Consider the following 57,671-nt stretch of genomic DNA (forward strand, 5'->3'; position numbering starts at 1 on the left):
AGCACCGAGGCGCAGGCGACGTCGATCTTTTTTCGCGCTGCCTCGCCGATGGCCCGCCTTGCGCGCATCAGCGCCGCGAGAAACTGCTCGGTTTCGCCGGCACGCGCGTTACGCCGCCCGATGCGGATTTTCTGGCCGAGCGAAACCGGAAACAGATCCGTTCCCGCGCTTCGCGCCAGCCTGAGGATCGGGTTGGTGTCGGGTTCAAACAGCCAGCGCGCGCCGCGATCGAACGGCGTTTCGAAACTCCTGGTATCGGTATGACAGCGTCCGCCGATCCTGTCCGCCGCTTCGACCACGAGCACGGTGCGATTCGCGGCCTGAATCCGCCGCGCCGCCGCGATGCCTGCGGCGCCTGCGCCGATCACAACGATGTCGGCCTCGCGCGGCAGCGTCGCGGCCCGCGCGCGGCCGATGCTCACTCCTGCCGCGCAGGCGGCGGTAGCCGACAGGAAATCACGGCGCGTCATTCTCATGGCATGGTTTCCAAGATTTGAATGCGGGAATGACCGGCGTTTGGCGGATCCGAAGGTCGCAGGCAAACTTCGGATCCGGGACACAGTCAATTTGCCGCATCGATGAGCCTGCGGCAACCGTCATGGTGAATCCATGATAATGCCGCGATCGCAGCCATGAACCAAATTGCAACGGGTTCTGACCATGGTAAGGAGGGAAAACCGGTCAGGCGCGAAACGCGGAGAGAGACTGCCATGGGTCTCGTACTCGATACGGTCGGAAAATGGATCGCGGCGTATCTCCAGAAGGAGCTGCCGGGATACGAGCCGTTCACGCCCAGTGATCCGGAACGGTTGCGCGGCCTGATTCAGGAAGGCGACGTTCTTTTGGTCGAAGGCAATAGCCGCATCTCCGGAATGATCAAGTATCTGACGCAATCGACGTGGTCGCATGCCGCGCTATATGTCGGCCCGATCAGCCGCGCCTGTGAAGCCGATGGCGAGCCGCATGTTTTGATCGAGGCCAATGTCGGCGAGGGCGTCATCTCGGCGCCGCTGTCGAAGTATTTTCCTTATCACAGCCGGTTGTGCCGTCCGGTCGGCCTGTCTTACGAGGACCGCATCACGGTATGCCGCTATGCCATCAACCGGATCGGCTTCGGCTACGATACCAAGAACATCGTCGATCTGATGCGTTATCTGATTCCGCTGCCCGTGCCGCAGCGCTGGCGGCGGCGCATGATCGCGATCGGCTCCGGCGATCCGACGAAGATCATCTGTTCGGCGCTGATCGCGCAGGCGTTCGGCGCCGTGCGCTACCCGGTCCTGCCGAAGATTACGCGCGCGGGCAGCCGTCGCGCACGGCGCGAGATTCTGCACATTCGGGATTCCTCGCTCTATATGCCGCGAGATTTCGACATCTCCCCCTATTTCGAAATCGTCAAACCCACGATCGCGCGGGGGTTCGACTACAGGTCCCTTCATTGGGCCGATAAGCCGAAGTCGCCTTCTGAAGCTGAGCGTGTATCGGACCCTTTTCGGGTCGGGGCGGGCGCTCCGCCGTTTTTTCCTGCGCCGATTGACTCGTCCTCGCCGGTTGAAGAGGTGATCGCCCACGAAAACTCCCCGTCGCGGCCGCAATCTGAAGCTGGCGATGCTGCATATGTCCGCAGCGCGCGCGCGTGACGGCAGTGTTGCGCGCCCGCTGCAAGGTCAACCAGCCCTGACGCGACGTCCCGCCGCAAGCGCAGGCCCCGGCAATGAGCGAACATTGCATCGCCGGATCTGGCCGTTATCATGATTCATCCGACCGAGAGATCGTGCGGTAAAACCGGGCCGTAAATGGCCTCGCGAGGCAATCCCATGACCGACGCCGAAGTCACCGCTCCCGAACTCGCCGTGTCGCAATGGTTCAACACAGCCGAGCCCATGACGCTGGCCGCGCTGCGCGGCCGCCCGGTACTGCTCCATGCCTTCCAGATGCTATGTCCCGGCTGTGTCGCGCATGGTACGCCGCAGACCCAGCGCGCCTATGAATTGTTCAAGGCGACCGATCTTCAGGTGATCGGTCTGCACACGGTGTTCGAACATCATGCTGCAATGACACCGATTTCGCTTCAAGCCTTCATTCACGAATACCGGTTGACGTTTCCGATCGGCGTCGATGCCGCGGGCGATGGCACCCCGCTGCCCGTCACCATGGGCCGCTACGGAATGCAGGGCACACCGACCAGCGTTTTGATCGGCCGCAACGGACGCATTGTACATCACGGTTTCGGCCAACAGAGCGACATGGCGCTTGGCGCCATGATCGCGGCTGAACTTGCGGGCGCGCAAACCTACGCCGCCTGAAGCCTTTCCGCTTCCGACGGAAATCAGAAGCGCGGCTCCACGATTCTTAATCTGACGCGTTTTCTCGACGCGAAGCCGGCATCCATCCTGGAGTCAAGCCCGAGGTCGTCCGTGCTCTTGCCGGCGCGGGTTGCGGCGTTTATTTGAGCGCAGGATTCTCTGGGGAACGCACCCTCATGATCGGCGCCGCTGTCAATGCCCTTACGCAGATTCTTTCGCCGCCGATGCGGGCTATCCTGTGGCGCGTGATCGGGCTGGCGCTGGTGCTGATCGTCGTCGCCGCGGTCGGATTGCAGCGGCTTTTGAGCTGGCTTACCGGATCGGGCGAACTCTGGGCGGAGACCATGCTGGGGCCGGCCTTCCACACGCCGCTCAATATCCTCGCCTGGATTCTTTCAATTGCCGCAGGCTTGGGCATCGTGTTCGGCGCGGTATTCCTGATGCCTGCGATCACCTCGCTGGTGGCTGGTGTTTTTGTCGACGATGTCGCGGAGATCGTCGAGCACCAGCATTATCCGGCCGACCGGCCGGGCGCGGCGCTGCCGATTGGCGTCGCGATGACAGAGAGCATCAAGACGGCGCTGCTGACGCTGCTCGTCTATCTGATAGCGTTGCCGTTCGTGTTCGTGGCCGGCGCGGGCGTGATCGCGTTTTTCATCGCAACGGCGTGGCTGCTCGGCCGGGAATATTTCGAACTTGCGGCGATGCGGTTCCGTTCACCGGCGGAGGCCAAGGCGATGCGCCGCGATAACGCCTCCACGGTGTTTCTGGCCGGCCTCGTCGTCGCAGCGTTCGTGACGATTCCGATTGTCAATCTGGCGACGCCGCTGTTCGGAATGGCCTTCATGGTCCACTTGCACAAGCGGCTGTCGGGGCCGCGATCCGAACTGATCACGCCGGATCGGCGCAGCCGATAGACGGATGAGTCCGAATCACAAAACCGGCGGGCTTTCGCAGTCTGGCGTATGGTTGGGAACCGGCCATGCTTTCTTCATATTGCGCGGCAATTGGTGTATTTGACTGGTGTCCCGATTCCGACGTTCGCATATGCTTGCAGCAATTTTTGATGCGACCTTCGGAATCGAAGCACTCGCAACTTTAGAATTCTAGTGTGGTTTAGGTTCAGGAGCTCGCCTGGCAGACTCGCTGGACATTGAAAGCAAACTTCTGAACCATCACGCTAGCCCTGAATATGATGCACCGGCGACGGTGTGATCGACCGCAATAATCCTTGAGGAGAAATGCCGATGTCGATGGAATCCGACGTGATCGTCGATCGCCGCAGGTTGCGCCGCAAGCTTACTTTCTGGCGCGTGGCGTCGGCTTTGATCGTGATCGGCGCGGTCATCGCAGTCGGCGCTTACGCTACGCCTTGGGGCGGTAAGCTGACCGGCGCCTCCGCAATCCAACGTGTCAGCATCAACGGTCTGATTCGCAGCGACCAAAAGCGAGTCGAGGCACTGGAGCGACTCGGGAAGTCGAGCGCACCCGCAGTCATCGTCCACATCAACTCGCCCGGCGGCACCACCGCCGGGTCCGAGGAGCTTTATGACGCCCTGACCCGCCTGAAGGCCAAGAAGCCGATGGTCGTGGTGGTGGAAGGGCTCGGCGCGTCGGGCGGATATATCGCCGCGCTCGCCTCCGATCACATCGTCGCGCAGCAAACTGCGCTGGTCGGCTCGATCGGCGTGCTGTTTCAGTATCCCAATTTTACCGAACTTTTGAAAACGGTCGGGGTTCAAATGGAGGCAATGAAATCATCGCCGCTGAAAGCGGCCCCGAACGGATATGAACCGACCAGTCCGGAGGCGCGGGCCGCGATTGATGCCCTGGTGAAGGATTCTTTCGACTGGTTTCGCGGTCTGGTGCGGGATCGGCGCGGTATGGACGACGCGCAACTCGAGAAGGTCGCCGATGGACGCGTTTTCACCGGACGGCAGGCGGTGAACCTTAAGTTGATCGATCAGCTCGGCGACGAGAAGGTCGCGATCGCGTGGCTTGTGGCGGAAAAGAAAGTCGCGCCCGACCTTCCCGTGCGCGATTTCAAATTGTCGCCGCGCTTCACCGACCTGACGTTTCTTCGCACCGCCGCTTCCGTGGCCTTTGACGCGCTGGGACTGAACAGCATCGCTCGACAGGTTGAGCAGACCGGGTTTGTGGGAGCGGCAGATCGCCTTGGCCTCAACGGAATGCTGGCGTTATGGCAGCCCGCACCGTCGAACTGAGGTCGGAACCGGTCGTGAGCGGGCATTTTTGCATTGCGAGGAACTCTGATGCTGCAACGCAAGCCTTCGCGGTTGAAAGACTCTATCTTTTTGATTTGACCCGATTTCTTCACGCGAACCGGATTCAACCCCGCTCGAAAATGCGATAACGACTCGAATCGCATTTAGCGTCTTGACAGTCCTGACCATTTCCAAGGAAATGGGCTTCCCACGCATGGGCCTTAGTCTCGATGATCAAATCCGAACTCGTTCAGCGCATCGCCGAACACAACCCGCACCTCTACCAGCGGGACGTGGAGAACATCGTGAACGCGATTCTCGATGAGATTGTCGCCGCTCTCGCGCGGGGCGATCGCGTCGAATTGCGTGGTTTTGGTGCGTTTTCTGTTAAACATCGTCCTGCCCGCGCGGGCCGGAATCCGCGTACGGGAGAACACGTCCCGGTCGATCAGAAAAGCGTTCCGTTTTTCAAGACCGGCAAGGAGATGCGTGAGCGGCTCAATCGCGAGAATGCGACGAGCGAAGCAAGCGCGTAGGAAATTTCAGGGGAGCGGCCCCATCAATCGGCGAGTGAACCCGTCAGCAGTAAGTGCCGATTGACGCTGCGTCGCGAGAGAGATCATGCGCAAATTCCTGACCGGCCTGATCCTGATTCCGCTTGGTGTCCTTTTCATCGTGTTCGCGTTCGCCAATCGCCATTTGGTGACGGTGACGTTCGATCCCTTCGGTGGAAACGACCCAGGGACCGGCGTCACGCTGCCGCTGTTCATTCTCATTATCGCGGTCGCGATTTTCGGTGTGGTCGCCGGGAGCATGGCGACCTGGTTCGGGCAGCGCCGCTGGCGGCATACGGCACGCCAGTTTGAGACGGATGCGCGAGAAGCGCGCGTGGAACTGGCCGATCTGCGATCCCGCTACGAATCGCGGGAGACGTCGCGACTGCCGGATCTGACCCGGCGCGCCGGATAGCGGCCTTAGAGCAGCAGGGCGAGGAAAAGTGTGGGGGAAGGAAACGTTCTCACGCGGGCGAGACAAGCCCCTTGCGACGTTGTAGAACCCGCCCATCGCGCTTGACAGCCGCGCCCGGCCGGGCTGCCGGTTGCCGGCTTGCGCCCGGATATCATTCGAGACCATGTCCCTGACCGTCAAGATATGCGGCCTGTCCACCCCTTCGGCGCTCGATGTGGCGTTACAGGCCGGCGCCGATATGGTGGGCTTCGTCTTCTTTCCACCGTCGCCGCGGCATCTTGAGCTTTCGCGTGCGCGCGAACTCGGCCCGCTGGTGCGAGGCCGGGCGGACAAGGTCGCGCTGACCGTGGACGCCGACGACGCGACGTTGAGGGGAATCATCGAGGCTCTGCGGCCGGATTTGCTGCAACTGCACGGCAAGGAAACCGCAGCCCGTATCCGCGAGATCAAGCGGCTCTTCGGCCTGCCCGTGATGAAGGCGATCGGGGTTGAGACCGCCGCCGATCTTGCGGATCTGCCCGATTATGCTGCCGCCGCCGACCGCCTGCTGTTCGATGCGCGTCCGCCAAAGGATGCGACCCGGCCGGGCGGCCTCGGCGTGCCCTTCGACTGGCGTGTTCTGGAAAATCTGTCCGTTGATATTCCATTCATGCTGTCGGGAGGTCTGGCCCCAGGCAATATTCACGACGCAATATGCATCACCCGCCCCGGCGGGGTCGATGTCTCGTCAGGCGTGGAAAGCTCGCCGGGGGTCAAGGATTCCCGAATGATCCGGGATTTTATTCGGGCTGCGCGAGCGGCGGAAACCAGTTTGCGCGAAGCGACCTCGCATGTGCAGTAATCCCGGAGTATTACGGCAGCCGTCATGCCCGCGTAGAGCAGGCGCAGATTGCGTAACCATGTCTGCGCCGTGGGCATCGATCTCCGCCGAAATTCACAGCACGCAAGACGTGGATGGGTGGAACACATCCGGCCATGACGAAGGGTGAAAATGAATTCTCTCCCCAACTCCTTCCGGTCCGGCCCCGACGAGCGCGGGCACTTCGGAATGTTCGGCGGCCGCTTTGTTGCGGAAACGCTGATGCCGTTGGTCCTCGATCTTGAGAAGGCCTATGCCGACGCCAGGGTCGATCCCGCATTCCAGCGTGACATGGCGCGCTATCGCAAGGATTACATCGGCCGGCCGTCGCCGTTGTATTTCGCCGAGCGTCTGACCGAGCACCTTCGGGCGATTGCCGCGGCCTCGGGCCGCGCGGGCGGCGCAAAAATCTACCTGAAGCGCGAGGAACTCAACCACACCGGCTCGCACAAGGTGAATAATGTGCTCGGCCAGATTCTGGTGGCGCGGCGCATGGGCAAGAAGCGCATCATCGCCGAGACCGGCGCCGGTCAGCACGGCGTCGCCACAGCAACGCTGTGCGCGCGTTTCGGCCTCGACTGCGTGGTCTATATGGGCGCGGTGGATGTGGCGCGGCAGGAGCCGAACGTCATCCGCATGGAAATGCTGGGGGCGAAAGTGGTGCCGGTGCAGTCCGGCACCCGCACGCTGAAGGACGCGCTGAACGAGGCGCTGCGCGACTGGGTGACCAATGTGCACGACACCTTCTATTGCATCGGCACGGTGGCTGGGCCGCATCCTTATCCGATGATGGTGCGTGACTTCCAGGCGATCATCGGCGACGAAACCCGCCAGCAGATGCAGGAGGCGGAGGGGCGTCTGCCGGATTCGCTGATCGCCTGCATCGGCGGCGGCTCCAACGCGATGGGACTTTTCCACCCTTTCCTCGACGAATCCTCGGTGGAGATTTTCGGCGTCGAGGCCGCTGGACATGGCCTCGACAAGCTGCATGCGGCCTCGCTCACCGGCGGACGGCCGGGCGTGCTGCATGGCAACCGCACCTATCTCCTGATGGATGACGACGGCCAGATCCAGGACGCGCATTCCATTTCCGCGGGGCTGGATTATCCCGGCATCGGTCCTGAGCATTCATGGCTACACGAGACCGGCCGCGTCACCTATCTCTCCGCGACCGACGAGGAGGCTTTGGCGGCGTTTCAGTTGCTCACGCGGCTGGAAGGCATCATCCCGGCGCTGGAATCGGCGCATGCGATCGCGCGCGTCATCGAACTCGCGCCGGAGCGGCCGAAGGATCACCTGATGGTGGTCAACCTCTCTGGCCGCGGCGACAAGGACGTGCCGCAGGTCGGCGACATTCTGAAGGGCAGGAAGACGTGACCACCCGTATCGACACGCGCTTTGCCGAGTTGCGGAAGCAGGAACGCTCGGCCTTCGTCACCTTTCTGATGGCCGGCGATCCTGACCCCGTGACCTCGCTCGCCATCATCAAGGCGTTGCCCAAGGCCGGCGCAGACATCATCGAGATCGGAATGCCCTTCACCGATCCGATGGCGGATGGTCCGGTGATCCAGGCGGCCGGGCGGCGCGCGCTCAACGCGGGCATGACCCTGACCAAGACGTTGCGGATGATCCGCGATTTCCGCAAAGACGACGATTCGACGCCGATCGTGCTGATGGGTTACTACAATCCGATCTATATCTACGGCGTCGAGACGTTTCTTGACGATGCGAAGGCGGCCGGCATCGACGGTCTGATCGTCGTCGATCTGCCGCCGGAGGAAGACTCTGAGTTGTGCATCCCGGCGATGAAAGCCGGATTGAACTTCATTCGCCTCGCAACGCCAACAACGGACGACAAGCGGCTGCCGGCGGTGCTCGCGAATACGTCCGGCTTTGTGTACTACGTCTCGATCACGGGGATCACCGGCAGCGCTGCGGCGAATTCGGCGGCCGTCGGCGAGGCGGTCGGGCGCATCAAGCGCCATACAAGCCTGCCGGTCTGCGTCGGCTTCGGCATCCGCACCCCGGATGCGGCGCGCGGCATCGCCGAGCGCTCCGACGGCGCGGTGGTCGGCTCGGCGCTGGTCGATGTGCTCAGCGGCAGCCTTGACGCCGACGGCAAGGCGACGGCCGAAACTGTCAACATGGTCGCCGATCTCGCGGCGTCGCTGGCCGAAGGCGTACGGTCGGCCAAAGGCGGGGTGAAGACAAGCGGGTAGCGGTTTTTGGCGCTGCCCTTTTTCCAGAGGAATGGCGGGCCCCGGAAATAGCGGTTTCAATACGCCCTTGTGGAAGAGGGCGCCGAGCCGCATCTATGCGCGGAGAAGGGTTCGCGGGGTCCCTTTTCAAGGTTATTTGAGCTATAGCGTTTTCGAGCGAAGTGGATACCGGTTCGCGTCAAGAAAACGCGTCAAAACAAAAAGCTGGAGCCCGGCTTTGATTCCGTCAAAGCCGGAATAGCTCTAGAAAACCCCGGCGGAATGCCTCGCTGCGTTGCGCGGGCAACTGCGCAGGGGTTGATCGCTGCTCGGTTATGGAGCGTCTTCGATGAATTGGTTGACTAACGTCGTCCGGCCGAAAATCCGCAACATCCTCAAGCGGGAAACGCCGGATAATCTCTGGATCAAGTGTCCCGACACCGGACAGCTGGTGTTCTACAAGGACGTCGAGAGCAACCAGTTCGTCATCCCCGGATCGAACTATCACATGCGCATGAGCGCCGACGCGCGGCTGAGCTCGATCTTCGATAACGAGACATGGTACGATGTGGCATTGCCGGAGGTGCCTGCCGATCCGCTGAAATTCCGCGATGAGCGCAAGTATGTCGACCGCATCAAGGACGCGCGCGCCAAGACCGGACTCCATGATTCCGTGAAGGTCGGGTTCGGCAAGCTGGAAGGCTCCGCCGTCGTCATCGCGGTGCAGGACTTCGATTTCATGGGCGGCTCGCTCGGCATGGCGGCGGGTGAGGCCATTGTGCGAGGCCTCGAACTCGCGGTCGAAAAACAATGTCCCTTCATCGTGTTCGCGGCGTCGGGCGGCGCGCGGATGCAGGAGGGCGTGCTATCGCTGATGCAGCTGCCTCGCACCACGGTCGCGGTGCAGATGCTGCGCGAGGCAAGCCTGCCCTACATCGTGGTGCTGACGAATCCGACCACCGGCGGCGTCACGGCCTCCTATGCGATGCTCGGGGATGTTCAGATCGCGGAGCCCGGTGCGTTGATCGGCTTCGCCGGAGCCCGCGTCATCGAGCAGACTATCCGCGAGAAACTGCCGGACGGTTTTCAGCGCGCCGAATATTTGCGAGACCACGGCATGATCGACATGGTGGTGCATCGTCACGAGTTGCGGCCGACGCTGGCGCGGTTGTGCCGATTGCTGACCAAGGCGCCGGAAACGATCGAGGCGGAACCGGAACTCTCTTCTCCCGTCCCTCCGGACGAGCCGGCCGAACCGGCTGCCGCTGCGGAGGCGCCGCCGGCGGCGCCAGCCGCACCTCCGGCGTGAGCGCTGTTCCGCAAACGCCGCTCGACGACGTTGTTGCGCGGATCTCGCAGCTGCATCCGAAGAGGATCGATCTCACGCTCGGCCGGATGTGGCGCATCCTGGAGCGGCTCGATCATCCCGAACGCAAGTTGCCGCCGGTCATTCATGTCGCCGGCACCAACGGCAAGGGATCGACCGTCGCCTATCTGCGCGCGATCCTCGAGGCCGCCGGCTTGCGCGTGCATGTCTTTACCTCGCCCTATCTGGTGAGGATCAACGAATGCGTGCGGCTTGCGGGAGCGCTGGTTGCCGACGATGCCTTGCGCGCTGCGCTGCTCGACTGCGAGCGCGCCAATGGCGGCGATCCGCTCACGCTTTTCGAAATAAAGACCGCTGCGGCCTTCCTGCTGTTTGCCGAGAATCCTGCCGACGTGTTGCTGCTCGAGGTCGGCCTCGGCGGCCGGCTCGACAGCACCAACGTGGTCGAGGCGCCGCTGGCGAGCGTCATCACGCCAGTCGGCATCGATCATGTCGAGTTTCTGGGCGGCTCGCTGATGCAGATTGCCGGCGAGAAGGCGGGCATCATCAAGCCTGGGGTGCCTGTCATCTCCGCGGAACAGCCGCCGGAGGCGCAGGCGGTGATCGAGCAGCGGGCGAAACGGATGCGCAGCCCGCTGCATGTGGCCGGTGAGCAGTGGCACGTCCACGTCGAACACGGGCGACTGGTCTATCAGGACGAATGCGGTCTGCTCGACCTCGCCGCGCCCCGGCTGTTCGGCCGGCACCAGTTCGACAATGCGGGTCTTGCGATCGCGACGCTGCGGGCGCAGGACCGTTTCAGCATCGAGGCGCCGGCGTTCGAGCGCGGCGTGACCGGCGCGGAATGGCCGGCGCGGATGCAGCGGCTGACAGCCGGCCGGATCGTGGATCAGGCGCCGCGAGACGCAGAGATCTGGCTCGACGGCGGGCACAATGCCGATGGCGGGCGGGTCGCGGCGGCGGCGCTCGGCGATCTCGAGGAGCGGGTGTCGCGGCCGCTGGTGGTGATTGCGGGCATGATGGGTAACAAGGACGCGCGGAGCTTTCTCGCTAACTTCGCCGGCCTGACGCGCCATGTCATTGCCGTGCCGATTCCGGAGATGGAGAACGCGATGCCTTCGGAGGTCCTGGCGAAAGAGGTGCGCGCGCTCGACATGCGCGCCGAAACCGCGCTGAGCGTCGCCGCCGCGCTGCAATCGGTGGCGCGTCTTGCCTACGAAATTCCGCCGCGCATTCTGATCACCGGATCATTGTATCTCGCCGGTCACGTGCTCGCGGAGAACGGCACGCCGCCGACCTGACGCTCTTCCGTCGCGAAAGCCGGGACGTGCAAAGCTCGCTCTTGGGTGCTCTCGATGCATCGGGGACGGTGAGCGGCAATAACAATGTTTGTGGCTCGCTTATCCGCCTTCGCCGCGCGAAAGTACCTTCTCCCGCCAGGGGAGAAGGGCAAACATGACGTCTGCCCTGCCAAACAAAACGGCCGGCGAATTGATCACCGGCCGTCTTAAACAAATTCAATGGCAAGGATCAGACCGTGGCGGTGATCCACTGCTCCAGTTTTTGCTTCGGCGCCGCGCCGACCTGACGTGAGGCCAGCTCGCCGCCCTTGAAGATCATCAGGGTGGGGATCGACATCACGCCGTATTTCGAGGCCGTTCTCGGGCTCTCGTCGACGTTGAGCTTCACGATCTTGACCTTGCTGCCCATCGCGCTGGAGATTTCGTCGAGCACCGGGCCGATCATGCGGCAGGGGCCGCACCATTCCGCCCAGAAATCAACCACGACCGGGCCAGTCGCCTTGAGCACTTCCGCTTCGAAATTGGCGTCCGAAACCTTGCCAACAGCCATGGAATACCTCGTTGTGTCGATGAGATCGTGCGCTACGAAAGAATGCACGGGAAACTGCGGATCAAGGTAAGAAGGCGATCTTCCCGGGTCAAGGTTTCTCACACCGAGATGATGGCGTCCAGCCCGGCGTCAAGCGTCGGGGCTGAAATCTCCATCATCTCAAGCGCCTCGGTCCAGAGCAGCGCCGCCTTGACGGGCAGTTTCGGGTACAGGCTTGCGAGGATCGCGCGATAGAGCGCGAGCTGGCGGATATGGGCCTGGGGAACGTCGGCAAGGTTCCGGGGCGGTGCGCGGCTGGTCTTGTAGTCGACGACCAGAACCTCGTCGGGGGTTACCACGAGGCGGTCGATCTGGCCGGAAACCAGCAGGGTGTCGCCTCGCCGCGTCGTCAGCCGCCCGGCAATCGCGACCTCGGCCCGGCTGCCTTCCGCGAACACCGGCGCAAACCTCGCGTCGTCCAGCACCGCCATCACCCGCGTCACCAGCGCATCGCGTTCGGCTGCGCTCCAGTCGTTCGCATTGCGCGCGAGATAGGACAGCGCCGCGTCGCGGCGGCGCTCGCGCGGCGCCTCGGGCAGGGATTGCAGCAGGCGATGCGCCAGCGTGCCGCGCAGTCGCGCGCGGCGGTGCTGATCCGCGGGCTCGCCGGCCGGCGAGCGGGCGGCCTCGTCGGTATCCGATGGCTGCAGCGATCGGGTTGCGGGTGCTTCCGGCGCGGCCATGCGATGCAGCCAGGACGGTAACGTGATCCCGGCGGCGGCGGCAGGTCCCGCCGGACCTGCGGCATCCGATGCGGCTTCTCCCGGCCGGGTGAAGCGCTTGACCTTGCCGTTTGAGGTTTCGATCTCCTGCATCGCAAGGCCGGAATTGCCCAGCCCTTTCTCGATCAGGTGGTACCAGGAAAACTCCCGGATGTCCTTGCGGTTGGCCGGCTTGCAGCCGCCGACGATCAGGCGGTCCGCCGCGCGCGTCATCGCGACATAAAGCAGGCGGCGATATTCGTGTTCGGTTTCCGCGGTCATGGACGCGCGGGCCAGCGCCACGCAAGGCGGATCTTCGACCTTGCTGCCGGCCCAGATCGTCACGCCCCCACCGCCTGCGGGCGCATTGCCGCGCGCCATGCGGATCAGGCTGAGGCGCTCGGTGTCGGCTGGCGATGTCGAGGTGTCGGCGAGAAACACCACGGAGGCCTCCAGCCCCTTCGCGCCATGCACGGTCATCACGCGGACCTCATTGCGCGTGATCTCCATGTCGCGCTTCACCTCGGTATCGGCGGCGCGCAACCACGCCATGAAGCCTTGCAGCGACGCGGGGGCCTTGCGTTCATAGGTCAGCGCCAGTTCAAGGAACTCGTCGAGCGCATCATTTGCTTCATGGCCAAGCCGGCGCAGGATTCGCCGCCGTCCGCCCTCGCTTCCTCCCTGGCCGCCCAGAAGCCACGCAAAGAACGCGAACGGCGTCTCGCGCGCCGCGCGACTTTCGCACCGCTTCAGGCGTTCGAACGCGTCGCGGAATTTATCGTCGGTTGGCGCGTGCCCGGCGAGCGCATCGCGCAGCGAGCCCTTGCGCTGCCACGCCAGCTTGAACAGGTCATCGTCGTCGAGGCCGAACAGCGGGCTTTTCAGCGCCACCGCCAGCGCCAGATCGTCCCGCGGCAGCAGCAGCGCATCCGCAAGGCTCATCAGGTCGATGATCGCGACATGCTCGGTGAGTTTAAGACGATCCGCGCCGGCCACGGGAATGCCGGACTGCTTCAGCGCCTGAATGACGGCGTCGAACGCATTGCCGCGCCGCCGCACCAGCACCAGAATGTCGCCGTAGCCGAGCGGGCGACGGTTGCCGAGGTGCCCGGTCATGACGCCTTGCGCGATCAGCGCTTTGATCTCGTTGCGGATGCGCCGTGCGAGTTTGACCTCGGGGCTGGTTGCGGTGACGTTATCGAACGGCGCGGGCCAGCCCTCGATCTCTTCATGTTTTTCCCGTTCCTCCAGGCTCCAGAGATCGACGATGCCCGGCGCGGCGTCCGCCAGCGATTCATGCACGGGGTGGGCGCCGACCGCATGGATGCTGGCATAGATCTCCGGATCGCGGAACACATGGTCGACCGATTCGAGGATCGTTTTGCCGGACCGGAATGAGTAGATGAAATCTTCCTTGCAAAATGGAAGCTTTGCATCGGCAAACTTTCTTTCCAGCTTGCGCCGGCGCTCGTCGAATTCACGCGGCGCCGCGCCCTGGAACGAGAAGATCGACTGCTTCTCGTCGCCGACCGCGAACACGGTTCGCTTGACGCCTTCGCGCGCGCCTTCGCCGGTGGTGAAGTCCGCGATGATGCGCTCGACGATATCCCATTGCTTTGGACTCGTGTCCTGCGCCTCGTCGATCAGCACGTGATCGACGCCGCGATCGAGCTTGTAGTGCACCCATCCGGGCGAGGTGTGCTCCAGCATCCGAAGCGTCTTGTCGATCAGGTCGTCATAATCAAGAAGGCCGCGCTCGTGCTTATCGCGCTGGTAGTTGGCTGCGACAGCGGCTGCGATGACGAGCAGGGATTGCGTTCGGTCGCGAATGTTGATCGCGCGGCGGCGTTCGAGCAGCGCGACCACGCGTTGGCATTCATCGGCGAGCATTTCAGCGATGTCGGGCCTGACATCGCTGATCTTCCTGGTGACGAAGGATTTGCGCGGGCTGCCATCCGCGGTCAGGAAGACGTCGAGATAGCGATCTGCCCGCGCGGCGTCACCCACTTCCGCATGGGCGGCGCGCAGCCGCTCAGCCTGTTTGATGTCGTTCGAACTGCCTGTTGCGATCAGCGCCGCCGTATCGAGCCATATGCTTCGCGGCAGGTTCGGCCCCTCGATGATCTCACGCTCGACGGCCTCGACGCGCTCGTCCGGATCGACGCCGAGCGCATCGGCGGCGTCACGGATCGCTCGCTCAGTGCCGCGATCCTCGGTCCACGCCAAGGCGTGATCGCGGCCGAGACAGGCCTGACTGATGACATCGCGCAGCGTCGAATCGGCGGCCGCGCCCATCGCGTATCGCAGCGCGCGGCCGGCCGGACTGTCCGGATTCCGCGAGGCATCAAGCATGACCTTGAGGCTGGCGCGCTCCATCATTTCGGTCTGGTCGCGCTCGTCGAGCACGGCGAAGCGCGCCGGCACCTCGGCTTCGAACGGAAACTGTTGCAGCAGTCGCGTACACAGTGCGTGGATGGTTTGCACCTTCAGCCCGCCCGGCGTTTCCAGCGCGGATGCAAACAGCTTGCGCGCCCGCTCGCGCCATCTCGCGTCGGGTTGCGCAATGCCGACATCGCGCAGTGCCGCGTTCAATGTGCCGTCGTCGAGCGTGATCCAGTGACCCAGCGTCGAGAACACCCGCTCCGCCATGTTCGCGGCGGCGGCCTTGGTGAAGGTGATGCAGAGGATGCGCGCGGGGGGGACATCATTGAGCAACAGGCGGATCACGCGTTGCACCAAAACATGCGTCTTGCCGGACCCGGCATTGGCCGACACAAACACCGATGTGGCCGGATCGGACGCACGCTGCTGGCGCGCACTGGCGTCGGGATGAACAGGACGGGGCGCTTTCATCATTCCTCCGACCCCAGCCCGCCCGCCGCCGACCATTCCTTGATCCGCGCGAGATCGTCATAGACGCCGTAGCGTGTTTTCCACATCGGCAGGTCGAGCGATGGATAGCCCTGTTGCTCGTCATCGAAAGCGCGGATCAGCGCGGTCAGTTCTTCGAGAGCGCGATCGGCCGCCTCGTCCGGCGACTGTTTGTCGGTCTTGCCGTTGTTGAGATTGACCAGACACGCCTCGCCGGGCTGGCTGTTGCCGCTGAGCCGGACATACACCAGCTCGTTGACCGATGCGCCGGCCGGAATTCCCGCGAAGCCACCCTTGCGCAGAATCGCGGATTCCAATGTGAGCTGCGGCGACAGGCCGATCCGCACCTGCTTGCTGCTCGGAGGACGGCCGGTTTTGTAGTCGAGAATGGCGAAGCGACCGCCGCCGAGATGCTCGATGCGGTCGGCGCGCGCCGACAGCATGAACTTGCGATCGCCGTCGATCGGGATCTCGATTTTTCCGCTGACCTCGGCGTCGATCCTGACCAGATGCGCCCGGCGCGTCCGCTCCCATTCCGCGAACCATGCCGCGATGCGCTGGAAGCGCGGCCACCACAGCGCGCGCGCTTCCGGCCGCTGCATCAGCGGCGCGAAATGGCGTTCGCCGATGGCGCGCATCACGTCTTCCGGATCGTCGGGCAGGTTTGCCGGATACAGTTTTGTGAAATCACCGAGCGCATCGTGAATCGCTGAACCGCGATCGGCTGCCGACAGCGGCATGTCCACGGCATCGAGCGGCAAGAGCTTCAGAATATATTTGGCGTAGATGGTGTAGGGATCGCGCAGCCAGTCCTCGATTGCGGTCACGGACAAGTGCGCCGGCCGCGCCGCGCGTGGCGGCTTCGGCTCGGGCTTTGTGACCGGCGTGACCTGGTCGGGCCGGTCGAGCGCTTCGGCGTACCGAATGTATCGCGCGCCTGCTTGTATCGCAGCGGTCCAGCGTGTCGCGCCCGCGACGGCTTCGAGCCGGTGCAGGAAACGGGACGCCACCGCAGGCGACCCCCCGGCCTTGGCGGCATGGCTGAGGATGACATCCTCGGCGCCGAGCAGTTGGGTGAAATCGTGCGCGGAAAGTCCGATGCGCCGTTCCGGAAGATCGAGCCCGAGGTCGTGCCGCATCGGCCGGCTGAGCCAGGGATCGGTGGGCGGCGCGGGCGGCCAGACGCCTTCATTGAGGCCGCCGAGGATGACGCGGTCGCATTGGGTCAGACGCGCCTCGAGCGGGCCGTAGATGCGCAGGCTTGCCGTTGTCGTTTGCGGCCGGCGCACGACGCGGTCGCCGAACGCGGCCTCGAACGTGTCCGGGTAGTCCGCGATCCTGACCGTCAGGCCGCTGCGTTCGCCCGTCTCGCGCAAATCGTCAAAGGCGTCGGCGAGCGCACGGCCATGCTGGCCGTCGAATGCGACGGCAACGCCTTCGTCGTCATGCGACAACGCGTCGATCGTCTGGCGGTGCTGGGCGGCGAGGACGCTGAAGTCCGCCGATCTTGAAGCGCCATCGCCCTCGAGCGGCGCGAGCGCGTCCCGCAGGGCCGCGATCAGGTGGCGGGCTTCGTCAAGATGATGCGGCTTCAGCGCCGCGCGCGGCTCGCTGCGATGCAGAGATGAATTCTCGCCGCGATCGAGCTTGTCGCGTTCGCCGCAAAATCGCGCAAACTCGTCCGCGAGTCCCTTGCTGCCCGGCGGCGGGCGGGTGCCGCGCAGGACCGCAAGCTCCAGCGTCGCGACCGCTCGCGACCAGCCGCCGGCCGCGCGGCCGAGCCGGCACAGCGGATGCTTCAGCAAGGCCAGCAAAGCGGGGGGCTCCAGACCGTTGCACGCGGTCTCGGCGGCCAGCCGTGCGAAGATTCCGGCAGGCGTGTCCATCAGCGGGTCGCCGCCCGAATCGTCGAAGGAGAGATTCCAGCGGCCGAGCGCCGCCATCACCCGTCGCGCCAGTGCCCGATCGAACGTCACCAGCGCCGCGGTCTTGTTCAATTCGCGCGCCTCGCGCATGGCGACGGCGATGCCGAGTGCTTCTATTTCCGGATTGGCGGCGGCGATCACGGCGAGGTTTTGCAATCCGGCTGCGATCTTCTCCGCGACCTCGGGCTTTGCAAGCCGGGTGTGCCATTGCGCGGTCGCCTCCGACGGCCGCATCGCCTCCGACGCCAGCAGCTCGCGGCCGTATGGCGCAGGAGCGCCGAGCGGTTTCACCTCGCGCCGCGTGATGCCGAAACGGGTGAGCAGGCCGTGCAGCGCGAACTGCGGATGGCCGGCGGCGGGCAGCGTGATGAACGCGCCGCTTTTGTCCTTGTGGCCGCCGATCAGTTGCCACGCGTCCTCATCGAGGTCGGTGTCGAGCCCCGGCAGCACGACGGCGCCCTGCGGCAGCGTGGCGATGACATGCAGCAGCTTCGCCGTCGACGGCATCGAGCCGGTGGAGCCCGCCGCGATCACCGGTCCCGCATGGGTGACGAGACGCGCGGCCTCGGCTTCGATCAGGCGATCGCGCCGCACCCCGGGTTCGACCCGGCCCGTTTCCTGAAGGTGAATCGGCCAGTGGTCCCGCGCGATCTTCAGGAAATCGAGCGTGAGCTGCCAGTAACGGTCGAGCGCCTCGGGCACCAGCCCGTCGAGCGCGCGCCAGTCCACGCCGCGCGTCGCCATGTCGTCCATCAGTCGCGCGAGGTCCTCTGCAAGCGCGAGCGTCGATGCCGGGCCGCCGAGAACCAGCGGCGCCTGCGACGGCTCACCGGGCTTCAGCCGACGAGCCCATGCGTCGATAAGCCGCGCGAGCGCGAGGCGGCGCGCGAGCCCCTCGAGCGCCGGCGGTAATTCGAGCGCCTCCGGCGACAGCGAGACGGCCTGCGCAAAGGCCAGCTCGTCCTCGTCGATCCCGCCGAGCGCGACGATGCGCGGCAGGATGACGGCGTCGTTATCCAGCACGTCGAGGAAGATGTCGCGCGCCATGCGGCCGGCGCGGCGGGTCGGCAGATAGAGCGTCACCTCGGCAAGCCGTTCGGGCTGCGCGCGCGGACGGAATCCCTCGATCAGCGCACCATCCACCAGTGCGGTGATGACGGTGCGCAGAAACGGAACTGACGTGGGAACGTTACGGACGCGCATGAAGGATCCTGATTCGAAGGTCAGGCATATCATGACACGGGCGGGATATAGCGTTTTCGAGCGAAGTGGAATCCGGTTCGCGTGAAGAAAACGCGTTAAACAACAATCCAGAGCTTCGCTTCTGATTCAATCAGAAGTGAAATGCTCCAGGAGCGGCGACCGGTTGAAAGGCGGGCGTCAGATGACGCCCGCGAGGAGGGCTTTCTCGGCAGCCTGGACGGCATCGGGCGTTCCGACGTGCATCCAGACGCCGTCGAGCCGGAGCCCGAACAGCCGGTCCCGCGCGCCGGCCCGGTCGAATATGGCCGTCAGGGGAAACTCGCCTTCCGGCGCGCCGTCGAACAGCGCGGGCGATAGGATGGCGGCACCGGCATAGACGAACGGCACGACCTGATTTTCTTTCCGTTTGCGAAGCACCCCGTCGGGGAGCATGGCGTAGTCGCCGCTGCCGCTGTAACCGATGCTGTTCGCGGTCGGCGCCATCAGCAGTAGAATGTCCATGCGCGCGGGATCGAAGGCCTCGGTCAACCGCATCAGGTTGGGGCGCGCGCCGTCGATCCACATCGTGTCGGCATTGAGATGGAAAAACGGCGCCTCGCCGAGCAGCGACAGGGCCTTGACCACGGCGCCGCCGGTGCCCAGCACCTGATTGCGCTCATCGGAAATGATGATTCGCGGCCTTGCGCGGTGCGCGACATGATCGATGATCTGATCAGGCAGATAGCGCACGTTGACGACCGCTTCTCCGACGCCCGTCTCCGCCAACTTGTCCAGCACGTGATCGAGCAGCGGCTTGCCGGCCACCGGCACCATGGGCTTGGGCATCCGCTCGGTCAGCGGCCGCATGCGCAGGCCGAGGCCGGCGGCGAGCACCATGGCTTTGGTGGGAGTGATCGGCATGTCCTGGCTCACGCGGGTCGTCGATTCGGCGAACTATAGCGTTTTCGAGCGAGGATCACGACCCGTTGCGAATCGCATCGATGACATCGGCAATACACGCCTGCCATGATGACGCCATGACATCCATCACCTGAAAGGGTTACCGGATCGATGATATGGAAGCGAGGTGCGGATCACGCGTCTGCCGTGGCGCTGTTTTGCCGGCCTGTCTTTCGTTTTTTGTCGTTCTGCTTCAGGAAGTTGACGCCGATCTGGTCGCCGTTGACCCAGGCCAGTTCGCAGCGGCGATAGGCGAGGCCCGTGGATGACAGCAGCAGGAAGAACTCCTTCAGATGCAGGCCTTCGATGGAACCTTCGACGGTCAGCTTGGCGCCGATTTCCGATACGTCCTCAAGGGTGCACTCGCGGCGCCAGGTGCCGTCGATGCCCATCATCTGTGCGCTGTAGCCGCGCTCGAAGGTGACGCGCTCACCTTTGTGCCGTTCCATACCCATGATGTGCTCCACCTTTGGACAGTGCTGCGATCCGAAGGATAGGTCCAGGCTCGCGAAGCTACAGCCGCGATTTCTAAAAAGGCGTAAAATAAAATGGTTCAACCTGCAGGCGACGGAACGTGATTCCGATACCATGCTCGGGCCGCCGATAATGCCGGGTGGGCCAGCGAGCGGGTGAGATAGGTCCAGATCCGGGGCTGATGGCGCAGATAGTGCGGTTTGCCGTCGCGCCGATTGAGTCGCGCGAACGTACCGAGCAGCCGGGTGTTGCGCTGTGCCGAGATGATGGCATACAGCTCGGCGAAACCGGCCGGATCGAACCGCGCTTCCGATTCCAGCCGCGCCTTCACGTAGCGGGTGAACAGCGCAATCTCGAGCGATTCCGGCACGTCCACGCGGGCATCCTGCAACAGCGAGACCAGGTCGTAGGTGGCGGGGCCGAGAACGGTGTCCTGAAAGTCGATGAGGCCGACCTTTCCGATATCTTGCCGCTGCTCCAGCCAGATCAAATTGGGGGAGTGGAAATCACGCAACACCCAGGTTTTGGACGCAGCATCCGGCTTCGCCAGCAAGGCGCGCCATATCGCCATGAATTCCGCGCGCAGGTCTTCGCCCGGTTCAATGCCGCGGTCGATCAGATACCACTCCAGCAACAGGCCGACCTCGATCAGCATCGCCTCAAGGTCGAATACGGGAATGGTGTAGGTCGTATCCGCCGTCACCGGAAGCGTGTCGGGCAGCGTCCGGCCATGCAGCGCGGCCAGCAGGTCGGCCGCCGCCTGATAGCGCTCGATGATCGGCGCAGGCGGCGTGCCTTCGACAAAGCCCGTGCTGCCGAAATCCTCGGTGATCAGGAATCCCGACTCCAGATCGGCGTGATGGATCGCCGGCGCGGAAAAGCCGTGGTCGCGCAGGCCGCGGCCGATCGCGACGAAGGGCTTGACGTCTTCGGCGAGGTGCACCGCCGCGCTGTAGGATTTGCCGCCGTGGATCGCGGGTCCGTCGGGCCGCTTCGGCGCGTTCATCAGGATGAAGCTGGTGTCGCCGCGGATCAGCCGGGCGTAGGAGCGCGTCGAGGCGTCCCCGGCCATGCGGCGCCGTTCCGCGTGCAGATATCCGGCGTCGTCAAGAAACCGCCGCAGCGCCGCCAGCCGCGCGACCTGCGCCGCGGCCTTGCCGTAGCCGGTGATCTCGGCGGCGCGCGCCCCTGATCCGAGCGCCGGGCGGTGGCTGATGGCGATGTCGATGCGGTCCGCAGGCAAGCCGCCGGCGGCGCGCTCCGGCCATTCGATCAGCACCACCGTTCCCTCCGGCATCGGCGCAAGGCCGATCTCCTCGAGTTCGCCGGGGCCGCTGATGCGATAGAGATCGGCATGCAGCAACGGATAGGACGGCAGATCGTAATGCTGCGCCAACGTGAAGGTCGGGCTCGGCACCTCGATCGTGTCGTCGCCCGCCAGATACCGGATCATGGCGCGGGCGGCGGAGGTCTTGCCTGCGCCGAGATCGCCCGACAGCGTGATGACGTCCCCGGCACCGACCAGGAGTGCGAGGTCGGCCATCAGATGCGCGGTCGCAGTCTCGTTGGGGAGCGCGGTCGCGAATCTCGACGGTTCGCTCATTCGGCGGCGTTTCGGTGGGCGGTTTGGTCGAGCGGAAAATCGCAAACCACCCGGGTGCCGCTCGTGATGGTGGAATCGAAATGCACCCGCCCGCCATGGAGTTCCACGAAGGAGCGCACCAGCGACAGGCCCAGGCCCGCGCCGCGATGGCGCGACCCGTTCGCGTGGCTTTCGAACCAGTCGAACACCTTGTCCTTGACGTCGGGCGGAATGCCCGGACCTTCATCCATCACGGCAAATCTCACGCTGTGCTCGGTGCGCCGGGCGCTCACCGTGATCACGGCGTTTGGCGGCGAAAAGTTGGCGGCATTGGCAAGCAGGTTATAGAGAACCTGAACGATGCGGCGCTCGTCGCCGATGAAGTTGCCGATGTCCGGATCGACGTCGACATTCAGCACGATGTGATCGCGGGCGAGGCGGTCCTGAATGCCTTCCGCGGCCGCCGCGATGGTCTTGCGGACGTCGACCGGCCCGAGTTCAAGCGTCATGGCGCCGGCATCGATGGTGGCGAGGTCGAGAATGTTGTTGGTCAAAGCCAGCAGCGCGTCGGTCGACGAGGTGATGTAGTTGACATACTCGGCCTGCTTCTCGGTGAGCGGCCCGGTACCGGGATCGTTCATGAGATGCGCGAAGCCGATGATGGTCGTCAGGGGCGAGCGCAGTTCGTATGAGACGTGGTGGACGAAATCGACCTTCATCTGGTCGGCGGTCTCGAGCGCATCGTTACGCTCGCGCAACGCGCGTTCCACGTTCTCGCTATCCGTGATGTCATGGAAGGTCAGCATGGTGGCGCCGTCGGGAAGCGGCATGGTCATGCAGTCCAGCACGCTGCCGTCCTTGCGTTCGAGCTTGAGCGGCACTGCGGTGCGATTGTCGATGCCGGTGACGGCCTTGTGGATCGTCCGCCATGCGTCATTGTCGTCGAACAACGGCTTGCACCACGCCTCGACCGTATCGATATGCGGCTGCTGCGCGAGCGCCTCGGCCGAAAGCTTCCACATCCGCGCGAAGGCCGGATTGAAAAGCTGTGCGCGGCCATTGCTGCCGAACACCGCGACCGCTTCGGTCAGGCTGTCGAGGGTCTCGCGCTGGACGGTGATGAGCCGGTCGTATCGCCGTGCCAGATCCAGGCTTTCGGTGACATCGTCGAACAGGTAGGTGACGCCGCCTTCCGGATTCGGCGTGGTGACGATGCTGAGCGCGCGCCCGTCCGGCAGATACCAGACGTCCTTGACGGCCTCGTTGGCGCGATAGGCTTCGTGCAGGCGTGCCTTCCAGGCGCGGAAGTCCGGCTGCTCCGGCAATTTGCGAGCGGCGCGTAGCCTATCGAGCACGCTGGAATCGTCGGGATTGCCGTCGAGGAAAGCGCGATCGAGGTCCCATAGCCGGCGGTAGGAATCGTTGTAGAACGCCAGCCGCCGCCGGCCGTCGAACACCGCAACACCGGATGACAACTGGTCGAGGGTCCGGCGATGCGCGTCCGCCATCCGCTCCAGCGTTTGGCGCAGCGTGACGGCCTCGCTGGCGTCGAGCGCGATGCCGGCGCTTCCGCCGGCGGCGCGAAGCGCATGCACGTCATACATGCGCCGCTCGCCGCCGATCACGATCGGCAGTCGCGCGCTAAACGCGGCATGATCGTCCAGCGCCCGTGCCATCGCGATCCGGTCCTCGCTGTCGAGCAATTCGAGATTGCGCTGGATTGCGTCAGCCGCGCCAGCGGCTTCGGTGGCGCGCGCATAGGCCGCGTTGGCGTAGGACAGATTGCCGTCTTCGCTTCTCGCCCACAGCGGCCACGGCGCAGCGCCCGCGAAGGTTCGCAGCATCTCCGTTTCCGCCAGAAGATTGTTGTGTCGCAGCGTCATTTCGGCGAGGTCGCGCCGCAATCCGCCTAGATCGCGGATGCGCACGATGGCCTGGCCGCCGATAGCGCGGCCCATCGCTTCCACGGTGCGACCGGCGGATGTGACAAGATTGAGCAGGAAGCCTTCTCCCTCATTACGCAGCGCATCGACTGCATGATCCATCTGCAACGCCGGCTCAGGCGGAAGCCAGGTTCCGAACGCCAGAATCCGCAGCGGCTGTTTTGCATCCTGCGGCAGCAGCAGCGCGATATCGCCGCTGATCTGGGGACGGTCCTCGCCCGCGCCCCATGAAATCAAAATCTGCGGTTCGACGAACAGAAGGGCGCGAAAGCGATCGGCCTCCGATTGAAGTTCGCGGATTTCGGCGCGCAGCCGCTGCTCGTTTGCGGCGGCGCGGATACGCGTGCGCATCAGCAGGATCGCGGCGACCACCGAGAAACTCAGCACGCCGAGCGCCATCGCCAGCGCCGTCAGATCCTGCCGGCTGAGATTCATGAAAGTGTGAAGCAACCGTTCGGTCAGCGCCGGTTCGGCGGCCCAGGCAGGTGAGGTGTCGATGAGGCTGACCGCGCCGGCGCCGGCGAGGCCGCCCGGCACCATCGAGGTGCATGACAGCAAGGTCCGACGCATCACCCCGATTACGCCTGACATCTTTGCCCCAAAAACCGCGCGATGATATTCGACCGGCAATCCGTTCGCCGTTCACGAATCGACCACCATTATGCTTAAGCGGATTCGAGGGGATAGAGTCCAGACCGTGAACGGGAATCGGGCAGCGGAAAAATGCGCAACCGCGACATTTACCAAACGATTGTTGTAAAATTGAATCGATTTTCGCGGGCGAATGGGGCGTGCCCCGGTGCGTGATCGATCTCGGCATGCATCACGCTTTTTTCTCATCCTGTTCTAGCGCCCGGTGGAACCAAATCCTCCGCTGCCGCGTGTCGTGGCCCGCAGCGATTCGGCGCGCGCAAGTTCCACACGCGTCACCGGCGCCACGATCATCTGCGCGATGCGCTCGCCGCGGCGGATCGTGAAGGCCTCGCTGCCGAGGTTCACAAGAAGCACGTTGATCTCGCCGCGATAGTCGGCGTCCACGGTGCCGGGCGAATTCAGCACGGTGACGCCGTGCCTGGCCGCGAGGCCGGAGCGCGGCCGCACCTGCGCTTCGTAACCGTCGGGCAATGCAATGACGAGCCCGGTCGGCACCATGGCGTGCCGGCCTGCCGCGAGAACCAGCGGCGCGTGTTCGGAAATCGCGGCGATGAGGTCGAGACCGGCCGCCTGGCTGCTTTGGTAGGACGGGAGCGCAAGGCCCTCGGCATGGGGCAGTTGCCGGACCTCGACCTTGATCGGATCGCTCATGCCGTCGAACCTGGCAGAGCCGAGATGATGCGTTCGATCAGCATGGCGGCCACCTCTTCCTTGGTCATGACAGAGAAGGACTCGGTCCTGATCTCGCCGCCTTCGCCGCGCGTCAGCAGATGGACGGTGTTGCGGTCGCCGCCCATCACGCCGGTTTCCGGAGATACGTCATTGGCGACGATCCAGTCGCAGCCCTTGCGCGTGAATTTCGCCCTGGCATTGTCAAGGAGATGCTCGGTTTCGGCGGCGAAGCCGATCACGAGCGGCGGACGTTTGTCGCGCAGATTCGAGATGGTTGCGAGGATGTCCGGATTTTCTATCAGTTGCAGCGGCGGAACTCCGGCTTCGGTTTTTTTCAATTTCTGCGCGCCATGATGCGCGACGCGCCAGTCGGCGACCGCAGCCGTAAAAACCGCGATGTCGGCAGGCAGCGCCGCCTCGACAGCCGCCAGCATCTCGCGCGCGGATTCGACATGCTCCACGGTGACGCCGGCGGGGTGGTCGAGATCCACGGGGCCGGAAATCAGCGTCACCTCGGCCCCGGCTGCCCGCGCCGCCGCGGCGACGGCAAAACCCTGCTTGCCCGAGGAGCGGTTGGCGATGTAGCGCACCGGATCGATCGGCTCCAGGGTCGGTCCGGCGGTGATCAACACGCGGCGGCCCTTCAGGGGTTGGGCTTGCGGCGGCCTGAGCATCCGCTCGGCGGCGGCTGCGATCTCCAAAGGCTCGGCCATGCGGCCGACGCCGGCCTCACCCGCTTCCGCCATCTCGCCGGCGGCGGGGCCGATCATGGCGACGCCGTCGCGCGCGAGTTGCGCCACATTGCGGCGCGTCGCCGGGTTGTTCCACATCAGCGGGTTCATCGCCGGCGCCAGCAGAATGGGCTTATCGGCCGCGAGCAAGATCGCGCTCGCCAGATCGTCTGCATGACCGTGCGCCATCTTTGCCATCAGGTCAGCGGTGGCCGGCGCAACCACGATCAGGTCGCAATCGCGTGCGAGCCGGATATGCCCCGCGTCGAATTCGCTGCCGGGATCGAACAGGTCGGTGTGGACGCGGGTGTGGGACAATGCGCTGGCGCTAAGCGGGGTGACGAATTGCTGCGCAGCATTTGTCATGATGCAATGCACAATAAAGCCGCGATCCTTCAGCCGCCGAATCAGGTCCAGCGCCTTGTAGGCGGCGATACCCCCGCCGATAATGAGCGTTACACTGTACAACGCATTGGAATTGCCTGGTTTATGGCCTCGGCCAATTATTGTTGCGTTGCGGGATAACCGAGTGTCCGCGATGGCGTCAGTGGAGGAAGCGTCCGCCGCCGCTCTGAGGATAACGCGGACCTCGTCCTCGACCGAACGGCCGTTGCGGGCGGCGCGCATCCGCAACCCGGCCTTGATGGGGTCGTCGAGCTTGCGGATGGTCAGGCTGGCCATGACTCTCCTGTAGTCAGGTATGATAGCATTGATATCAATCAATTGATTGCACTGCAATCAGCTCGGTCACTGCGCGGCCCAGAGCAGGGCCACAAGCGCCGCGGCGATGACCCAGAGCGCCAGAATACTCCAGCGGTTCTGCCGGGCCCGCGCGCGGGCCAGCGCTGCGACCGTCTCGGGCGCGAGCACCAATCCCTCGCGGGTCATGATCTCCAGTCGCTCCAGCACCGCCATTGAGCGTGAGGCGATCGCGGGCAGCCCCGCGAGCACGCGGCCCAGCTCTCCGGCTCCGGCAATCGCGCCCTGCATCCGCCCCATCGGGCCGAGGTTCTCCGTGATCCATTCACGCACGACCGGATCGGCCACCGTCCAGATGTCCAGTTTCGGGTCGAAGCTGCGCGCCACGCCTTCGACCACCACCATGGTTTTTTGCAGCAGGATCAATTCGGGGCGCGTCTGCATGTCGAACAGGCCGGTGACCTCGAGCAGCAGCGTCAAGAGCTTGGCCATCGAGATTTCCTCGGCGGTGCGATTGTGGATCGGCTCGCCGATGGCGCGGATGGCTTGCGCGAAATTCTCCACCGAGTGATGGCCCGGCACGTAGCCGGCCTCGAAATGGACCTCGGCGACGCGGCGGTAGTCGCGGATGATGAAGCCGAGCAGGATTTCGGCGAGGAAACGCCGCTCTTTCAGGCCCAGCCGTCCCATGATGCCGAAGTCGACCGCGACCAGGCGGCCCGAACCGTCGAGGAACAGGTTGCCCGGATGCATGTCGGCGTGAAAGAAGCCGTCGCGCAGCGCGTGGCGCAGAAAGCTCTGGATCACCTTGCGGCCGAGTTCGGGCAGGTCGGCTTTCGATTGCGCAAGGCGCGCATGATCGTTCAGCGCGATGCCGTCGATCCACTCCATCGTCAGCACGTTGTGCGTGGTGCGGTCCCAGTCCACCTCGGGCACGCGGAAGTCGGGATCGTCGCGGGTGTTCTCCGCCATCTCCGACAAGGCGGCCGCTTCCAGCCGCAAGTCCATTTCCATCGCTACTGATCGCGACATGGTGTTGATGACTTCGATCAGGCGCAGCCGCCGCGCTTCGGCCGAATGCGCCTCCGCCTTGTTGGCGACGAAAAAGAAATCGGAGAGGTCGCGCCGGAAGCGTGCGGCGACGTTGGGCCGCAGGACTTTGATCGCGACCTGCCTGCGGACGCCGTCCTTCTCGACCTCGCCGCGATGAACCTGCGCGATCGATGCCGCCGCCACCGAGGGTCCGAAACTTGCGAAGGCGTTTGCCACAGGTTTTTCCAGCGCCGCCGCCACCACCGCTTCGGCTTCCGCTTGCGAAAACGGCGGCAGGCGGTCCTGCAGGCTTTCCAGATCGCGCGCCATCGCGACGCCGATGACATCGGGACGCGTGGCCAGGAATTGTCCGAGCTTGAGATAGGCCGGTCCCAGCCGTGTCAGCGCGCGCGTCAACCGCGATCCGGATTTCGCACCGCGGCGCTCGATCAGCCGCGCCATGCGCAGCGCGAGCTGGCCGGGAGCCGGCACCAGGGAGGGATCGACCACGCCGAACACGCCCTCGCGCGCGAACACGAACGCGGCGCGGGCCAGCCGCGCGACATGAGCCAGCGCGGAGATCACAAACGCCAGCCCGAATGCAACGCGACGATGCCGCCGGAGAGCGCCTGCCAGGTCACGCGGGCGAAGCCGGCGTCACGGATCATATCGGCGAAGGCGTTCGGCTTGGGAAACTTGCGGATCGATTCGACCAGATACCGGTAGGAATCAGCGTCGCCGGTGACGGCGCGGCCGAGCGGCGGGATCACCTTGAAGGAAAACAGGTCGTAGATTTTGTCGAGTCCGGGCACATCGACCGTCGAGAATTCGAGGCAGAGGAACCGGCTGCCCGGCTTCAGCACCCGAAACGCCTCGCGTAGCGCAGCATCAATGCGCGGCACGTTGCGGATGCCGAAAGCGATGGTGTAGGCGTCGAAACTGCGGTCTGCGAACCCCAGAGTCTCGGCGTTGCCTTCGACGAACGACACCCGATCATCGAGATGCTGCTTGATCGCGCGCTCGCGGCCAACCGCGAGCATGTCGGGATTGATGTCGCACACGGTGGCCCGAAATCCGCGGCCCGCGGCTTTCGCCGCGCGGAAGGCGATGTCCCCGGTGCCGCCGGCGACGTCGAGCAGCAAAAACGGCGTATCATTGCGCGGCGGGTTCAGCGCCGTCATCATCGCGTCCTTCCAGACGCGGTGCAGTCCTGCGGACATCAGATCGTTCATCAGGTCGTAGCGTCGCGCCACGCTGCGGAAGACGTCGTTCACCAGCGTCTGCTTGTCCGCCACGGGGACGTCCCTGAAGCCGAAATGCGTCGTCTGGTCCTCTCGATCCATGTCCGTTGTCTCCATGTCCGGACCATAGCCTGCCATGCTGCGCTGCGCTACAAGCGAGGCCGATCCGAGACCGGATGGGCCGTCCACCGTGGTTAACCGGTGACATCAGGAGGAACGCGTCCATGTCCTCACAATTCACCAGGATAATCCCCACACCCTGGCCGGGCTGCTCGCCAAGCGTTACGGCTATGCGCGGCCGGGATTGGAGCGCCAGCCCTGGGGCGCGACCACCATGACGGTGACCGATCTGTTCTATAATTGTCTGGTCTTCAGCGAAGAGCGAAGAAGGTGAAACTCCAGCTTAATAATCCCACGAAACGAGCGAAGCGTTGCCTGAACTTCCGGAAGTCGAAACCGTACGCCGCGGCTTACAGCCGGCCATGGAAGGCGCGACCATCATCCGTGCCGAGATCCGGCGCAAGGACCTGCGGTTTCCGTTCCAGACCGATTTCGTCGCCCGGCTGGAGGGCCAGACCGTCATCGGGATCGGGCGGCGGGCAAAGTACCTGCTGGTGGACCTTGCATCGGGCGACGTGCTGTTGATGCATCTGGGCATGTCCGGATCATTTCGCGTGATCGACGCGGCGGGAGTTGCGGCTCCGGGCGATTTTCACCAACGGCGCAACGAGGCTCGCGCCCACGACCATGTGCGCTTTACGATGTCCTCCGGCGCGGAGATCGTGTTCAACGATCCGCGCCGTTTCGGCTACATGAAGGTCGTCGCACGCGCGGCGCTCGGCGACGAACCATTGCTGAAAGGACTTGGGCCCGAGCCGCTCGGCAATGAATTCGACGCGGCGATGCTGGCGCAGTCGTGCCGCAACAAGAAGACCAGTCTGAAGGCCGCGCTGCTCGATCAGCGCGTGGTCGCGGGGCTCGGCAACATCTATGTTTGCGAGGCGCTGTTTCGCGCGCGGCTGTCACCGCGCCGTCTCGCCGCAACGCTCGCCTTGAAAACGGGCGCGCCGTCGGAGCGCGCCGAACGACTGGTCGCGGCCATACACGACGTGCTCAATCAGGCGATCAAGGCGGGAGGCTCCTCGCTTCGCGATCATCGTCGGACCACCGGTGAACTTGGTTACTTTCAGCACTCGTTTCAGGTCTATGACCGCGAGGGCGACACGTGCCGGATGCCGGCATGCAAGGGCACCGTGAGGCGCTTCACCCAGAACGGACGCTCGACGTTCTGGTGTCCGGGTTGTCAGACGTAACGGCCCGCCGACGCTATAGCAGAGCGGACGTGCTGACTTATCGCCGCACGCAGATGACCCGAACCACGGCGGCTTCCGCATCGAACGTTCCGTCGAGCGTCACATCGTTCGCTTTCAGAAAATCGCGGACGGCTTCCACGGGGGCAAGCACGGCCTGCGCGGCCGGCGCCGCTCCCGAAAGCCCGGCGATATCCGCAGGCTTCAGCAGCGCCAGCCCCGCGAGCTTTCCATTTGCATCGAGCGCCGCCGCACCGGAAAAACCGGATGCGGGCGGTGGCGTCAGCATCAACTCACTGTCGCCGGCCTGTCCCACCGAGGCTTTGGCGCGACTGATGGCGGAGCCGCCGCCCTGGTTCTGCGGATCGGCGATGCCGATCAGATCGACGCCGCCTTTGGCCGCGCCGCGGCCGGGCGCGACCGGCTGCAATCCGTGCGCGCCGTAGACGCGCAACAGCGCGAGGCCGTGATCCTTGTCGCCGGCGATCCTGTCAGCACGGCCGTGGCCCGTGACGACGATCGACCGGCATCCGTCGGTCGCGTCGTAGCCGGTGATGACCGCGCCGTCGCTGCTCACGGTCACGCCGCTCGCATATTCCACCATCTTGCGCGGCGGCGGCCCATTGGCCGGAAACGCCTCGAACGCGCTCGACATTGCGATCACCACCGGCTCCATGACGCCTTCGGTGGCCTGATCGTAGAGAATGGTCAGGATGCGGGCCTCGCCATCGCGGAGTTGGCCGCGCATGTAGAATTTCTTCAGACCCTGCGTGCCCGAGAGCACGAAGACATCCGGTTTGACGGCGCTGTAGGTGATCTTGCGGCCGGGCGGCTGCTTGCGTTCGTGATCGGCAAGCCTGGCGGTCGTGAGGCCGGTTTCCTTGCGGCGCGTCACGACGATCCGGATCGTGCCGGTTGAAGAACTCCATGTCGTGCCGTCGGCTGCGCTCGATGGCTGCGGCGCCAGCCTCATGGGCAGGCCCAGCCGGACGCCGGTCGCGGCGTCGGCGGCGATCTTCCAGCCGACATTCGCCCGCGCTTTCCGGGCGGCAGCAGTGAGAACGCTGCGTTCCTTCGGGTTGAGCACACCGGTCGGCTTGTTGCCCTGATCCTTCTGAAATGCCTTGATCGCAGCGATCAACCGGTCGCTGACCTCGCCATTGACGAGGCCGTTGTAGTGACCGGTCCACGCCAGGTCCGACTGAAGCGCCTGCCGCGCCGCGAGCGCCATTGCCCTCACGGTGTCGGCGGGAGTTTGAGCCGGCGGGTGAGCGGCTTCGGCTGCCGGTTTACTCTTCGCGCGTCCGACGGTGCCGCTGGGCTGTCCCTGCGCGTACATCGTGGTGGCCACGGTCATCAATGCCGCGGCGATCGTGGCTCGCATGGCAGCTTTCGTCTCCGTTGAAACAGCGCTATTGAAACACATCTGCTTGGCCGGTAACAGCGGTTGCCTAAAGCGTTTTCGAGCGAAGCATGTCCTCGGGCTTGACCCGCGGATGGATACCGGCTTCGCGTGAAGAGAACGCGTTAAAACAACAACCCAGAGCTTCGCTTCTGATTCAACCGGAAGCGAACGTGCTCTAGGCTCCAGCCTGCGTGCGACGGCTGACTGACGGAGAGAGCGGCGGAACGATGCTGAGCGCCGACGAACTTGAACGCTATTCCCGACACATCGTGATGCGCGAGGTCGGCGGCCCCGGCCAGAACGCGCTGCGCAATGCGCGCGTGCTGATGATCGGAGCGGGAGGTCTCGGCGCGCCGGCGCTGATGTATCTGGCGGCCGCAGGCGTGGGAACGCTCGGCGTGATCGACGACGACGTCGTGACGCTGTCGAACCTGCAGCGCCAGATCATTCACGCGACGCCGGATATCGGCAGTCCCAAGGTCGAGAGCGCCGCGGATAAAATCCGCGCGCTCAACCCGCACGTCGCGTTCCGCGCGCATCACATGCGGCTGGATGCGGCGAACGCGTTGTCGTTGTTTGCGGACTATGACGTCGTCGCCGACGGCTCGGATAATTTCACCACGCGCTATCTGGTCGCGGATGCCTGCTTTCTGGCGAAGAAGCCGCTGGTGACCGCCGCGCTCGGAGTCTTCGATGGATCGCTGACGACGATTCGCGCGCACGAGAAAAACGCCGATGGCGAGTTCAACCCGACCTACCGTTGCCTGTTTCCCGAGCCGCCGCCGGAGGGCACGGTGCCGAGCTGCCAGCAGGCCGGCATTCTCGGTGCGCTGGCCGGCGTGCTCGGTTCGATGACGGCATTGGAAGTGATCCGCGAGATTGTCGGGTTCGGCGAGGGACTGGTCGGGCGTTTACTGATGGTGGACGCGCGCGCGATGCGTTTCGAGACGCTGAATTACAGACGCGATCCGTCGAATCCGCTCAATGGCGATCATCCGACCATCAGGGATCTAAGCGGCTATCGCTGATGACGACTTCTTCCTACCCTCTCCCCTTGCGGGAGAGGGTGGTTTCGAACGCAGTGAGAAACCGGGTGAGGGGTACCTTGACAAGGTCGACCCCTCACCCGGCTCAATCTCGTTTCACTCGATTTCGTCACCCTAAGAGCGAGCTTTGCTCGTCTTGGCTCCCGCAAGGGGAGAAGGAAGGCACGCCGTCACAACATGCTCGGCAGCACGCGGTCCGGCGGCTTGTGAGCGTCAAGGAAGGCGCGGATGTTGATGATGACCTTCTCGCCCATCTCGACGCGACCCTCGATGGTGGCGGAGCCCATATGCGGCAGCAGCACCACCTTGCCGGCCTTGGCGAGGCGGACCAGGCGCGGATTGACCGCCGGTTCATGCTCGAACACGTCGAGCGCCGCGCCCGCGATCTCGCCGGCCTCGATCAGCTTCGTCAGCGTGTCCTCGTCGATGACGGTGCCGCGCGCGGTGTTGACGATATAGGCGTCCTTGCGGATCAGCTTAAGCCTGCGCGCCGACAGCAGGTGGAAAGTGGCGGGGGTATGCGGACAGTTCACCGAGATGATGTCCATCCGCGCCAGCATCTGGTCGAGCGAATCCCAGTAGGTGGCGCCAAGCTCGTCGGCGATCTTCGGCGCCACCGGCTTGCGGTTATGGTAGTGGATCTGCAGGCCGAACGCATGGGCGCGGCGCGCCACCGCCTGGCCGATGCGGCCCATGCCGATGATGCCGAGCCGTTTGCCGCCAAGCCGCCGGCCGAGCATCCAGGTCGGCGACCATCCCGGCCAGTCGCCGCCCGCCGTCAGCAGCGCCGCGCCCTCGATGAAACGGCGCGGCACGGCGAGAATCAGCGCCATGGTCATGTCGGCGGTGTCTTCGGTAAGGACGTTCGGCGTGTTTGTAACGGTTATGCCGTGCTCGTGCGCCGCGACGACGTCAATGTTGTCGACGCCGTTGCCGAACTGCGCGATCAGCTTCAGCTTGAGGTCCGGCTGTTTCAGCACGGTCCCGTTGATATCGTCGGTGACCGTCGTGACCAGGATGTCGACGGTGCGGACGGCGTCCATGAGTTGTTCGGCCGTCATCGGCCGGTCGTCGAGATTGAGCCGTGCATCGAATAGTTCGCGCATTCGGGTTTCGACCGAGTCGGGCAGCTTGCGCGTGACAACAACCAGAGGCTTCTTCTTGATCGGCATTTGGCGCTCTCTAGTTTTCGATTTTCGACATTCGCCTGCCCCTGCGGCAACCTTCGGTGAGACATCGAAGCGGTGCGGTTACACCACGCGTTCGAATTCGGAAACCTGTCTGTGGCGACCCCGCAATTCAGGCGAATCAGGTTCTGCGGACATAGAGCCACTCTTCTGAGGAAATCAGAAGCGTGCTCCACATTGATTTAACGCGCCTTCTTCGCGCGACCGGTATCCATCCTCGGGTCAAGCCCAGGGATGCTTCGCTCGAAAACGCTATAGCATTCAGTCCATGTTAACCCACACGTTCGAAACTGCAGTCGCTGACCGATATCGGCAGTCTCCCTGGTCTCCCGGGCCTCTCACATCTTCCGTGCGGTTTTCCGAGCTTTCCCGGTCATTCCGGGTTTGGTCCTCTCTAGCAGAAGGTCGTGCCAAGGCAAGACGGATCCGGAAGACGGGTCGGCCGGTTCGGGTGGCAAGGTGGGCGTTTCGGGGGCAGGTTATGACGGTGAAATGGCGTGCTATTTCCATGGTGTTTTCAGCAGCGATGCTGAGTGCGATTGGGATCGAAACGACCGCAGCCGCCAAGGACTCCGCGCTGTCCACGAGCGGCCTGCCGATTCCGCGTTATGTGAGCCTGAAGTCCGACCATGTGAACGTCCGCGCCGGTCCGACCAAGGATAACGACGTCGCTTGGGTCTATACCAAGGCCGGTCTCCCCGTCGAAATCACTGCGGAATTCGAGAACTGGCGTCGCATCCGGGATTCCGAAGGGGCCGAGGGCTGGGTCTATCACTCGCTGCTGTCAGGCCGCCGCACCGCGGTGGTCACGATGAAGATAAAGGGCGACTTCGCGGTGTTGTATGATCGCGCCGATGTCCAAGGTAACGTGGCTGCCCGCCTGCAGGCCGGCGTCGTGACGCAGGTCAAGCATTGCGCGGCGGGATGGTGCCACGTTGCGGGTGACGGCTTCGACGGCTGGATCGAGCAGCGGCGGCTCTGGGGCGTCTACGCCGACGAGAAAATCAACTGATCATGGTCCCGGCTGTTCGCCGGATGTCGGACGAGAGCGTGAATCCCGACCCGAAGGGCCGCGACCACGCAAAGTGGAAACCGTTTTCGGACGAGATCAAGCTCAGACAAAAAGGTAAGCGACGAGTCTGATTCAACGCGGTTGAAATGGACTCAATCGATTCCTCCTATAAAAACGAATGCCCGGCGCAGGCCGGGCAGCGTGAACATCGATTGAAATCGCGAAGTGGATCAGCGCTTCTTGCGCAGGCGCACAACCATATCGATACGGCTGATCTCGTAACCTTCCGGCACGTTCGGCATCTTCTGCAACACCAGGTGCGGATCGGGAATATCGACCAGTTCGTGATTATTCTCGAGATAGAAGTGGTGGTGGGCGGTGACGTTGGTGTCGAAATACGTCTTGGTGCCGTCGACGCTGACCTGGCGCAACAGTCCCGCGTCGGTCAACTGATTGAGCGTGTTGTAGACGGTGGCAAGCGAAACCGGAACCTTGGCGAGGGTTGCTTCTTCATAAAGCATTTCCGCCGTGAGGTGGCGCGCACCCTTGCCGAAGAGCAGCCAGCCGAGCGCCATACGCTGCCGCGTCGGCCGCAGCCCGACCGATTGCAGCATTTCGTTGACGTCATGCCAAGGGCAGCCCGTCAGCGTCGGCTGCCGCCCGTGACCGATCGCTGCTATATCACGATCTTCCTCGGTCACAACTACGATGTTCTCGCCTGTACTCACGCCATGCATCCGAAAAAACTTACAATCCAACGGTTCAACCGCCCCCCAAAGGGGACGTGTTATTTTCAACTATAGGAAAAAAGGCTTGTAGATGCAAGTTTTTCGCAACTAGAACGGCTCAAAACTGGCGCCGCAATCCCTGATCCGCCGTGGGCCTGACGGGTGATGAGCGGAAATTAGCTATTTACAGCAATAGATTACATCCTGACAGCCGGATCGTAAGCTGGGCTACGGTTGTGCGGTTCTTTAATCCCCTGCTTCGGGCGGTTCAGCAATCCGGGCGCGAATCACAGATTGCCGGCTTTCTCTGGGATTCCTCGCTTGCATCGCGGAGGATCGCGGCCGCTCATGTGCAACGGGCGGTCTTTGCCCCCTCCAAACCCTGTGTTAGAGACCCACGAGGGCGCTGATCTTTGAGGATCGGTGTCCGTCTCAGGTGAAAGCCACACGTCTGGTGCGGCCTTTTCCAATCATCATTGCTTCAAGAGAGAGAAAGGCCACGCAGTATGCAGGACCGGCGCAGCAGCTATGATTACGAGGGTTTGCTGGCTTGCGGCCGGGGGGAACTGTTCGGACCGGGAAATGCCCAGTTGCCGTTGCCGCCGATGCTGATGTTCGATCGTATTACGGAAATCACTGAAGATGGCGGGGAATTCGGAAAGGGATTGATCCGCGCCGAACTCGACGTCAAACCCGACCTCTGGTTCTTCGGCTGCCACTTCAAAGGCGATCCGGTGATGCCCGGTTGCCTTGGCCTCGATGCGCTATGGCAGATGGTCGGATTTTTTTTGGGCTGGACCGGCGGCGCAGGCCGTGGCCGTGCGCTCGGTATCGGCGACCTGAAATTCACCGGTCAGGTGCTGCCGCAGATTCGCAAGGTCGTATACAATGTCGACGTCAAGCGGGTGATGCGCTCGAAGCTGGTGCTCGGGATCGCGGACGGGTGGCTTTCCGCCGACGATGATATTATCTACCGCGCGAAAGACCTGAAGGTCGGACTGTTCAAGCAGGATGCAGGACCGGGGACGTGACGGCTGAGGCCGCCGGATGGCGCAGGTTGCGGTTTTTGACGAGGGCGCTTCATGAGACGACGTGACTTTGATGTGAGGAGATCATGAGGCGGGTGGTCGTCACGGGGATGGGCATCGTCTCGTCGATCGGAAACAACACGCAGGAAGTGCTCTCCAGTCTCTTCGAGGCCAAGTCCGGCATCACGCGCGCGGAGAAGTATGCGGAGCTTGGTTTCCGCTCCCAGGTGCAGGGTGCGCCGACGTTGAATCCGGCCGACGTGATCGATCGTCGCGCGATGCGTTTCCTGGCCGAGGGCGCGGCGTGGAATCACGTCGCGATGGAACAGGCGATTCGCGATTCGGGTCTGGAGCCGAGCGATATCTCCAACGAGCGCACCGGGATCATCATGGGATCCGGCGGTCCGTCCGCGCGTACGATCGTGGAAGCGGCCGATATCACCCGAAGCAAGGGGCCCAAGCGCGTCGGTCCTTTTGCGGTGCCCAAGGCGATGTCGTCCACCGCATCGGCGACGCTCGCCACCTGGTTCAAGATCAAGGGGGTCAACTACACGATTTCGTCGGCCTGCGCGACCTCCAACCACTGTATCGGTAATGCCTATGAGACCATTCAGATCGGCAAGCAGGACATCATTTTCGCTGGAGGCTGTGAGGAGCTCGACTGGTCGCTCTCGGTTCTGTTCGACGCCATGGGCGCGATGTCCTCGAAATATAACGATACGCCGGCGACAGCCTCGCGTGCCTATGATGTCAGCCGCGACGGTTTCGTGATCGCCGGCGGCGCGGGCGTGGTGGTGTTGGAAGAACTCGAACACGCGAAAGCCCGCGGCGCGCGCATTTACGGCGAAATTGTCGGCTATGGCGCGACGTCGGACGGCTATGACATGGTCGCGCCATCGGGCGAAGGCGCTGAGCGCTGCATGAGGATGGCGATGTCGACGGTGAAAACCAAAGTCGACTACATCAACCCGCACGCGACCTCGACGCCGGCAGGGGATCCACCGGAAATCGAGGCGATCCGCAAGGTGTTCGGCACCGGCGACAAGTGCCCGCCGATTTCCGCCACCAAATCATTGACGGGGCATTCGCTCGGCGCGACCGGTGTACAGGAAGCGATCTATTCGCTTCTCATGATGAATAACGGCTTCATTTGCGAAAGCGCCAATATCACGGAACTCGATCCGGTGTTCGCGGATATGCCGATCGTGCGCAAGCGTATCGACGACGCCAGAATCGGCACGGTGATGTCGAATTCGTTCGGCTTCGGCGGAACCAATGCCACGCTGGTTTTCAAACGACTGGATGCCTGATTTGTAGCGGCCGCTCGCAAGACTGGTGGCGGTCACAGTACCGATTTTGTCAAGACTGGGCTGAACGCGAAAGCATGTCTTGCGCGGGTGGTCCGGCTATCCAAATCTTCTAACCTGTCCACGTCGCAATGGCGTGGATGCCCGGCTTGGGGCGGGCATGACGGAGTTTCGCATGACACACCTGATGCAAGGCAAGCGCGGCCTGATCATGGGGGTCGCCAACGACCACTCGATCGCCTGGGGTATCGCCAAGACACTGGCCGCGCATGGCGCGGAACTGGCCTTCACCTATCAGGGTGAGGCACTGGCCAAGCGGGTCAGGCCGCTTGCCGAATCTGTTGGCAGCGGGTTGGTGCTGCCGTGCGATGTCGAGGACATCGCCTCGGTCGACAAGGTGTTCGCCGATATCGGCAAGGCCTGGGGCAAGATGGATTTCCTGGTCCACGCCATCGCGTTCTCCGACAAGAGCGAGCTGAATGGCCGCTACGCCGACACGACGCGCGGGAATTTCGTGCGCACAATGGTGATCTCCTGCTTCGCCTTCACCGAGGCTGCCAAACGCGCGGCCGCCTTGATGCCCGACGGCGGCAGCATGCTCACGCTGACTTATAATGGCGGCGACCGAGCGATGCCGAACTACAATGTGATGGGCGTGGCCAAGGCGGGGCTGGAAGCATCGGTGCGCTACTTGGCGGTCGATTTCGGCGCGCAGAACATTCGCGTCAATGCCATTTCAGCCGGCCCGATCCGCACGCTGGCCGGCGCCGGCATCGGAGATGCGCGCTTCATGTTCGCCTTCCAGCAGAAACATTCACCGCGGCGGCGCGGCGTCAGTCTCGAGGAGCTCGGCGGCGCCGGACTTTATCTGTTGTCGGATCTGTCCGGCGGGGTCACCGGCGAGATTCATTTCGTTGATTCCGGCTACAACATCATCGCGATGCCGCAGCCCGACGCGTTGCGCAGCGAAGGCATGAGCAACGGCGCGCCGAACGACGCGGCGAAGTAGGCCTTTCTCTGAGGCGGAGCGTCGGCGGAATCTCCGCTCACCAGAACATGATCTTTTCCGAAAGCCGGTTTCCGCTTTTCGGGATCATGCTCAATATCGTGATCTCATGAAAAGCCCCTGCGGGAAATCGCAGGGGCTTCGGCGTTGAAGTATGTTTGTCGCGATCAGGCCTTGAGATCGAAGCGATCGGCATTCATGACCTTGGCCCATGCGGCGGCGAAGTCGTTTGCGAACTTCTCCCCGGAGTCGGCGCACGCATAGACCTCCGCGAACGCGCGGAGCTGGGAGTGCGAGCCGAAGATCAGATCGGCGCGCGTGCCCGTCCACTTCAGCGTACCGGTCTTGCGGTCGCGGCCTTCATACACGCCGTCCTGGCCGGCAAGCGGTTGCCATTCTGTATCCATGGTAAGCAGGTTGACAAAGAAGTCGTTCGTCAGCTTGCCCGGCTTTGTGGTGAAGACGCCGTGCTTGGAGTCTCCGGCATTGGCGCCCAGCACCCGCAGGCCGCCGACGAGAGCCGTCATCTCCGGTCCGGTCAGGGTCAGCAGTTGCGCGCGGTCCACCAGCGCTTCCTCGGGCGCCATGAACTGGTGCTTGTTATTGACATAGTTGCGGAAGCCATCCGCGCGCGGCTCAAGTGGCGCGAAGGATTCCACGTCGGTCTGGTCCTGCGATGCATCCATGCGGCCGGGCGCGAACGGCACCTTCAAGTCGATCCCGGCATCCTTGGCCGCCTTCTCGACCGCGGCCGATCCGCCGAGCACGATCAGGTCGGCGAGCGAGACCTTTTTGCCGCCCGTCTGCGCGCCGTTGAATTCGGCCTGGATCGCTTCGAGTTTCGCCAGCACCGCTTTCAGCTGGGCCGGTTGGTTGACCTCCCAGTCCTTCTGCGGCGCGAGACGGATGCGCGCGCCGTTGGCGCCGCCGCGTTTGTCAGAGCCGCGGAAGGTGGAGGCCGAGGCCCAGGCGGTCGAAACCAGCTGCGCAACGGTGCAGCCGGATGCGAGGATTTTCGCTTTCAGGTCGGCGATATCGTTGCCGTCGATCAGTTCATGGTCGATGGCCGGGATCGGATCCTGCCAGATCAGCTCTTCCTTCGGCACCAGCGGGCCGAGATAGCGGGCGCGCGGTCCCATGTCGCGGTGGGTGAGCTTGAACCAGGCGCGGGCGAAGGCGTCGGCAAACTGGTCCGGATTTTCGTGGAAGCGCTTCGAGATCTCTCCGTAGACGGGATCGAAGCGCAGCGAGAGGTCCGTGGTCAGCATGGTCGGCACATGCTTTTTCGAACTGTCGAAGGCATCGGGCGTGATGGCGGGTGCGTCTTTCGCGCGCCATTGATGAGCGCCGGCCGGGCTCTTGGTCAGCTCCCATTCGAACCTGAACAGTGTATCGAAAAAGTTGTTGTCCCACTTCGTCGGCGTCTGGGTCCAGGTCACTTCGAGGCCGCTGCCGATTGCGTCAGCCCCCTTGCCCGTGCCGAACCGGCTCTTCCAGCCGAGCCCTTGATCCTCGATCGGAGCGGAGTCCGGCACCGGTCCGACCAGCGACGCATCGCCGGCGCCGTGGGTCTTGCCGAAGGTGTGGCCGCCCGCGATCAGCGCGACGGTTTCCTCGTCGTTCATCGCCATGCGGCGAAACGTTTCGCGGATGTCCTTGGCGGCTGCGATCGGGTCCGGCTTGCCGTTCGGTCCTTCCGGGTTGACGTAGATCAGGCCCATCTGCACGGCTGCGAGCGGTTCGGCAAGCTGACGTTCGCCGCTGTAGCGCTCGTCTCCGAGCCACGTCCCTTCGGGACCCCAGAACAATTCCTGCGGCTCCCATTCGTCGACACGGCCGCCGGCGAAACCGAAGGTTTTGAAACCCATCGATTCCAGCGCGGCATTGCCCGCGAGGACATAAAGGTCGGCCCAGGAAATCTTGCGGCCGTATTTCTGCTTGATCGGCCACAACAGGCGGCGCGCCCGGTCGAGCAGCACGTTGTCCGGCCAGGAGTTCAGCGGCGCGAAACGCTGCTGACCGCCGCCGGCGCCGCCGCGGCCGTCGGTGATGCGATAGGTGCCCGCGCTATGCCATGCCATGCGGATCATCAGTCCGCCGTAGTGGCCGAAATCGGCCGGCCACCAGTCCTGCGAGTCCGTCATCAGCGCTTTGAGATCCGCGATGACGGCGTTCAGGTCCAGGCTTGCAAACTCCCTGGCGTAGTTGAAATCTCTGCCCATCGGGTCCGACAGGTTCGATTTCTGATGAAGGACCTGAACATCCAGCTGCTCCGGCCACCAGTCGCGATTTTTGTATCCGTGACCGCCCATGACCGGGCACTTGCCTGCGCCTTTGTCGTCCGTTTTTGCGTCCATGATTGTCTCCAATGCTGTGCTGTCGCATTGCCGAATGGCCGTCTTGAGCAACTCAGAAGCCACGGTCATTCCCGATAGGGACGTCAACGCGGAACCATGTTTGCCCGTTCGACGCGCCGGCGCTGATGCTGGACAAAGATGAGGCCGGACATGCTGCAGTCCTCCGGCAACACGAGGATGAGCGGAGTTTGGGAGAAATCCTTAATAAGGTCCAGTCGATTTGCTTTCACGTCACGATAAGCTTATCTGATCGGAAATGGTCACGCTCAGACAACTCCGCTACCTCGCCGCGCTCGCGCGCCACGGCCATTTCGGACGCGCCGCGGAGGCCTGCGCCGTCACTCAACCGGCGCTGTCGATGCAGATTCGCGAGCTCGAGCAATTTCTCGGCGTCACTCTGGTGGAGCGGCGGCCGGGCGAAGTGATGCTCACGGAAATCGGCCGGGAGATTTCCCGCCGCGCCGAAGACGTGCTGGCCTCAGTGCGCGATCTTGTCGACTTCGCCCGGCACCGCGCGCGGCCGCTGACCGGGCGGCTGACGCTCGGCATCATTCCGTCGCTTGCGCCATACCTGTTGCCGCGCATTCTGCCGGCGTTGCAATCGCGGTTTCCCGATCTGCAACTTGAGTTGCGGGAGACGCAGACGCGGCCCCTGGTCGAGGAAGTCAAGAGCGGCGCGCTCGATGCCGCCATGCTGGCCTTGCCGCTCGGCGAGCCCGACATCGACACCATGCAACTGTTCGACGATCTGTTTCTGCTGGCGGTTCCGGCGAGCGATCCGCGGCCAGCCAAACGCCGCGTTGCCACGCGCGAGATCGATCAGTCGCGCCTGATCCTGCTCGAGGACGGCCACTGCCTGCGCGATCAGGCTCTCGCCTTCTGCGCCACGATCCCGCGCGGACCGACGCCGGGCGCAACCGGCATGACGTTCGGCGCATCCAGCCTCGCCACTGTCATGCAGATGGTGGCCGGCGGTTATGGCCTGACGCTGATCCCGCAGATCGCCGCCGATGTCGAGGCGCGCGACAGCCGGGTGAAATTTCTGCGGTTGGAGGAGCCGCAACCTGGCCGCAGCATCGGACTGGCGTTCCGCAAAACGTCGCCGCGCAAGGCCGATTTCGAGGCCCTGGGCGAGGTGGTGAAGGCGTGTGTGAACGTCAAGTCTCACCAAGCAACACGATAAGGCAGGCTGTCAGCCCCGAAACAAAAAGGACGGCTCGAAGCCGCCCTTTCGTAACTTTGACTGCGCCTGACGGCGTCTACTCGCCCGCGGCCTCTTGCGCCGGCGCCGCCTCGGCCTTCTGTTTGGCCTCAATGTCCTCGCCGGTCTCTTGATCGACCACCTTCATCGACAGCCTCGTCTTGCCGCGATCATCGAAGCCGAGCAGCTTGACCTTGACCTTGTCGCCTTCCTTGACGACGTCGGAGGTCTTCTGCACGCGGCCAACGGCGAGTTGGCTGATGTGGACGAGGCCGTCCTTGGCGCCGAAGAAGTTCACGAAGGCGCCGAACTCCATGACCTTGACCACGGTGCCCTCGTAGACCTGGCCGACCTCCGGATCGGAGGCGATCGACTTGATCCACTTGATCGCCGCCTTCATCGCTTCGCCGTCGTTGGAGGCGACCTTCACGGTGCCGTCGTCCTCGATATTGACCTTGGCGCCGGTCTTCTCGACGATCTCGCGGATCACCTTGCCGCCGGTGCCGATCACTTCGCGGATCTTGTCGGTCGGAATCTTGAAGGTCTCGATGCGCGGCGCGTATTCGCCGAGCTCGGCGCGGGCATTGGTAAGGGCTTTCGCCATTTCGCCGAGGATGTGGATGCGCCCATCCTTGGCCTGGGCGAGCGCGACCTTCATGATCTCCTCGGTGATCCCGGCGATCTTGATATCCATCTGAAGCGAGGTGATGCCGCTTTCGGTGCCGGCGACCTTGAAGTCCATGTCGCCGAGATGATCCTCATCGCCGAGAATGTCCGACAATACCGCATAGCGGCTGCCTTCGAGAATGAGGCCCATGGCGATGCCCGCGGTCGGCCGCTTCAGGGGAACGCCCGCATCCATCAGCGCCAGCGATGAGCCGCATACGGTCGCCATCGACGACGAGCCGTTGGATTCGGTGATCTCCGAAACCACGCGGATGGTGTAGGGGAATTCGTGATGCGGCGGCAACACCGGATGGATTGCGCGCCACGCCAGCTTGCCGTGGCCGATCTCGCGGCGTTTGGTGCCTCCGAGACGGCCGGTCTCGCCGACCGAATAGGGCGGGAAGTTGTAGTGCAGCAGGAACGTCTCCTTGTACGTTCCCGACAACGAATCGATGTACTGCTCGTCCTCGCCGGTGCCGAGCGTGGTCACGACCATCGCCTGCGTTTCGCCGCGGGTGAACAGCGCCGAGCCGTGGGCGCGGGGCAGCACGCCGACTTCGGCGACGATAGCGCGCACCGTCTTGACGTCGCGGCCGTCGATGCGCTTGCCGGTGTCGAGAATGTTCCAGCGCACGATCTTGGCCTCGAGCTCCTTGAACACTTCGGCCACGCGGAGCTTGTCGTATTTCGGTTCGGCGCCTTCAGGGAAGTAGTGCGCCAGCACCTTTTCCTTGGCCTTGCCGACAGCAGCGTAGCGGTCCTGCTTGACCGGAATCGCGTAAGCCGCGCGCAGATCCTGCTCGATCAGCGCCAGCATCTCCTTTTCCAGCGCGCTGTTGTCGATGGCGGCAACCTCGCGGGGCTCTTTCGCGGCCTTTTCGGCGAGCTCGATGATGGCGTTGATGACCGGCTGGAAGTGACGGTGGCCGAACATCACGGCACCGAGCATGATGTCCTCGCTCAGCTCCTTGGCCTCGGATTCCACCATCAGCACGGCGTCGGCGGTGCCGGCCACGACCAGTTCGAGCCGGGTATCGACCATTTCGTCGAGCGTCGGGTTGAGCACGTATTCGTCGTTCATGAAGCCGACGCGCGCCGCGCCGATCGGCCCCTTGAAAGGCACGCCGGAAAGCGTCAACGCCGCCGACGCGGCCACCATTGCGAGGACATCGGGATCGTTCTCCATGTCGTGGGAGAGCACGGTGACGATGACCTGGGTCTCGTTGCGCCAGCCATCGGCGAACAGCGGACGGATCGGCCGGTCGATCAGGCGGGAAACCAGCGTCTCCTTTTCGGTCGGCCGGCCTTCGCGCTTGAAATAGCCGCCGGGAATGCGGCCCGCGGCGTAGGTCTTCTCCTGATAATCGACTGTGAGCGGGAGGAAATCGACGCCTTCGCGCGGCGTCTTGGCCGCGACGACGGTGGCGAGCACGACGGTTTCGCCGTAGCTGGCGATCACGGCGCCATCGGCCTGACGGGCGATCTTGCCGGTTTCGAGTTTGAGCGGACGCCCGCCCCAGTCGATCTCGACCGAATGCTTATGGAACATTGTGATGTCTTTCATCGGTTCTCGAAAGAATGGAGGCCGCAACGCAAAAACCATGCGCAAGATTGCGGGACTCCGGCCGCAACGGTCGTCGCGGCACCGGAGTCCGGCGATCCTGCCATGGTTTTCAAGTCTTGGATGGCGTCCATCCTTCCGATGGTACGGGCATTTGACCCGTCATCGCCCAGCCGCCGGATTGCTGCTGGACACGCTCTCTTTTGAGCACGATCCTAAAACCAGGTGCCGGTTTTCACGGATCGCGCCTGGCGCGGACATTCACGTCCGCGCGTCGCAGCGCGCGGGGATGCGCGCGGATTTCGATCAGCGGCGGATGCCGTGCTTTTCGAGCAGAGCCTTGTAACGCGCCTCGTCCTTCTTCTTGATGTAGTCGAGGAGAGAACGACGCGTGGAGACGAGCTTCAGGAGGCCACGGCGGGAGTGATTGTCCTTGGTGTGGCTCTTGAAATGGTTGGTCAGGTTGGCGATCCGCTCCGACAGAATCGCGATCTGGACCTCCGGCGAACCGGTATCGCCCGACTTGCGGGCGCTGGACTTGATGATTTCCGCTTTGCGTTCGGCGGTCACCGACATCGTCAGCCTCTTTCGTTTTCGTTGCGGCCGGAACTGGCTGTCAGCCCGGTCAGGTTGAAGACGCGCTTGGGGATGAGTTCGCCGTGACCCAGTTCGGCGAGAGCCAGCAACCGGCCCGCCACCGTGACATAAACAATGCCGCTACTCTGGGGCGCATCCCGTCCGCGCAACAAGACGGCTTGGCCCCGATGGAGCCTTGCCGCATCAGCCCGAGTGACGGCCAGCGCCGGGATGTCGTCCAGCGCGGTCTCAACGGGCAGAAGAGCGTCCGCGAGGTTTCCCTCGCCGGACGCAGCTCTATTGCATAAAGCTTCCAGTTCTTCCAGCGGAATCATGTCCGCCTCGTCGAACGGGCCGACCAACGTCCGCCGTAGCGAGCTGATGTGCCCGTAACAGCCGAGAATCCGTCCCATATCGCGGGCCAGCGCCCGCACATAGGTGCCCTTGCCGCACTCCGCCTCGAACCCGGACCGGCCGTCCTCGGCGTGTTCCACAAGGGTCAGTTGGTGAATTTCGACCTGTCGTGGCTGCAAAGCGACGGTCTCGCCGTCGCGGGCGAGGTCGTAGGCCCGTTCGCCCTGAATCTTGATGGCGGAATATTGCGGCGGGGTCTGCTCGATCACGCCGGTGAAGCGCGGCAGCAGCGCCCGGACCGCGTCCGCATCGGGGCGGCTTGCGCTGGTCGCCGTAATCCGCCCCTCGCTGTCGTCGGTGTCGCGCTCTTCGCCCCATTGCACCGTGAATCGGTAGCGCTTGCGACCGTCCATGACGAAAGGAACGGTTTTGGTGGCTTCGCCAAGGGCGATCGGCAGACCGCCCGAGGCCAGCGGATCGAGCGTGCCGGCGTGCCCGGCGCGCTTGGCCGAAAACAGCCGCTTCACCACGGCCACCGCGTGGGTTGAGGTCATTCCGATAGGCTTGTCGAGAACCACCCAGCCATGCACGTCGCGCTTGTCGCGGCGCGGCTGGTTGTTCTGGCGGTGCTTGCCGCCGCGCGAACTCGGAGAGGTCTCGCTCTGTTGCGTGCCTTCCTCCCGACGCTGCGCGTCGGCCTTCTTCACGGAAGGGGAGGCAACCGAAACACCGGCACGGGGCTCATTGCCTTCTTGCTCCCTCCCTCTTCGTGGGGAGAGGGGAGCAGCCAACGAGTCAGCCGGGCCGGATTTTTCCATGCCATGCGCAAGTGAATTATTTTCGTGCGACTCGTCCATCTGTGAACCAAGCGAGCGCGTCGGCATCGTCACGGCCATTACTCTTTGTCCGATTCTGTCTTGAGGTCTCTCTGCACCGCAGGTGTTCTCAATAATTTCTCGATACGTTCCGCTTCGTCGAATCGCTCGTCGACGCGGAAGCGGATGTCAGGTGCAAATTTCAGGTTAACGCGTCGCGCGATTTCGCCGCGCAGAAACTTCCTGTTGTGATCGAGCGCATCGATCACCTCGGCGGTGTCGCGGCCGCCGAGCGGCATGACGTAGATCGTCGCGAGCTTGAGGTCGGCGGACATGCGGACTTCCGGTACGGTGACAAGGCGCCCTTCAAGCACGGGATCATGAACCTGACCCTGTGCCAGGATATCGGCGATCGCGTGACGCACGGATTCCGCGACGCGCAACTGCCGGTGCGAGCCACCGGGATGTTTCGCTGAGTGATGATGGCGGGGCATGAACGGTTCTCCAAACGGGCGTCATGCCCGCGCTTGCCGCGGGCACCCACGTCTTTCTCCGGAGATCTGGTTTAAGGCGTGGCCGGAACAAGTCGGGCCATGACGCGTATCCAATTCACTCAGTTCTCCTGTGAGAATCGAACTCACAGCGAACGCTGAATGGTCTCCACGCGATAGCACTCGATAACGTCGCCGACGCGCATGTCGCCGTAGTTCTCGAACGCCATGCCGCACTCCTGGCCCGACTGGACTTCCTTCACTTCGTCCTTGAAACGCTTCAGGGTCGAGAGCTTGCCTTCGTGCACCACGACATTGTCGCGGATCAGACGAACGTTGGCGCCGCGTTCCACGTTGCCGTCGGTCACGCGGCAGCCGGCCACCTTGCCGACCTTGGAAATGTTGAACACCTCCAGGATCTCGGCGTTGCCCAGCATGGTTTCGCGCAGCGTCGGCGCGAGCAATCCGCTCATCGCCTTCTTCACGTCGTCCACGAGGTCGTAGATGATGTTGTAGTAGCGGATCTCGATGCCGTTGCGCTTGGCGGCGGCCGCGGCCTCCTTGTTGGCGCGGACGCTGAAGCCGATGATCGCGGCGTTGAAGCCTTCGGCCAGCGTGACGTCGGATTCGCTGATGCCGCCGACGCCCGCATGGAGGATGCGCGCGGCGACTTCCTCGGTGCCGAGCTTTTCCAGCGAGCCGAGAATGGCTTCCAGCGAGCCCTGCACGTCGGCCTTGACGATCAGCGGAAAATCCTTGCGGCCCGCGGTCTTGAGCTGCGACATCATCTGCTCGAGCGATCCGCGCATGCCGGAGGCGCTGGCGGCCGCGTTCTCGCGCTTCTGGTGGGCGCGGTAGCTCGTGACCTGACGGGCGCGGGCTTCGTTCTCGACCACGGCAAGGCGGTCGCCGGCTTCCGGCGGTCCATTGAAGCCCAGCACCTCGACCGGCACCGAAGGACCGGCTTCGTCGACGGTTTCGCCCTGATCCGAGATCAGAGCGCGGACCCGGCCCATTTCGGCGCCTGCGACGATGATGTCGCCGACCCGCAGCGTGCCGCGCTGGACCAGCACGGTGGCGACGGGCCCGCGTCCGCGATCCAGCTTGGCCTCGATCACGGTGCCTTCCGCAGGGCGCATGGCATTGGTCTTGAGATCAAGCAGGTCGGCCTGCAGGGAGATCATTTCCAGCAGCTTGTCGAGGTTGATCTTGTTTTTGGCGGATACTTCGACGTCGACGACCTGGCCGCCCATCGATTCGACCTGCACCTCATGCTGCAACAGCTCGGTGCGCACGCGCTCCGGCTTGGCCTCCGGCTTGTCGATCTTGTTGATCGCGATGATCATGGGCACCTTCGCGGCCTTGGCATGATTGATGGCTTCAATGGTCTGCGGCATCACCCCATCGTCCGCAGCGACCACGAGAATGACGATGTCGGTGACCTTGGCGCCGCGGGCGCGCATCGCGGTGAACGCCGCATGGCCCGGGGTGTCGATGAAGGTGATCTTCTTGCCATCCGGCGAGGCGACCTGATAGGCGCCGATGTGCTGGGTGATGCCGCCTGCCTCGCCAGACACCACGTTGGCGTGGCGCACGGCATCGAGCAGTGAAGTCTTACCGTGATCGACGTGACCCATGACGGTGACGACAGGCGAGCGCGGTTCGACGTCGCTGGAATCATCGGCCGTATCGAACAAGCCTTCCTCGACGTCGCTCGCGGCGACGCGCTTGACGGTATGGCCCAGTTCCTCAGCGATGAGTTGCGCGGTATCGGCATCGATCACGTCGGTGATCTTGTGCATCGCGCCCTGCTTCATCAGCATCCGGATCACGTCGACCGCGCGCTCGGCCATGCGGTTGGCGAGCTCCTGGATGGTGATCGCTTCCGGCACGATGACTTCCCGAACCAGCTTTTCCTTCGGCTCGTTCGAGGCGTGACCTTTCAGGCGCTGGGTGCGGCGGCGGAACGAGGCAATCGATCGTTCGCGAACATCGTCGGCGTCAAGCGCGGTGACCACGGTGAGGCGGCCCCGCTGTTTCTGCGGCCCGAGCTTTGCGGCCGGCTTCGGTGCGATCACGGGACGGGCGGCGCCGCCCGGCCCGCGCCGGATCTGGCGCGGAGCTTCGTCTTCGTCGCTGGCGTCGGCGGCGACAGCGGCCGGCCGCGCCGTCGTGGGCGCCGCGCGCGTGGTCGTGGTCTTGGCCGGTGCGGGCTTGGACTCGGTTTCTCCGAAACGGCGTTTGGCTTCGAGTTCGGCCTTGCGCTTGGCTTCTTCTTCCTGACGGTGACGCTCTTCCTCGGCCTTGCGGCGCGCTTCGGCGGCCTCGCGCTCGGCTTGCTCGATGCCTTCCTTGCTGTTGCGCCGTGCAGCTTCGGCTTCCGCGATGCGGCGCTCTTCCTCGGCGCGCACCTTGGCTTCCGCCAGCGCGCTCGCCCGTGCGCTGCGCTCGTCCTCGGTCAGCTTCCGCAACACGACGCCTGAACCCGCGCGCGGAGCAGCGGGCGCCGCGGCGCGAGCCGGCTGAGGCTTGGCCGCCGGTGTCCTGGCGGCAGCCGGCTCCGAGGCTCCCGCCGGTTCCGCGCCGGGAGAGTCGCCGCCGATCCGGCGCTTGCCGCGTTTTTCGACCACCACCTGCTTGGTACGGCCGTGGCTGAAGCTCTGGCGCACGGTGCCCTGCTCGACGCGTGGCCTGAGCGTCAAGGTCTTGGTCGGGCTGACGCTCAGAGTCTTGTCGCCAGGATTTTTCGTATCAACCATTCAGCAGTCCCAATCTTGTTGCGCTGTACGCGTTCGCACAGAGGTGGTGTCGTTAGAATTCTTGCCGTATCAGCTGCCTTGCCGCTGCCCGCCATCCTGGTATCGGACCAGGGTCTGGCTGCGCTGCAGGAAAGTCTTGCCCGCCGGGCCTGCAAGCAGGGCTGCATGTATCACATTTGCCCGGCCAAGTGCCAAATCCAATTCTGCCGACGTCAGGATAGTGATAACCGGAATTTCCCGCATTTGACCCGACTGGACGGCTATTTTCTTAACGGTAGCATCCAATTTCCGGATTCCGTCTGCGGCGCCGTCTGCGGCGTGCAGCAGGGCAACCGCCTGATGACGAAGCAGCGCGTCTTCCACTTTTGCAAAACCGGCGACGACCTGGCCGGCCTTCGCGGCTATGGCCAGCGCATCGATTGCGCTGCTGACCATCAACTGCCGGATTTTCTCCACCAGGGCCGCCGGGACGCAAACGTCCCGCTTAAAGCCCCTGCTAAACTGGTGGCGGCGGACCGCCTCGGCAACAGCCGTATGCGAGGCTGAAATCCAGAGGCCCCGGCCGGGAAGCTTGCGTTTCAGATCCACGATGACCTCGCCCGAGGGCGATACCACGAACCGGATCAGTTCACCGATGGGACGCACCTGCCGCGTGACCGCGCACATCCGCATCGTCGCGGACTTGTTGGTCCGCGGTCCCTCGTCCAGATCTGCAGGGTTGGCGATCGCGAGCATGTCGTGAACATTTCCCCGTCATTGGCGGCGAGGTCTTCGCGCAAAGCCGGGTCTGCTTTTGCGGAAGGGGTCCTGGCGTGGGTTCCGCAAAGGCGGTGACCGCAAGCTCCTGATTGTGGGCATATTCTTCACGCTAACCAAACTTGGCCGGAAAATGTTCAGGAGTGTGAATCCACTGCATGACGATCGAAACCGGCTGCTACTTTCCTTTCGGGATCATGCTCTACGCCGGCTGATCTTCAGTGGCGACAGCCTCCGCCGGTTTCGCCAGGTCAGCTTCGGTGATCCAGCCGGCAATCAGGCGGGCCTGCATGATGATGGCCTCCGCGTCCTCGCGCGAAATCTCGATGCCGTCGAAATAACCCGCGTGCTTGACCGCTTCGCCCTCCTTGCGTTCGGTCCAGCCGATCAGATCATCGGTGGCGCAGCCGGCAAGGTCCTCAACGGTCCTCACGTCGTTTTCGCCAAGTTTGACCAGCATTTTCGAGGTCACCCCGGGAACCGTCTTCATTGCATCATCCACGCCAAGCTCCTTGCGCCTGTTTTCCAGTTCGGCTTCGAGCTGTTCCAGATACTCTCGGGCCCGGTTCTGCAATTCGTTCGCGGTTTCGTCGTCGAATCCCTCGATACCGGCGATTTCCCGCGCATCGACAAGCGTCAGTTCCTCAACCGAGGTGAAACCTTCCGACGCCAGCAATTGTCCGACGACCTCGTCGACGTTGAGCGCTTCCATGAACATGCGGGTCGCATTCTCGAAATCCGCCTGACGTCGCTCCGATTCCTCCTGCTCGGTCAGGATGTCGATGTCCCAGCCGGTCAGTTGCGAGGCGAGCCGCACATTCTGTCCGCGCCGTCCGATCGCGAGCGACAGCTGGTTGTTGGTATCGGGGACCACGACCTCGATCCGCTCGCGGTCTTCGTCGATCACGACCTTCGCGACCTCCGCCGGCGCCAGCGCGTTGACCACGAACGTCGCGATATCGGGCGACCAGGGGATGATGTCGATCTTTTCGCCCTGCAACTCGTTGACGACGGCCTGGACGCGCGATCCGCGCATTCCGACGCAGGCGCCGACCGGATCGACCGAGGAATCCCTCGACACCACGCCGATCTTGGCGCGTGAACCGGGGTCGCGCGCCACCGCCTTGATCTCGACAATGCCGTCGTAAATTTCCGGCACCTCCTGCGCGAACAGCTTCACCATGAACTGCGGATGGGTGCGCGACAGGAAGATCTGCGGGCCGCGGGTTTCGCGACGCACGTCGAAGATATAGGCCCGGACGCGGTCTCCGTTGCGGAAGACCTCGCGCGGCAGCATCTCGTCACGGCGTATGACGGCCTCGCCGCGGCCGAGGTCAACGATCACGCTGCCATATTCGACACGCTTGACGATGCCGTTGACGATATCGCCGATGCGATCCTTGAACTCCTGGTATTGCCGATCGCGCTCGGCCTCGCGCACCTTCTGCACAATCACCTGTTTGGCGGACTGCGCGGAGATGCGGCCATATTCCAGCGGCGGTAGCGTATCGGCGATGGTGTCGCCGACCTGTGCGCCCGGATTGGCTCGCTGGGCGTCCTTCAGCGAGATCTGGTTCGCGGCGTTCTCGACCTGATCGACCACCAGCATGTGACGGGTGAGCTGGAGCTGCCCGGTCTTCGGATGAATCTCCGCGTGAACGTCAGTCTCGCTGCCGTAGCGTGCCCGCGCCGCCTTGGCGATCGCGTCTTCCATAGCGGCGATCACGATGCTGCGGTCGATGGATTTTTCTCGCGCCACTGCATCCGCGATCTGCAGCAATTCGAGTTTATTGGCGCTGACAGCGGCCATCACTTAGTCTCCTTCGATGGGATCGATGTCGCCGCGCCGCAGTCCTTCTGCGGTCAGGCGATGTTCCTTGGTGTTCTTCGACAGCTTTTTCCCGAGGGCTTTTGAGCCGTTTTTGAGTTTCCGTTTCGGCGCGCCACGTTTCGGAGAATCGTTTTTTGCGTGCGGCGGAGGCGGAGGCAGAATGCCGAGGTTCCGTTTCATCTCGCGTTCGGCGATCTTGCCACGCCGCATCGATTCCGCGATCAACTCGTCGGTCAGAACCAGCCGCGCATCAGCGATGTCTTCCATGATCAGCAGGACGTCGGCATCGTTGTCCTGTTGGACGTCGTCCCGATGCAGGCGCACCGCGTTGTCCTCGACGCCCCGAAGAATGCCGCGGAACCGCTTGCGACCCTGATGGGCGACCGCCATCTCGACCTTCGCGAGGTGACCGGCGTAGCGTTCGAAGTCGGATCGGCGCACCAGCGGCCGGTCGATGCCGGGCGACGAGATTTCCAGCCGATAGGCCCTGTCGATCGGATCGGCGACATCGAGCACTGGCGACAGCATCTTCGAGATCGTCTCGCAATCCTCGATCTGCATCGATCCGTCCGGCCGCTCGGCCATGATCTGGAGGGTGCAGCCGGCTTCGCCTGACACCTTGATGCGGACCAGCCGATATCCCATGCCCTGCAGCACCGGCGCGGCGATGGTCGCAACCCGCGCCGCAACGCCGGGCTCGAGCACCAGACGCGGCTCGTCGAGCAACTCGTGGTCCGGGATCTGGGCAGCAGGATCGATCATATTCAGGGTCAAGGGTCGGTCTGCAAGAATGGGTCTGGCTGTTCCAGGCTTCGCCGACCTATGTGGTCCGGTCGGCGGTTTTGACTGAAGGAACCCGGATGCGCCGCAGCAGCCGAGGTCCGTTCAGGTAACAATCCGTTTAGGTAACAAAAAAGAGCGGGTCCCGACGGGCCCACCCTCGATACGCACTCGTATGAGAAAGTTTCCACCAACATAGCTGTTTTTGTGCTCCTCGGCAAGGCCGGAGGGGAGAGTTCGGCGGTTCCATTGTTTCAGCGGGCTGCATCGGGAACCAGCGCCATGTGGCGAGTCATGATGTCGGACAGTGGCCGATCATGAGGCGTCGGCGTTCCGTCGAAACCGCAGATACGTCGCGCGGCGGCCTTCGCGCATCGCTTTGCGGCCGTAGCGCGTCATGGTGTAGCCCGGCCATGGGTTGCGCCAGTCGTCGGCGCGTTCGGCCAGCCACAGGAAGTCCGGCGAGCGGGCGAAATGTGACAGCGTCCACGCGCCATAGTCGTCGATGTCGCTGACGAAGCGGAATTCGCCGCCCGGCCGAAGCACGCGCGCCATCTCCGCGATGGTCGCATCCTGAACGAAACGGCGCTTCCAATGGCGGCGCTTGGGCCACGGGTCAGGATGGATAAGATCGATCCGCGCCAGCGACGCTTGCGGCAGCCACGCCAGAAGGTCCGCTGCGTCGCCGGCGAACAGGCGGATGTTGTTGATATCATGCGCCTCGATCGGCGACAGGATCTTGGCCATGCCGTTGACGTAGGGTTCGCAGCCGATGAAGCCGGTACGCGGACGTGCCAGCGCTTCGGCGACAAGATGCTCGCCGCCCCCGAAGCCGATCTCAATGCGTATTTCGTCAACCGGCGGGCCGAACAGCGCGGCCGGGTCGGATCTCCTGGCGGGATCGAAACTAAGGCGCGGCAGCAGATGCGCCATCAGGTCGCTCTGATGTGGCCGCAGCCTGTGTCCCTTGCGGCGCCCAAAAAAAGAACCTTGGCCGGACTTGCGGCGAGGCGATGCGTCGTCGGCGGCAGGACGAGGTTCATGAGGATCGGAACCGGCAGCCGTCATCGCAACGCTCGGTGACGGCGGCTAGCGCTGGTCGGACGGTTCCCGGGCCGCGATCTGTTCGACCATGTCGACGATGCTGCGACGGAGTTTCGCATCGGTGATCCGGGTGAAGGCGCGGGTCAGTGCAAGACCTTCGGATGTCGCAAGAAAATCGGAGACGTAAGCAGGTGAGGGCGCCTCGCTCAGACCATCGATTCTGGAGACGCCGGTGCCGGGGCTGCCCTCGAACAGAAACGAGACCGGCACCTGAAGGATCTCGGAAATCTGCTGGATGCGACTGGCGCCGACGCGATTGGTGCCTTTCTCGTATTTCTGAACCTGCTGGAACGTCAGTCCCAGGGCTTCCCCGAGTTTTTCCTGACTCATGCCGAGCATGATGCGGCGCATGCGCACACGGCTGCCGACATGTTTGTCAACAGGATTGGGCGCCTTAGTCGACATCTCCTAGGTCTCCTCGGAAGGGGTCGCGATCCGTGGATACGCTCCCGGTGCCACTTATCGTTAAACTCAGCTCAAAATCACGTCATAAAATTCATCGTTAAATCTTAGCCGGCCGTATTATATCACTCGTGCAAATTGTTACACGGATTATATTGATCGTGCGAATGGAAGAGCTTTAGAGAATTCCGCATCACGATTAATATGCACGCGCCGCTGCTAGTGCTGGCGGCGGCGCCGAATCACCAAAACAAGCGCGATGGTCACCATGATTGCGGCGGGAATATCACCGGCGCGTGCGTAGGGCGTTGACGTGAGGGCAACCGGCAGGCGGGAATCCAGCACGCCTTCCACGCCGAGATCGAGCCGTGCGACAATACGCCCTAGGGGATCTGTGACCACCGAAATACCGGTATTTGCCGCTCGCACAAGAGGCAGTCCTTGTTCGATCGCCCGCAACCGCGCCTGCTGAAGATGTTGGTGAGGGCCCGTGCTGATACCGAACCAGCCGTCGTTGGTGAGGTTGACGATCCAGCCCGGCCGGCCGCCTCTTGGTGCAATGTCACCCGGAAAGATTGCCTCATAGCAGATCAGCGGAAGCACGCTCGGCGCGTTTGGCAGTTCAATGGTCCGCCGGCTGGTTCCCGAGATGAAACCGCCCTGGACCTTGGTGAGTTGAACGAAACCAAGCTTTTCCATCAGTCCCTGGAACGGCAGGAATTCGCCGAACGGCACCAGATGGAGCTTGTCGTAAATGGACAGGATACCGCCGTCATCGCCGATCACATAGATCGAGTTGTAGGCCCTTGTGATCCTGGCGTCCGGCGGCAGGTCGGGCGCGCGGACCGAACCGGTAATCAGGATCGTTCCTTTCGGCAGGAGATCGGCGATCTCCGCCATCGCGTCGGCTTCGCGGGTGAGAAAAAACGGGAATGCCGATTCCGGCCAGATCAGGACGGTCGCGCCGCTGACGCCGGTTGACCGCGGTCCGGTGGCGCGATCCGAGAGGGTCAGGTATTTCTGCATCACCGCCTGCTTGGCGGTATAGTTGAACCGCACGTCCTGCGCGACATTGGGCTGCATGATGCGCAGTCTGACGTTATTCGTGAATTCCGTCGGATGCCGCGATAGTCTGACCGAACCGTAGATGCTTATGGCGACGAGGAGCACGAGGGCGCTGAGCGGGACCAGCCAGGGTCTGCCGCCGCGGCGGCCGTCGATCAGTACGGCGGGGCTCGCGAAGATGGCGACGCTAAGGAATGTCAAACCCCACAATCCGATCAGCGAGGCGGTTTGCGCCAGCGCCAGCGGCTCCGTCAGCGCATAGCCGAAGGCATTCCACGGGAACCCGGTCAGAGCGTGTCCGCGGAGCCATTCACTGATCGTCAGCGCGGCGGCGAGCGCGAGAATACGCGAGGCGTCCCTGGTCCAGATCAAGCGGGCCAGGGCGAAACCGAGCGATGTAAAGAGCGCGAGATACGCCGGCAGACCGAGGACGGCGAACGGCATCAGCCACGCGAAGGTCTGCGCATCAACCAGGAAGGCATTCCCGATCCAGTACAGTCCGGGAACGAAATAGCCGAACCCGAACAGCCAGCCGGCGAGCGCCGCGGAGGGCAGGCCGCGCAGACGGCCGGCGGCGGATCCGTCGATCAGCCAGGTTGCGACCGGAAGGGTTATGAACAGCACCGGCCAGACATTGAAGGGTTCCATCGCCAGCGAAGAGGCGGCGCCGGAGGCAAGCGCAACGAGAGCGCGCTTCCAACCCCATGACAACGTGATGGCAAGGCCCGCGGTCCTGGCGCTGCCTGCGATGCTCATGCTCACGGGGTTTCCTCTCCGTCGCCCGGCGGCGAAAGAGAAGCCGGGTCGCCCTGCGGTTGAGAAGCCGTATCCGGCGCGCTCTCTCGCCGCCGCCCGTCGCGCGGTCGAACGGGAGGGCGTTCCTTGCGCAGGCCGATCCGCAGTCGCTTGACGCGGCGAGGGTCGGCGTCGAGCACTTCGATCTCGAACGGTCCCGGCCCTAGAATGACCTCTCCGCGCACCGGCAGGCGGCCGACATAAGAGACGAGAAAGCCTCCCAGCGTGTCGACCTCCTCGCCTGCCTCACCGGTCTCGAACGCCTCGCCGATCATGTCGCAGACGTCCTCGAGGCTGGCGCGGGCATCGGCAATGAAGGAATTCTCGGTCTGGCGCACGATCGATGGCGGTTCATCGCCATCGTGCTCGTCATCGATTTCGCCGACGACCTGCTCGACGATATCCTCGATCGATACTAGGCCGTCGGTGCCGCCATATTCATCGACGACGAGCGCCAGATGGATTCGCGAGGCTTGCATCTGCGCGAGCAAGTCGATCGCAGGCATGGATGGCGGCACGTAGAGCAGCTTGCGGATGATGTTGGCTTCGCTCAGCGGCAGCGCCAGATCAATGGCGCGCAGATCGAGACCGGCCGGCGGCGCTTTCTTGCGTTTCGCCGTAGATGGCATTGCGGTGCGCGCCCGCTGAGCCATGAAAGCCAGCAGGTCGCGGATGTGGACCATGCCTTCGGGATCGTCGAGGTTTTCGTTGTAGACGACGAGACGGGAATGCGCTGCGCTTTCGAAGAGGTTGATCAGTTCGCCGAGCGGAATGTCGCGCTTGACCGCGACGATATCGGCGCGGTGGACCATCACATCGGCGATGCGTCGTTCGTGCAGGCTGAGGATGTTGCGCAGCATGGTGCGCTCGATGGCGGTGAAACTGGTCTCGTCCGGCGTCGAGGCGTCAAGCACCACCTGAAGGTCGGCTCGGACCGATCCCGCCTTCCATCCAAACAGCGAGCGGATCGCCCGCATCAGCCAGCGCTCGGGGGCCGGGCGCAGCACCTCGCCATTATGCACGGGGACCGGCAGGTTGCGGTTGTCCTGCGCCGGCCGGCTATCGCTGGGTTGGTCCTCCGAAGACACTCAGATCGTCCGTTCTTGAGGCGTGTAAGGATCGGGGATCCCTAGTTGCGCCAGGATTTTCCGCTCAAGGTTTTCCATTTCCACGGCGTCCGCATCGGTTTCGTGGTCATAACCGATCAGATGCAAAAACCCATGGATCGCGAGATGGCTGAGATGATGGCTGAACGGTTTGTGTTCGTTATCGGCCTCACGGCGCAGGGTTTCATAGGCGATCGCAATGTCCCCGAGCATCCGCGGCGGATCGCCGGGCAAGGACGGACCCGTCGGCTGCAATGCCGGGAACGACAGGACATTGGTCGGCTTGTCGATGCCGCGCCAGTTCGCATTGAGCGTATGGATGCCGGCGTCGTCGGTCAGCATGATCGCGAGCTCGGCATCGCCAGTGTCTTCATCGACCATTCCGGCAGCGGTCTCGATGGCGTGATGAATGATCGCCTCGGCATCGGCCTCCGCCCGCCAGCAATCGGCGACAACGAGAATTTCAGTCACGGGAGAAGCGGAGCAGATCATTATATGTTCTTCGCCGCCAGCGCCTTGCGCAGACCAGCCCTTTTTTACGCTCATGTCCGGCATCAGGGCTTTCCGGTGGCCGGCCGCTGC

At 63.6% G+C, this 57,671-nt stretch carries 49 protein-coding genes (2 of these 49 running past the window's edge); 19 read left to right on the plus strand and 30 right to left on the minus strand.

Annotated features, from left to right (window positions below):
• Positions 1–476, minus strand: partial view of an NAD(P)/FAD-dependent oxidoreductase gene (locus NB311A_RS01375; RefSeq protein ID WP_040673678.1) — the 5' end (the start) only. It extends 961 nt beyond the left edge of the window; only the first 476 of its 1,437 coding nucleotides appear in the window; its start codon is at positions 474–476; its stop codon lies beyond the left edge, outside the window.
• 234 nt (positions 477–710) lie between these two features.
• Between NB311A_RS01375 and NB311A_RS01380 the strand changes: the two genes are divergently transcribed.
• The 11 genes from NB311A_RS01380 (at position 711) to NB311A_RS01430 (ending at position 11,185) form a co-directional block, all read left to right on the plus strand.
• The gene (locus NB311A_RS01380) at positions 711–1,640 is read left to right on the plus strand and encodes a YiiX/YebB-like N1pC/P60 family cysteine hydrolase (protein WP_009796608.1); all 930 of its coding nucleotides are present in this window, start codon (positions 711–713) and stop codon (positions 1,638–1,640) included.
• Positions 1,641–1,817: 177 nt separating this feature from the next.
• Positions 1,818–2,306 (plus strand): peroxiredoxin, encoded by a 489-nt coding sequence (locus NB311A_RS01385; protein ID WP_040673735.1) that lies wholly within the window; start codon positions 1,818–1,820, stop codon positions 2,304–2,306.
• Positions 2,307–2,482: 176 nt separating this feature from the next.
• The gene (locus tag NB311A_RS01390; protein ID WP_009796610.1) at positions 2,483–3,223 is read left to right on the plus strand and encodes a sulfate transporter family protein; all 741 of its coding nucleotides are present in this window, start codon (positions 2,483–2,485) and stop codon (positions 3,221–3,223) included.
• A 330-nt stretch (positions 3,224–3,553) separates the two neighbouring features.
• Positions 3,554–4,531, plus strand: a complete 978-nt coding sequence (sppA, locus tag NB311A_RS01395) for a signal peptide peptidase SppA (protein ID WP_040673736.1) — start codon at positions 3,554–3,556, stop codon at positions 4,529–4,531.
• A 230-nt stretch (positions 4,532–4,761) separates the two neighbouring features.
• Positions 4,762–5,067, plus strand: a complete 306-nt coding sequence (locus NB311A_RS01400) for an integration host factor subunit beta (protein WP_009796612.1) — start codon at positions 4,762–4,764, stop codon at positions 5,065–5,067.
• Between the two features lie 85 nt (positions 5,068–5,152).
• Positions 5,153–5,500, plus strand: a complete 348-nt coding sequence (locus NB311A_RS01405; protein WP_009796613.1) for a LapA family protein — start codon at positions 5,153–5,155, stop codon at positions 5,498–5,500.
• 163 nt (positions 5,501–5,663) lie between these two features.
• Positions 5,664–6,341: a phosphoribosylanthranilate isomerase gene (locus tag NB311A_RS01410; protein ID WP_009796614.1), complete on the plus strand. Its 678-nt coding sequence runs from the start codon at positions 5,664–5,666 to the stop codon at positions 6,339–6,341.
• 150 nt (positions 6,342–6,491) lie between these two features.
• Positions 6,492–7,736, plus strand: coding sequence for a tryptophan synthase subunit beta (gene trpB / locus NB311A_RS01415; protein WP_040673679.1), 1,245 nt, complete (start codon positions 6,492–6,494; stop codon positions 7,734–7,736).
• Complete coding sequence (gene trpA, locus NB311A_RS01420; protein WP_009796616.1) at positions 7,733–8,578, plus strand: tryptophan synthase subunit alpha; 846 nt, start codon at positions 7,733–7,735, stop codon at positions 8,576–8,578. The genes trpB and trpA overlap by 4 nt, the downstream gene beginning before the upstream one ends.
• Positions 8,579–8,906: 328 nt before the next feature.
• Positions 8,907–9,866, plus strand: a complete 960-nt coding sequence (gene accD, locus NB311A_RS01425) for an acetyl-CoA carboxylase, carboxyltransferase subunit beta (RefSeq protein WP_009796617.1) — start codon at positions 8,907–8,909, stop codon at positions 9,864–9,866.
• Complete coding sequence (locus tag NB311A_RS01430; RefSeq protein WP_009796618.1) at positions 9,863–11,185, plus strand: folylpolyglutamate synthase/dihydrofolate synthase family protein; 1,323 nt, start codon at positions 9,863–9,865, stop codon at positions 11,183–11,185. The genes accD and NB311A_RS01430 overlap by 4 nt, the downstream gene beginning before the upstream one ends.
• A gap of 229 nt (positions 11,186–11,414) precedes the next feature.
• Here the strand turns inward: NB311A_RS01430 and trxA are convergent, their stop codons facing one another.
• The 11 genes from trxA to ubiE all read right to left on the minus strand — a co-directional run bounded on the left by trxA (position 11,415) and on the right by ubiE (position 28,543).
• Positions 11,415–11,735 carry a thioredoxin gene (gene trxA / locus NB311A_RS01435; RefSeq protein WP_009796619.1) on the minus strand — a complete coding sequence of 107 codons (321 nt, stop codon included), beginning with the start codon at positions 11,733–11,735 and terminating at the stop codon, positions 11,415–11,417.
• A 98-nt stretch (positions 11,736–11,833) separates the two neighbouring features.
• Positions 11,834–15,331: a double-strand break repair helicase AddA gene (gene addA, locus NB311A_RS01440; protein WP_040673737.1), complete on the minus strand. Its 3,498-nt coding sequence runs from the start codon at positions 15,329–15,331 to the stop codon at positions 11,834–11,836.
• A complete protein-coding gene (gene addB, locus NB311A_RS01445) occupies positions 15,328–18,474 on the minus strand; it encodes a double-strand break repair protein AddB (protein ID WP_040673738.1) in 3,147 nt (1,048 codons plus the stop codon). Before addB ends, addA begins: the two co-directional genes overlap by 4 nt.
• A gap of 177 nt (positions 18,475–18,651) precedes the next feature.
• Positions 18,652–19,374 (minus strand): nucleotidyltransferase family protein, encoded by a 723-nt coding sequence (locus NB311A_RS01450; RefSeq protein WP_009796622.1) that lies wholly within the window; start codon positions 19,372–19,374, stop codon positions 18,652–18,654.
• 173 nt (positions 19,375–19,547) lie between these two features.
• Positions 19,548–19,868, minus strand: a complete 321-nt coding sequence (locus NB311A_RS01455) for a PilZ domain-containing protein (RefSeq protein ID WP_040673681.1) — start codon at positions 19,866–19,868, stop codon at positions 19,548–19,550.
• Between the two features lie 98 nt (positions 19,869–19,966).
• Positions 19,967–21,490, minus strand: a complete 1,524-nt coding sequence (locus NB311A_RS01460) for a bifunctional tRNA (adenosine(37)-N6)-threonylcarbamoyltransferase complex ATPase subunit type 1 TsaE/phosphotransferase (protein WP_009796625.1) — start codon at positions 21,488–21,490, stop codon at positions 19,967–19,969.
• A complete protein-coding gene (locus NB311A_RS01465) occupies positions 21,487–24,003 on the minus strand; it encodes a PAS-domain containing protein (RefSeq protein ID WP_040673682.1) in 2,517 nt (838 codons plus the stop codon). The genes NB311A_RS01460 and NB311A_RS01465 overlap by 4 nt, the downstream gene beginning before the upstream one ends.
• A gap of 255 nt (positions 24,004–24,258) precedes the next feature.
• Positions 24,259–24,717 (minus strand): dUTP diphosphatase, encoded by a 459-nt coding sequence (gene dut / locus NB311A_RS01470; protein WP_009796627.1) that lies wholly within the window; start codon positions 24,715–24,717, stop codon positions 24,259–24,261.
• Complete coding sequence (gene coaBC, locus NB311A_RS01475) at positions 24,714–26,150, minus strand: bifunctional phosphopantothenoylcysteine decarboxylase/phosphopantothenate--cysteine ligase CoaBC (protein WP_009796628.1); 1,437 nt, start codon at positions 26,148–26,150, stop codon at positions 24,714–24,716. The genes dut and coaBC overlap by 4 nt, the downstream gene beginning before the upstream one ends.
• 66 nt (positions 26,151–26,216) lie before the next feature.
• Positions 26,217–27,785, minus strand: coding sequence for a 2-polyprenylphenol 6-hydroxylase (gene ubiB / locus NB311A_RS01480; RefSeq protein WP_009796629.1), 1,569 nt, complete (start codon positions 27,783–27,785; stop codon positions 26,217–26,219).
• Complete coding sequence (ubiE, locus tag NB311A_RS01485; RefSeq protein ID WP_040673739.1) at positions 27,782–28,543, minus strand: bifunctional demethylmenaquinone methyltransferase/2-methoxy-6-polyprenyl-1,4-benzoquinol methylase UbiE; 762 nt, start codon at positions 28,541–28,543, stop codon at positions 27,782–27,784. Before ubiE ends, ubiB begins: the two co-directional genes overlap by 4 nt.
• Positions 28,544–28,709: 166 nt before the next feature.
• Between ubiE and NB311A_RS22355 the strand changes: the two genes are divergently transcribed.
• Complete coding sequence (locus NB311A_RS22355; protein WP_256365403.1) at positions 28,710–28,835, plus strand: glyoxalase superfamily protein; 126 nt, start codon at positions 28,710–28,712, stop codon at positions 28,833–28,835.
• 37 nt (positions 28,836–28,872) lie between these two features.
• Positions 28,873–29,754, plus strand: a complete 882-nt coding sequence (gene mutM, locus NB311A_RS01490; protein ID WP_040673684.1) for a bifunctional DNA-formamidopyrimidine glycosylase/DNA-(apurinic or apyrimidinic site) lyase — start codon at positions 28,873–28,875, stop codon at positions 29,752–29,754.
• Between the two features lie 37 nt (positions 29,755–29,791).
• On the opposite strand, the gene NB311A_RS01495 is transcribed toward mutM, so the two are convergent.
• Positions 29,792–31,135 carry a serine protease gene (locus NB311A_RS01495; RefSeq protein WP_040673685.1) on the minus strand — a complete coding sequence of 448 codons (1,344 nt, stop codon included), beginning with the start codon at positions 31,133–31,135 and terminating at the stop codon, positions 29,792–29,794.
• Between the two features lie 248 nt (positions 31,136–31,383).
• On the opposite strand from NB311A_RS01495, the gene NB311A_RS01500 reads away from it, so the two are divergent.
• A complete protein-coding gene (locus NB311A_RS01500; RefSeq protein WP_040673740.1) occupies positions 31,384–32,184 on the plus strand; it encodes a molybdopterin-synthase adenylyltransferase MoeB in 801 nt (266 codons plus the stop codon).
• A gap of 188 nt (positions 32,185–32,372) precedes the next feature.
• On the opposite strand, the gene NB311A_RS01505 is transcribed toward NB311A_RS01500, so the two are convergent.
• Complete coding sequence (locus NB311A_RS01505; protein ID WP_009796634.1) at positions 32,373–33,374, minus strand: D-glycerate dehydrogenase; 1,002 nt, start codon at positions 33,372–33,374, stop codon at positions 32,373–32,375.
• 523 nt (positions 33,375–33,897) lie between these two features.
• On the opposite strand from NB311A_RS01505, the gene NB311A_RS01510 reads away from it, so the two are divergent.
• Positions 33,898–34,401, plus strand: coding sequence for an SH3 domain-containing protein (locus NB311A_RS01510; RefSeq protein ID WP_371256448.1), 504 nt, complete (start codon positions 33,898–33,900; stop codon positions 34,399–34,401).
• A gap of 230 nt (positions 34,402–34,631) precedes the next feature.
• On the opposite strand, the gene irrA is transcribed toward NB311A_RS01510, so the two are convergent.
• A complete protein-coding gene (irrA, locus tag NB311A_RS01515) occupies positions 34,632–35,138 on the minus strand; it encodes an iron response transcriptional regulator IrrA (protein WP_009796636.1) in 507 nt (168 codons plus the stop codon).
• Positions 35,139–35,635: 497 nt separating this feature from the next.
• Here irrA and fabA point away from each other — a divergent pair, with 497 nt between their 5' ends.
• The 3 genes from fabA (at position 35,636) to fabI (ending at position 38,473) form a co-directional block, all read left to right on the plus strand.
• On the plus strand, positions 35,636–36,160 hold the full coding sequence (gene fabA, locus NB311A_RS01520; RefSeq protein ID WP_009796637.1) for a bifunctional 3-hydroxydecanoyl-ACP dehydratase/trans-2-decenoyl-ACP isomerase: 525 nt from the start codon (positions 35,636–35,638) through the stop codon (positions 36,158–36,160).
• 83 nt (positions 36,161–36,243) lie between these two features.
• Entirely contained in the window at positions 36,244–37,467 is a 1,224-nt protein-coding gene (fabB, locus tag NB311A_RS01525) for a beta-ketoacyl-ACP synthase I (RefSeq protein WP_009796638.1), read from the plus strand.
• A 172-nt stretch (positions 37,468–37,639) separates the two neighbouring features.
• The gene (gene fabI / locus NB311A_RS01530) at positions 37,640–38,473 is read left to right on the plus strand and encodes an enoyl-ACP reductase FabI (protein ID WP_040673742.1); all 834 of its coding nucleotides are present in this window, start codon (positions 37,640–37,642) and stop codon (positions 38,471–38,473) included.
• A gap of 164 nt (positions 38,474–38,637) precedes the next feature.
• Here the strand turns inward: fabI and katG are convergent, their stop codons facing one another.
• Positions 38,638–40,827 carry a catalase/peroxidase HPI gene (gene katG, locus NB311A_RS01535; protein WP_040673743.1) on the minus strand — a complete coding sequence of 730 codons (2,190 nt, stop codon included), beginning with the start codon at positions 40,825–40,827 and terminating at the stop codon, positions 38,638–38,640.
• Positions 40,828–41,083: 256 nt separating this feature from the next.
• On the opposite strand from katG, the gene NB311A_RS01540 reads away from it, so the two are divergent.
• The gene (locus NB311A_RS01540) at positions 41,084–42,010 is read left to right on the plus strand and encodes a LysR substrate-binding domain-containing protein (RefSeq protein ID WP_009796642.1); all 927 of its coding nucleotides are present in this window, start codon (positions 41,084–41,086) and stop codon (positions 42,008–42,010) included.
• A gap of 76 nt (positions 42,011–42,086) precedes the next feature.
• Here the strand turns inward: NB311A_RS01540 and pnp are convergent, their stop codons facing one another.
• The 14 genes from pnp to NB311A_RS01610 form a co-directional block, all read right to left on the minus strand.
• Positions 42,087–44,243 carry a polyribonucleotide nucleotidyltransferase gene (gene pnp / locus NB311A_RS01545; RefSeq protein ID WP_040673744.1) on the minus strand — a complete coding sequence of 719 codons (2,157 nt, stop codon included), beginning with the start codon at positions 44,241–44,243 and terminating at the stop codon, positions 42,087–42,089.
• A 318-nt stretch (positions 44,244–44,561) separates the two neighbouring features.
• A complete protein-coding gene (gene rpsO / locus NB311A_RS01550) occupies positions 44,562–44,831 on the minus strand; it encodes a 30S ribosomal protein S15 (protein WP_009796644.1) in 270 nt (89 codons plus the stop codon).
• Between the two features lie 2 nt (positions 44,832–44,833).
• Positions 44,834–45,892 (minus strand): tRNA pseudouridine(55) synthase TruB, encoded by a 1,059-nt coding sequence (gene truB / locus NB311A_RS01555; protein ID WP_009796645.1) that lies wholly within the window; start codon positions 45,890–45,892, stop codon positions 44,834–44,836.
• Positions 45,893–46,080: 188 nt separating this feature from the next.
• Positions 46,081–46,494: a 30S ribosome-binding factor RbfA gene (gene rbfA, locus NB311A_RS01560; protein WP_009796646.1), complete on the minus strand. Its 414-nt coding sequence runs from the start codon at positions 46,492–46,494 to the stop codon at positions 46,081–46,083.
• A gap of 143 nt (positions 46,495–46,637) precedes the next feature.
• On the minus strand, positions 46,638–49,250 hold the full coding sequence (gene infB / locus NB311A_RS01565) for a translation initiation factor IF-2 (protein WP_009796647.1): 2,613 nt from the start codon (positions 49,248–49,250) through the stop codon (positions 46,638–46,640).
• A 69-nt stretch (positions 49,251–49,319) separates the two neighbouring features.
• Positions 49,320–49,985, minus strand: coding sequence for an RNA-binding protein (locus tag NB311A_RS01570; RefSeq protein WP_009796648.1), 666 nt, complete (start codon positions 49,983–49,985; stop codon positions 49,320–49,322).
• A gap of 223 nt (positions 49,986–50,208) precedes the next feature.
• Complete coding sequence (nusA, locus tag NB311A_RS01575; protein ID WP_009796649.1) at positions 50,209–51,816, minus strand: transcription termination factor NusA; 1,608 nt, start codon at positions 51,814–51,816, stop codon at positions 50,209–50,211.
• A gap of 3 nt (positions 51,817–51,819) precedes the next feature.
• Positions 51,820–52,599, minus strand: coding sequence for a ribosome maturation factor RimP (rimP, locus tag NB311A_RS01580; RefSeq protein ID WP_009796650.1), 780 nt, complete (start codon positions 52,597–52,599; stop codon positions 51,820–51,822).
• Between the two features lie 333 nt (positions 52,600–52,932).
• Positions 52,933–53,685 carry a tRNA (guanosine(46)-N7)-methyltransferase TrmB gene (gene trmB, locus NB311A_RS01585; protein WP_009796651.1) on the minus strand — a complete coding sequence of 251 codons (753 nt, stop codon included), beginning with the start codon at positions 53,683–53,685 and terminating at the stop codon, positions 52,933–52,935.
• Positions 53,686–53,706: 21 nt separating this feature from the next.
• Positions 53,707–54,126, minus strand: coding sequence for a helix-turn-helix domain-containing protein (locus NB311A_RS01590; RefSeq protein WP_009796652.1), 420 nt, complete (start codon positions 54,124–54,126; stop codon positions 53,707–53,709).
• 216 nt (positions 54,127–54,342) lie between these two features.
• The gene (gene lnt, locus NB311A_RS01595) at positions 54,343–55,944 is read right to left on the minus strand and encodes an apolipoprotein N-acyltransferase (RefSeq protein ID WP_009796653.1); all 1,602 of its coding nucleotides are present in this window, start codon (positions 55,942–55,944) and stop codon (positions 54,343–54,345) included.
• Between the two features lie 2 nt (positions 55,945–55,946).
• Complete coding sequence (locus NB311A_RS01600; RefSeq protein ID WP_009796654.1) at positions 55,947–57,071, minus strand: hemolysin family protein; 1,125 nt, start codon at positions 57,069–57,071, stop codon at positions 55,947–55,949.
• Complete coding sequence (ybeY, locus tag NB311A_RS01605; protein ID WP_040673686.1) at positions 57,072–57,581, minus strand: rRNA maturation RNase YbeY; 510 nt, start codon at positions 57,579–57,581, stop codon at positions 57,072–57,074.
• A 62-nt stretch (positions 57,582–57,643) separates the two neighbouring features.
• On the minus strand, positions 57,644–57,671 hold the end of the coding sequence (locus NB311A_RS01610; RefSeq protein ID WP_009796656.1) for a PhoH family protein. It continues 1,022 nt past the right edge of the window; the window shows 28 of its 1,050 coding nt (coding positions 1,023–1,050); its start codon lies off the right edge, out of view — the gene reads right to left on this strand; the stop codon is at positions 57,644–57,646.

The sequence above is a fragment of the Nitrobacter sp. Nb-311A genome, assembly GCF_000152905.1.
Lineage (GTDB): Bacteria > Pseudomonadota > Alphaproteobacteria > Rhizobiales > Xanthobacteraceae > Nitrobacter.

What these genes read in the sequence shown, in the direction of transcription:
- lnt (WP_009796653.1), bottom strand. Translation starts at nt 55,944, where the DNA reads ATGAGCATCGCAGGCAGCGCCAGGACCGCGGGCCTTGCCATCACGTTG.
- NB311A_RS01385 (WP_040673735.1), top strand. Translation starts at nt 1,818, where the DNA reads ATGACCGACGCCGAAGTCACCGCTCCCGAACTCGCCGTGTCGCAATGG.
- addB (WP_040673738.1), bottom strand. Translation starts at nt 18,474, where the DNA reads ATGCGCGTCCGTAACGTTCCCACGTCAGTTCCGTTTCTGCGCACCGTC.
- NB311A_RS01590 (WP_009796652.1), bottom strand. Translation starts at nt 54,126, where the DNA reads ATGTCGACTAAGGCGCCCAATCCTGTTGACAAACATGTCGGCAGCCGT.
- NB311A_RS01465 (WP_040673682.1), bottom strand. Translation starts at nt 24,003, where the DNA reads ATGTCAGGCGTAATCGGGGTGATGCGTCGGACCTTGCTGTCATGCACC.
- NB311A_RS01495 (WP_040673685.1), bottom strand. Translation starts at nt 31,135, where the DNA reads ATGCGAGCCACGATCGCCGCGGCATTGATGACCGTGGCCACCACGATG.
- fabI (WP_040673742.1), top strand. Translation starts at nt 37,640, where the DNA reads ATGACACACCTGATGCAAGGCAAGCGCGGCCTGATCATGGGGGTCGCC.
- dut (WP_009796627.1), bottom strand. Translation starts at nt 24,717, where the DNA reads ATGAGCGATCCGATCAAGGTCGAGGTCCGGCAACTGCCCCATGCCGAG.
- katG (WP_040673743.1), bottom strand. Translation starts at nt 40,827, where the DNA reads ATGGACGCAAAAACGGACGACAAAGGCGCAGGCAAGTGCCCGGTCATG.
- trmB (WP_009796651.1), bottom strand. Translation starts at nt 53,685, where the DNA reads ATGACGGCTGCCGGTTCCGATCCTCATGAACCTCGTCCTGCCGCCGAC.
- NB311A_RS01450 (WP_009796622.1), bottom strand. Translation starts at nt 19,374, where the DNA reads ATGCCGATCACTCCCACCAAAGCCATGGTGCTCGCCGCCGGCCTCGGC.
- NB311A_RS01405 (WP_009796613.1), top strand. Translation starts at nt 5,153, where the DNA reads ATGCGCAAATTCCTGACCGGCCTGATCCTGATTCCGCTTGGTGTCCTT.
- NB311A_RS01570 (WP_009796648.1), bottom strand. Translation starts at nt 49,985, where the DNA reads ATGCTCGCGATCGCCAACCCTGCAGATCTGGACGAGGGACCGCGGACC.
- NB311A_RS01410 (WP_009796614.1), top strand. Translation starts at nt 5,664, where the DNA reads ATGTCCCTGACCGTCAAGATATGCGGCCTGTCCACCCCTTCGGCGCTC.
- ubiE (WP_040673739.1), bottom strand. Translation starts at nt 28,543, where the DNA reads ATGGATCGAGAGGACCAGACGACGCATTTCGGCTTCAGGGACGTCCCC.
- nusA (WP_009796649.1), bottom strand. Translation starts at nt 51,816, where the DNA reads ATGGCCGCTGTCAGCGCCAATAAACTCGAATTGCTGCAGATCGCGGAT.
- trpB (WP_040673679.1), top strand. Translation starts at nt 6,492, where the DNA reads ATGAATTCTCTCCCCAACTCCTTCCGGTCCGGCCCCGACGAGCGCGGG.
- NB311A_RS01400 (WP_009796612.1), top strand. Translation starts at nt 4,762, where the DNA reads ATGATCAAATCCGAACTCGTTCAGCGCATCGCCGAACACAACCCGCAC.
- irrA (WP_009796636.1), bottom strand. Translation starts at nt 35,138, where the DNA reads ATGCATGGCGTGAGTACAGGCGAGAACATCGTAGTTGTGACCGAGGAA.
- trxA (WP_009796619.1), bottom strand. Translation starts at nt 11,735, where the DNA reads ATGGCTGTTGGCAAGGTTTCGGACGCCAATTTCGAAGCGGAAGTGCTC.
- pnp (WP_040673744.1), bottom strand. Translation starts at nt 44,243, where the DNA reads ATGTTCCATAAGCATTCGGTCGAGATCGACTGGGGCGGGCGTCCGCTC.
- NB311A_RS01455 (WP_040673681.1), bottom strand. Translation starts at nt 19,868, where the DNA reads ATGGGTATGGAACGGCACAAAGGTGAGCGCGTCACCTTCGAGCGCGGC.
- fabA (WP_009796637.1), top strand. Translation starts at nt 35,636, where the DNA reads ATGCAGGACCGGCGCAGCAGCTATGATTACGAGGGTTTGCTGGCTTGC.
- coaBC (WP_009796628.1), bottom strand. Translation starts at nt 26,150, where the DNA reads ATGGCCAGCCTGACCATCCGCAAGCTCGACGACCCCATCAAGGCCGGG.
- ybeY (WP_040673686.1), bottom strand. Translation starts at nt 57,581, where the DNA reads ATGATCTGCTCCGCTTCTCCCGTGACTGAAATTCTCGTTGTCGCCGAT.
- NB311A_RS01505 (WP_009796634.1), bottom strand. Translation starts at nt 33,374, where the DNA reads ATGCCGATCAAGAAGAAGCCTCTGGTTGTTGTCACGCGCAAGCTGCCC.
- NB311A_RS01460 (WP_009796625.1), bottom strand. Translation starts at nt 21,490, where the DNA reads ATGAGCGAACCGTCGAGATTCGCGACCGCGCTCCCCAACGAGACTGCG.
- NB311A_RS01380 (WP_009796608.1), top strand. Translation starts at nt 711, where the DNA reads ATGGGTCTCGTACTCGATACGGTCGGAAAATGGATCGCGGCGTATCTC.
- rpsO (WP_009796644.1), bottom strand. Translation starts at nt 44,831, where the DNA reads ATGTCGGTGACCGCCGAACGCAAAGCGGAAATCATCAAGTCCAGCGCC.
- rimP (WP_009796650.1), bottom strand. Translation starts at nt 52,599, where the DNA reads ATGATCGATCCTGCTGCCCAGATCCCGGACCACGAGTTGCTCGACGAG.
- accD (WP_009796617.1), top strand. Translation starts at nt 8,907, where the DNA reads ATGAATTGGTTGACTAACGTCGTCCGGCCGAAAATCCGCAACATCCTC.
- NB311A_RS01500 (WP_040673740.1), top strand. Translation starts at nt 31,384, where the DNA reads ATGCTGAGCGCCGACGAACTTGAACGCTATTCCCGACACATCGTGATG.
- rbfA (WP_009796646.1), bottom strand. Translation starts at nt 46,494, where the DNA reads ATGCCCCGCCATCATCACTCAGCGAAACATCCCGGTGGCTCGCACCGG.
- infB (WP_009796647.1), bottom strand. Translation starts at nt 49,250, where the DNA reads ATGGTTGATACGAAAAATCCTGGCGACAAGACTCTGAGCGTCAGCCCG.
- fabB (WP_009796638.1), top strand. Translation starts at nt 36,244, where the DNA reads ATGAGGCGGGTGGTCGTCACGGGGATGGGCATCGTCTCGTCGATCGGA.
- NB311A_RS01540 (WP_009796642.1), top strand. Translation starts at nt 41,084, where the DNA reads ATGGTCACGCTCAGACAACTCCGCTACCTCGCCGCGCTCGCGCGCCAC.
- NB311A_RS01510 (WP_371256448.1), top strand. Translation starts at nt 33,898, where the DNA reads ATGGTGTTTTCAGCAGCGATGCTGAGTGCGATTGGGATCGAAACGACC.
- NB311A_RS01390 (WP_009796610.1), top strand. Translation starts at nt 2,483, where the DNA reads ATGATCGGCGCCGCTGTCAATGCCCTTACGCAGATTCTTTCGCCGCCG.
- sppA (WP_040673736.1), top strand. Translation starts at nt 3,554, where the DNA reads ATGTCGATGGAATCCGACGTGATCGTCGATCGCCGCAGGTTGCGCCGC.
- addA (WP_040673737.1), bottom strand. Translation starts at nt 15,331, where the DNA reads ATGATGAAAGCGCCCCGTCCTGTTCATCCCGACGCCAGTGCGCGCCAG.